This is a genomic window from Mesorhizobium sp. M0923 (genome assembly GCF_040319365.1).
Taxonomy (GTDB): domain Bacteria; phylum Pseudomonadota; class Alphaproteobacteria; order Rhizobiales; family Rhizobiaceae; genus Mesorhizobium.
In genome coordinates this window covers 110150-164638 of record NZ_JAMYNW010000013.1, presented here as the reverse complement: position 1 = coordinate 164638, position 54489 = coordinate 110150, and the positions used below count along the sequence as shown (strand labels likewise).

General features: G+C 63.7%; 60 protein-coding genes and 1 tRNA gene (2 of these 61 only partly in view). 29 read left to right on the top strand and 32 right to left on the bottom strand.

The genetic code is table 11. The features are described from left to right. The 3 genes from ptsP to NKH89_RS22315 form a co-directional block, all read right to left on the bottom strand. A protein-coding gene (gene ptsP / locus NKH89_RS22325; protein ID WP_352483551.1) for a phosphoenolpyruvate--protein phosphotransferase crosses the window boundary here: on the bottom strand, window positions 1-1509 show its 5' portion. 762 nt of this gene lie to the left of the window's left edge; the window shows 1509 of its 2271 coding nt (coding positions 1-1509); it begins with the start codon at window positions 1507-1509; the stop codon falls past the left edge of the window. A gap of 130 nt (window positions 1510-1639) precedes the next feature. Beyond that, complete coding sequence (locus NKH89_RS22320) at window positions 1640-2893, bottom strand: aspartate kinase (protein ID WP_352496390.1); 1254 nt, start codon at window positions 2891-2893, stop codon at window positions 1640-1642. Window positions 2894-3088: 195 nt separating this feature from the next. Beyond that, window positions 3089-3655 carry a putative glycolipid-binding domain-containing protein gene (locus NKH89_RS22315; protein WP_023722293.1) on the bottom strand — a complete coding sequence of 189 codons (567 nt, stop codon included), beginning with the start codon at window positions 3653-3655 and terminating at the stop codon, window positions 3089-3091. A 217-nt stretch (window positions 3656-3872) separates the two neighbouring features. On the opposite strand from NKH89_RS22315, the gene ubiG reads away from it, so the two are divergent. Next, window positions 3873-4622 carry a bifunctional 2-polyprenyl-6-hydroxyphenol methylase/3-demethylubiquinol 3-O-methyltransferase UbiG gene (gene ubiG, locus NKH89_RS22310; protein WP_023722292.1) on the top strand — a complete coding sequence of 250 codons (750 nt, stop codon included), beginning with the start codon at window positions 3873-3875 and terminating at the stop codon, window positions 4620-4622. Between the two features lie 3 nt (window positions 4623-4625). Here the strand turns inward: ubiG and NKH89_RS22305 are convergent, their stop codons facing one another. Then, the gene (locus tag NKH89_RS22305; protein ID WP_352549711.1) at window positions 4626-5531 is read right to left on the bottom strand and encodes a DMT family transporter; all 906 of its coding nucleotides are present in this window, start codon (window positions 5529-5531) and stop codon (window positions 4626-4628) included. Between the two features lie 96 nt (window positions 5532-5627). On the opposite strand from NKH89_RS22305, the gene NKH89_RS22300 reads away from it, so the two are divergent. Further along, window positions 5628-6113 (top strand): MarR family winged helix-turn-helix transcriptional regulator, encoded by a 486-nt coding sequence (locus NKH89_RS22300; RefSeq protein WP_023722290.1) that lies wholly within the window; start codon window positions 5628-5630, stop codon window positions 6111-6113. Window positions 6114-6152: 39 nt separating this feature from the next. On the opposite strand, the gene NKH89_RS22295 is transcribed toward NKH89_RS22300, so the two are convergent. Together NKH89_RS22295 and NKH89_RS22290 are read right to left on the bottom strand one after the other, a co-directional pair. Then, window positions 6153-6806, bottom strand: coding sequence for a Vgb family protein (locus tag NKH89_RS22295; RefSeq protein ID WP_023722289.1), 654 nt, complete (start codon window positions 6804-6806; stop codon window positions 6153-6155). A gap of 9 nt (window positions 6807-6815) precedes the next feature. Further along, complete coding sequence (locus tag NKH89_RS22290) at window positions 6816-8036, bottom strand: winged helix-turn-helix domain-containing protein (protein WP_352909957.1); 1221 nt, start codon at window positions 8034-8036, stop codon at window positions 6816-6818. A 180-nt stretch (window positions 8037-8216) separates the two neighbouring features. Here NKH89_RS22290 and NKH89_RS22285 point away from each other — a divergent pair, with 180 nt between their 5' ends. Then, a complete protein-coding gene (locus NKH89_RS22285; protein WP_352909955.1) occupies window positions 8217-9017 on the top strand; it encodes an SDR family NAD(P)-dependent oxidoreductase in 801 nt (266 codons plus the stop codon). Window positions 9018-9161: 144 nt separating this feature from the next. On the opposite strand, the gene NKH89_RS22280 is transcribed toward NKH89_RS22285, so the two are convergent. From NKH89_RS22280 to NKH89_RS22265, 4 genes are read right to left on the bottom strand one after another with little or no spacing between them, the layout of a single operon-like run. After that, window positions 9162-9587 carry a DUF1178 family protein gene (locus NKH89_RS22280; protein WP_352909952.1) on the bottom strand — a complete coding sequence of 142 codons (426 nt, stop codon included), beginning with the start codon at window positions 9585-9587 and terminating at the stop codon, window positions 9162-9164. Beyond that, on the bottom strand, window positions 9584-10450 hold the full coding sequence (locus NKH89_RS22275; protein ID WP_352909950.1) for a carbon-nitrogen hydrolase family protein: 867 nt from the start codon (window positions 10448-10450) through the stop codon (window positions 9584-9586). Before NKH89_RS22275 ends, NKH89_RS22280 begins: the two co-directional genes overlap by 4 nt. 10 nt (window positions 10451-10460) lie before the next feature. Further along, complete coding sequence (gene grxC / locus NKH89_RS22270) at window positions 10461-10730, bottom strand: glutaredoxin 3 (protein ID WP_023721036.1); 270 nt, start codon at window positions 10728-10730, stop codon at window positions 10461-10463. 37 nt (window positions 10731-10767) lie between these two features. Continuing rightward, window positions 10768-11568, bottom strand: a complete 801-nt coding sequence (locus NKH89_RS22265; protein WP_352483542.1) for a ComF family protein — start codon at window positions 11566-11568, stop codon at window positions 10768-10770. A gap of 54 nt (window positions 11569-11622) precedes the next feature. Here NKH89_RS22265 and NKH89_RS22260 point away from each other — a divergent pair, with 54 nt between their 5' ends. After that, a complete protein-coding gene (locus NKH89_RS22260; protein ID WP_023721038.1) occupies window positions 11623-12495 on the top strand; it encodes a methyltransferase domain-containing protein in 873 nt (290 codons plus the stop codon). Between the two features lie 51 nt (window positions 12496-12546). Here NKH89_RS22260 and NKH89_RS22255 read toward each other — a convergent pair whose 3' ends face one another. The 5 genes from NKH89_RS22255 to argJ form a co-directional block, all read right to left on the bottom strand. Beyond that, window positions 12547-12726: a Flp family type IVb pilin gene (locus tag NKH89_RS22255; RefSeq protein ID WP_023721039.1), complete on the bottom strand. Its 180-nt coding sequence runs from the start codon at window positions 12724-12726 to the stop codon at window positions 12547-12549. Window positions 12727-12932: 206 nt separating this feature from the next. After that, window positions 12933-13238 carry a hypothetical protein gene (locus NKH89_RS22250; protein ID WP_023721040.1) on the bottom strand — a complete coding sequence of 102 codons (306 nt, stop codon included), beginning with the start codon at window positions 13236-13238 and terminating at the stop codon, window positions 12933-12935. A gap of 127 nt (window positions 13239-13365) precedes the next feature. Beyond that, a complete protein-coding gene (locus NKH89_RS22245) occupies window positions 13366-13788 on the bottom strand; it encodes a (deoxy)nucleoside triphosphate pyrophosphohydrolase (protein WP_352483541.1) in 423 nt (140 codons plus the stop codon). Further along, window positions 13785-14564, bottom strand: a complete 780-nt coding sequence (locus NKH89_RS22240; protein ID WP_352909948.1) for a GNAT family N-acetyltransferase — start codon at window positions 14562-14564, stop codon at window positions 13785-13787. Before NKH89_RS22240 ends, NKH89_RS22245 begins: the two co-directional genes overlap by 4 nt. Continuing rightward, the gene (argJ, locus tag NKH89_RS22235) at window positions 14564-15805 is read right to left on the bottom strand and encodes a bifunctional glutamate N-acetyltransferase/amino-acid acetyltransferase ArgJ (protein WP_352483539.1); all 1242 of its coding nucleotides are present in this window, start codon (window positions 15803-15805) and stop codon (window positions 14564-14566) included. The genes NKH89_RS22240 and argJ overlap by 1 nt, the downstream gene beginning before the upstream one ends. Before the next feature lie 180 nt (window positions 15806-15985). Here argJ and NKH89_RS22230 point away from each other — a divergent pair, with 180 nt between their 5' ends. Both NKH89_RS22230 and NKH89_RS22225 read left to right on the top strand, forming a co-directional pair. After that, window positions 15986-17041, top strand: a complete 1056-nt coding sequence (locus NKH89_RS22230; RefSeq protein ID WP_352909946.1) for a caspase family protein — start codon at window positions 15986-15988, stop codon at window positions 17039-17041. Next, complete coding sequence (locus NKH89_RS22225) at window positions 17038-17211, top strand: hypothetical protein (protein ID WP_352909944.1); 174 nt, start codon at window positions 17038-17040, stop codon at window positions 17209-17211. The genes NKH89_RS22230 and NKH89_RS22225 overlap by 4 nt, the downstream gene beginning before the upstream one ends. A 3-nt stretch (window positions 17212-17214) precedes the next feature. On the opposite strand, the gene NKH89_RS22220 is transcribed toward NKH89_RS22225, so the two are convergent. Next, the gene (locus NKH89_RS22220; protein WP_352483537.1) at window positions 17215-17451 is read right to left on the bottom strand and encodes a putative antibiotic biosynthesis monooxygenase; all 237 of its coding nucleotides are present in this window, start codon (window positions 17449-17451) and stop codon (window positions 17215-17217) included. Between the two features lie 111 nt (window positions 17452-17562). On the opposite strand from NKH89_RS22220, the gene NKH89_RS22215 reads away from it, so the two are divergent. Further along, on the top strand, window positions 17563-18219 hold the full coding sequence (locus NKH89_RS22215; protein ID WP_352789585.1) for a TetR/AcrR family transcriptional regulator: 657 nt from the start codon (window positions 17563-17565) through the stop codon (window positions 18217-18219). Between the two features lie 43 nt (window positions 18220-18262). On the opposite strand, the gene NKH89_RS22210 is transcribed toward NKH89_RS22215, so the two are convergent. Continuing rightward, complete coding sequence (locus NKH89_RS22210) at window positions 18263-19180, bottom strand: peptidylprolyl isomerase (RefSeq protein ID WP_023721047.1); 918 nt, start codon at window positions 19178-19180, stop codon at window positions 18263-18265. 253 nt (window positions 19181-19433) lie between these two features. On the opposite strand from NKH89_RS22210, the gene secA reads away from it, so the two are divergent. Continuing rightward, the gene (secA, locus tag NKH89_RS22205) at window positions 19434-22166 is read left to right on the top strand and encodes a preprotein translocase subunit SecA (protein WP_352909941.1); all 2733 of its coding nucleotides are present in this window, start codon (window positions 19434-19436) and stop codon (window positions 22164-22166) included. Window positions 22167-22446: 280 nt separating this feature from the next. On the opposite strand, the gene NKH89_RS22200 is transcribed toward secA, so the two are convergent. Further along, window positions 22447-23397 (bottom strand): 2-hydroxyacid dehydrogenase, encoded by a 951-nt coding sequence (locus NKH89_RS22200; protein ID WP_156948167.1) that lies wholly within the window; start codon window positions 23395-23397, stop codon window positions 22447-22449. A 439-nt stretch (window positions 23398-23836) separates the two neighbouring features. Next, the gene (locus NKH89_RS22195) at window positions 23837-24022 is read right to left on the bottom strand and encodes a hypothetical protein (protein WP_031194557.1); all 186 of its coding nucleotides are present in this window, start codon (window positions 24020-24022) and stop codon (window positions 23837-23839) included. 270 nt (window positions 24023-24292) lie between these two features. Between NKH89_RS22195 and NKH89_RS22190 the strand changes: the two genes are divergently transcribed. The 3 genes from NKH89_RS22190 (at window position 24293) to NKH89_RS22180 (ending at window position 27796) form a co-directional block, all read left to right on the top strand. Further along, on the top strand, window positions 24293-25693 hold the full coding sequence (locus tag NKH89_RS22190) for a lipopolysaccharide biosynthesis protein (RefSeq protein WP_352483566.1): 1401 nt from the start codon (window positions 24293-24295) through the stop codon (window positions 25691-25693). After that, window positions 25693-26973 carry a GNAT family N-acetyltransferase gene (locus NKH89_RS22185; protein ID WP_023721052.1) on the top strand — a complete coding sequence of 427 codons (1281 nt, stop codon included), beginning with the start codon at window positions 25693-25695 and terminating at the stop codon, window positions 26971-26973. Before NKH89_RS22190 ends, NKH89_RS22185 begins: the two co-directional genes overlap by 1 nt. 214 nt (window positions 26974-27187) lie before the next feature. Then, window positions 27188-27796 carry a hypothetical protein gene (locus tag NKH89_RS22180; RefSeq protein ID WP_023721053.1) on the top strand — a complete coding sequence of 203 codons (609 nt, stop codon included), beginning with the start codon at window positions 27188-27190 and terminating at the stop codon, window positions 27794-27796. Between the two features lie 221 nt (window positions 27797-28017). Here the strand turns inward: NKH89_RS22180 and NKH89_RS22175 are convergent, their stop codons facing one another. Both NKH89_RS22175 and NKH89_RS22170 read right to left on the bottom strand, forming a co-directional pair. Continuing rightward, complete coding sequence (locus NKH89_RS22175) at window positions 28018-28743, bottom strand: SDR family NAD(P)-dependent oxidoreductase (protein WP_352885096.1); 726 nt, start codon at window positions 28741-28743, stop codon at window positions 28018-28020. A 166-nt stretch (window positions 28744-28909) separates the two neighbouring features. Beyond that, the gene (locus tag NKH89_RS22170; protein ID WP_352909938.1) at window positions 28910-29725 is read right to left on the bottom strand and encodes an antibiotic biosynthesis monooxygenase; all 816 of its coding nucleotides are present in this window, start codon (window positions 29723-29725) and stop codon (window positions 28910-28912) included. A gap of 147 nt (window positions 29726-29872) precedes the next feature. Between NKH89_RS22170 and NKH89_RS22165 the strand changes: the two genes are divergently transcribed. From NKH89_RS22165 to NKH89_RS22150, 4 genes are all read left to right on the top strand, one after another. After that, the gene (locus NKH89_RS22165; protein ID WP_023721056.1) at window positions 29873-30304 is read left to right on the top strand and encodes a winged helix-turn-helix transcriptional regulator; all 432 of its coding nucleotides are present in this window, start codon (window positions 29873-29875) and stop codon (window positions 30302-30304) included. 136 nt (window positions 30305-30440) lie between these two features. Continuing rightward, entirely contained in the window at window positions 30441-31040 is a 600-nt protein-coding gene (locus NKH89_RS22160) for a hypothetical protein (RefSeq protein WP_352909935.1), read from the top strand. Then, complete coding sequence (locus NKH89_RS22155) at window positions 31037-31630, top strand: hypothetical protein (protein WP_023721058.1); 594 nt, start codon at window positions 31037-31039, stop codon at window positions 31628-31630. Before NKH89_RS22160 ends, NKH89_RS22155 begins: the two co-directional genes overlap by 4 nt. Then, the gene (locus tag NKH89_RS22150; RefSeq protein ID WP_352909932.1) at window positions 31630-32175 is read left to right on the top strand and encodes a hypothetical protein; all 546 of its coding nucleotides are present in this window, start codon (window positions 31630-31632) and stop codon (window positions 32173-32175) included. Before NKH89_RS22155 ends, NKH89_RS22150 begins: the two co-directional genes overlap by 1 nt. Here the strand turns inward: NKH89_RS22150 and NKH89_RS22145 are convergent. From NKH89_RS22145 to NKH89_RS22130, 4 genes are all read right to left on the bottom strand, one after another. Beyond that, the gene (locus tag NKH89_RS22145; RefSeq protein WP_352909930.1) at window positions 32168-33427 is read right to left on the bottom strand and encodes a hypothetical protein; all 1260 of its coding nucleotides are present in this window, start codon (window positions 33425-33427) and stop codon (window positions 32168-32170) included. The genes NKH89_RS22150 and NKH89_RS22145 overlap by 8 nt on opposite strands. A gap of 299 nt (window positions 33428-33726) precedes the next feature. Then, window positions 33727-33811, bottom strand: a tRNA-Leu gene (locus tag NKH89_RS22140). A gap of 158 nt (window positions 33812-33969) precedes the next feature. Beyond that, window positions 33970-34497 (bottom strand): CPBP family glutamic-type intramembrane protease, encoded by a 528-nt coding sequence (locus NKH89_RS22135; RefSeq protein WP_352789507.1) that lies wholly within the window; start codon window positions 34495-34497, stop codon window positions 33970-33972. 358 nt (window positions 34498-34855) lie between these two features. Further along, window positions 34856-36715 (bottom strand): ABC transporter ATP-binding protein, encoded by a 1860-nt coding sequence (locus NKH89_RS22130; protein WP_352483531.1) that lies wholly within the window; start codon window positions 36713-36715, stop codon window positions 34856-34858. A 370-nt stretch (window positions 36716-37085) separates the two neighbouring features. On the opposite strand from NKH89_RS22130, the gene NKH89_RS22125 reads away from it, so the two are divergent. Together NKH89_RS22125 and NKH89_RS22120 are read left to right on the top strand one after the other, a co-directional pair. Continuing rightward, on the top strand, window positions 37086-37673 hold the full coding sequence (locus tag NKH89_RS22125) for a YqaA family protein (RefSeq protein ID WP_352483530.1): 588 nt from the start codon (window positions 37086-37088) through the stop codon (window positions 37671-37673). 29 nt (window positions 37674-37702) lie between these two features. Further along, a complete protein-coding gene (locus tag NKH89_RS22120) occupies window positions 37703-38221 on the top strand; it encodes a disulfide bond formation protein B (RefSeq protein WP_023721064.1) in 519 nt (172 codons plus the stop codon). Window positions 38222-38451: 230 nt separating this feature from the next. Here NKH89_RS22120 and NKH89_RS22115 read toward each other — a convergent pair whose 3' ends face one another. Both NKH89_RS22115 and NKH89_RS22110 read right to left on the bottom strand, forming a co-directional pair. After that, window positions 38452-39009, bottom strand: a complete 558-nt coding sequence (locus NKH89_RS22115) for an HNH endonuclease (protein ID WP_023677956.1) — start codon at window positions 39007-39009, stop codon at window positions 38452-38454. A gap of 129 nt (window positions 39010-39138) precedes the next feature. Continuing rightward, window positions 39139-39780, bottom strand: a complete 642-nt coding sequence (locus NKH89_RS22110; protein WP_023721065.1) for a DNA-3-methyladenine glycosylase family protein — start codon at window positions 39778-39780, stop codon at window positions 39139-39141. Between the two features lie 124 nt (window positions 39781-39904). Between NKH89_RS22110 and gluQRS the strand changes: the two genes are divergently transcribed. Continuing rightward, on the top strand, window positions 39905-40780 hold the full coding sequence (gluQRS, locus tag NKH89_RS22105; protein WP_023721066.1) for a tRNA glutamyl-Q(34) synthetase GluQRS: 876 nt from the start codon (window positions 39905-39907) through the stop codon (window positions 40778-40780). A 145-nt stretch (window positions 40781-40925) separates the two neighbouring features. After that, complete coding sequence (locus tag NKH89_RS22100; protein ID WP_023721067.1) at window positions 40926-41816, top strand: DMT family transporter; 891 nt, start codon at window positions 40926-40928, stop codon at window positions 41814-41816. Here NKH89_RS22100 and NKH89_RS22095 read toward each other — a convergent pair. Further along, window positions 41783-42637, bottom strand: coding sequence for a YihY/virulence factor BrkB family protein (locus NKH89_RS22095; RefSeq protein WP_031194564.1), 855 nt, complete (start codon window positions 42635-42637; stop codon window positions 41783-41785). The two genes, NKH89_RS22100 and NKH89_RS22095, sit on opposite strands and share 34 nt — an antisense overlap. A gap of 57 nt (window positions 42638-42694) precedes the next feature. Between NKH89_RS22095 and NKH89_RS22090 the strand changes: the two genes are divergently transcribed. From NKH89_RS22090 to NKH89_RS22060, 7 genes are all read left to right on the top strand, one after another. Further along, complete coding sequence (locus NKH89_RS22090; protein WP_352909975.1) at window positions 42695-43561, top strand: SDR family oxidoreductase; 867 nt, start codon at window positions 42695-42697, stop codon at window positions 43559-43561. A 23-nt stretch (window positions 43562-43584) separates the two neighbouring features. Continuing rightward, window positions 43585-43776 carry a twin transmembrane helix small protein gene (locus NKH89_RS22085; RefSeq protein WP_023677950.1) on the top strand — a complete coding sequence of 64 codons (192 nt, stop codon included), beginning with the start codon at window positions 43585-43587 and terminating at the stop codon, window positions 43774-43776. Window positions 43777-43805: 29 nt separating this feature from the next. Continuing rightward, on the top strand, window positions 43806-44387 hold the full coding sequence (locus tag NKH89_RS22080; RefSeq protein WP_023721070.1) for a cob(I)yrinic acid a,c-diamide adenosyltransferase: 582 nt from the start codon (window positions 43806-43808) through the stop codon (window positions 44385-44387). Window positions 44388-44412: 25 nt separating this feature from the next. Further along, the gene (locus tag NKH89_RS22075) at window positions 44413-45216 is read left to right on the top strand and encodes a rhomboid family intramembrane serine protease (protein WP_023721071.1); all 804 of its coding nucleotides are present in this window, start codon (window positions 44413-44415) and stop codon (window positions 45214-45216) included. A gap of 207 nt (window positions 45217-45423) precedes the next feature. After that, window positions 45424-46173 (top strand): electron transfer flavoprotein subunit beta/FixA family protein, encoded by a 750-nt coding sequence (locus NKH89_RS22070; RefSeq protein WP_023677947.1) that lies wholly within the window; start codon window positions 45424-45426, stop codon window positions 46171-46173. A gap of 21 nt (window positions 46174-46194) precedes the next feature. Further along, complete coding sequence (locus tag NKH89_RS22065; RefSeq protein WP_023721072.1) at window positions 46195-47124, top strand: electron transfer flavoprotein subunit alpha/FixB family protein; 930 nt, start codon at window positions 46195-46197, stop codon at window positions 47122-47124. A 114-nt stretch (window positions 47125-47238) separates the two neighbouring features. Continuing rightward, window positions 47239-48117, top strand: coding sequence for a 3-hydroxybutyryl-CoA dehydrogenase (locus tag NKH89_RS22060; protein WP_023721073.1), 879 nt, complete (start codon window positions 47239-47241; stop codon window positions 48115-48117). Between the two features lie 9 nt (window positions 48118-48126). Here the strand turns inward: NKH89_RS22060 and NKH89_RS22055 are convergent, their stop codons facing one another. After that, entirely contained in the window at window positions 48127-48765 is a 639-nt protein-coding gene (locus NKH89_RS22055; RefSeq protein ID WP_352495609.1) for an NrsF family protein, read from the bottom strand. Between the two features lies 1 nt (window position 48766). Then, the gene (locus NKH89_RS22050; protein WP_352483526.1) at window positions 48767-49309 is read right to left on the bottom strand and encodes a sigma-70 family RNA polymerase sigma factor; all 543 of its coding nucleotides are present in this window, start codon (window positions 49307-49309) and stop codon (window positions 48767-48769) included. A gap of 202 nt (window positions 49310-49511) precedes the next feature. Between NKH89_RS22050 and NKH89_RS22045 the strand changes: the two genes are divergently transcribed. The 3 genes from NKH89_RS22045 (at window position 49512) to NKH89_RS22035 (ending at window position 53351) form a co-directional block, all read left to right on the top strand. Next, on the top strand, window positions 49512-50519 hold the full coding sequence (locus tag NKH89_RS22045; protein ID WP_352909926.1) for an iron ABC transporter substrate-binding protein: 1008 nt from the start codon (window positions 49512-49514) through the stop codon (window positions 50517-50519). A gap of 169 nt (window positions 50520-50688) precedes the next feature. Further along, on the top strand, window positions 50689-52272 hold the full coding sequence (locus tag NKH89_RS22040) for an ABC transporter permease (RefSeq protein WP_352483524.1): 1584 nt from the start codon (window positions 50689-50691) through the stop codon (window positions 52270-52272). Further along, entirely contained in the window at window positions 52269-53351 is a 1083-nt protein-coding gene (locus NKH89_RS22035) for an ABC transporter ATP-binding protein (protein WP_023721080.1), read from the top strand. Before NKH89_RS22040 ends, NKH89_RS22035 begins: the two co-directional genes overlap by 4 nt. Before the next feature lie 22 nt (window positions 53352-53373). Here NKH89_RS22035 and ugpC read toward each other — a convergent pair whose 3' ends face one another. Together ugpC and ugpE are read right to left on the bottom strand one after the other, a co-directional pair. Continuing rightward, a complete protein-coding gene (gene ugpC, locus NKH89_RS22030) occupies window positions 53374-54441 on the bottom strand; it encodes a sn-glycerol-3-phosphate ABC transporter ATP-binding protein UgpC (RefSeq protein ID WP_352483523.1) in 1068 nt (355 codons plus the stop codon). Between the two features lie 7 nt (window positions 54442-54448). Further along, a protein-coding gene (ugpE, locus tag NKH89_RS22025) for a sn-glycerol-3-phosphate ABC transporter permease UgpE (RefSeq protein ID WP_352483522.1) crosses the window boundary here: on the bottom strand, window positions 54449-54489 show its end. The gene runs 808 nt beyond the window's last position; 41 of the gene's 849 nt are visible here — the last part of the coding sequence; its start codon lies off the right edge, out of view; it ends in the stop codon at window positions 54449-54451.

Genomic DNA, 54489 nt, shown 5'->3' with positions numbered 1-54489 from the left:
GCGCGCCGCCTCGAGCACGTCGCGATAGAGCCGCTCCTGCGCTTCGGCGCGCGGAAAAGTCGAGGCGACCATGAATTGCAGCTCGGTGCGGAACAGGCCGATGCCGGCCGCGCCAGCTTCGGCCAGTTGCGGCAGGTCGACCGCCAGCCCGGCATTCATCAGAAGATCGACCTGGACACCGTCCTTGGTCACCGACGGCTTCTTGCGCAGCTCGCGGTAGACCTCCTGCCGCCGCGCCCTGAAGCGCACTTTCTCGGCATAGGCCGCCTCGAGGTCGGGCTGCGGGCGCAGATGGATCGCGCCTTCCTCGCCGTCGACGATGATGGCATCGCCGTTTTCCGCCATGGAAACGGCGCCCTTCATCTGGCCGGCGACCGGTATGCCCATCGCACGGGCCACGATGACGACATGGCTGGTCGCCGCGCCGTCCTCCAGCACCAGTCCGCGCAGCTTGTCTCTGGGATAGTCAAGCAGCTCGGCAGCACCCATCGAGCGGGCGACGATAATGGCGTCCTTGGGCAGCGAGGCCGCGACGTCCTCCGGTCCGCGCCCCATAAGCTGCCGCAGCAACCGGTTGGCGAGATCGTCGAAATCGCTCATCCGTTCGCGCAGATACGGATCGGTCATGTGCAGCATGCGGGCACGCATGTCGCTCTGCACCTTTTCGACCGCCGCTTCGGCCGTCAGGCCGTTGCGGATCGCCTCCTCCAGCCGGCGTACCCAGCCGCGATCGTTGGCGAACATGCGATAGGCTTCGAGCACCTGGCGATGCTCGCCCTCGAAGGCGACGTCGCGGCGCTCCAGCATGTCGTCGATGGAGAGCCTGAGCGAGCCGAGGGACGCGTCGAGCCGCCTGACCTCCTCCTCGCTGTCCTCGTTGAACAGGTTGGTGACGACAATGCGCGGCTCGTGCAGCACCACATGGCCAAGCCCGACGCCTTCATTGAAGGACAGGCCGGTAAAGCTTACCGGGCGACGCAGATCGAGCTCGAGGCCGGGGCGCGTCAGCCGCTCCAGATCGCCGGTCGCGATCATCTCGGCGATCACCATCGCCGTCGTTTCCAGCGCCTCGACCTCGTCGTCTCGATAATGGCGCATGGTCTTGTTCTGCACGACCAGGACGCCGAGCGTCCGCCCTGCCCGCAGCACCGGCACGCCGAGGAAGGAATTGTAGATTTCTTCCCCGGTCTCCGGCAGGTAGGCGAAGGCAGGATGCTCCTGTGCATTGGAAAGGTTGAGCGGCCGCGCCGAGGCCGCGATCGTGCCGACCAGGCCTTGACCCAGCCTGAGCTGCGCCAGGTGGACGGCGTTCGGGTTCAGGCCTTCGGTGGCGTAGAGCTCGAGCACCGAATCGGCGCGCAGCACATAGAGCGAGCAGACCTCGGCAACCATGTTGGAGGCGATGTCGCGCACGATCCGGTCAAGCCGCTCCTGCGGCTCCAGCGGCTCTTGCATGAGCTCGCGGAGCCGTTTCAGCAAAACGCGCGGGCCACTGGCCGAATCACGCATCGCGGCTTCTTCTCCAATAGCATTTCAGCCGGTGCAGGTTGCCCTGCACAGCGGCACAAACGCAACAACTCAATTAGAGCGCCGTGCGTCCAATCGGACGCATAAAGGCCGCTCCAAGACTTTCGATCTGCTACTGCTTATCCAGACCGTAGACGGAATGCAAAGTGCGAACTGCTAGTTCCGTATAGGGACCGTCGATCAGGATCGAAATCTTGATTTCGGACGTTGTAATGGCGCGGATGTTGATCGACCTGTCGGCCAGCGCCTTGAAGGCGGTGGCGGCGACGCCGGCATGGCTGCGCATGCCGATGCCGATGACCGAGACTTTTGACATGCCGGCTTCCGACTGCACCACATCGTAGCCGATCGTCGCCTTCAGCCGTTCGAGCACGGCAAGCGCCTTGTCGACGTCGCCGGATGGCACGGTGAAGGTCATATCGGTGAACTTGCCGTCCTCGGAAATGTTCTGGACGATCATGTCGACGTTGATGTTGGCCTCGGCGAGCGGCCCGAAAATGCCGGCGGCGACGCCCGGCCGGTCGCCGACGCGGCGCAGCGATATCTGCGCCTCGTCCTTGGCATAGGCAATTCCGGTGACGACCTGCTGTTCCACGATCTCTTCCTCGTCGCAAATAAGCGTTCCCGGCGGATTGAGCAAATCCCCCATTCCGGGTGCATCGGGATCGTCGAAGGACGACCGCACAAAGGTACGCACCCTGTGCACCATGGCAAGCTCGACCGAGCGCACCTGCAGGACCTTGGCGCCCAGCGAGGCCATTTCGAGCATTTCCTCGAAGGAAATCTTGGCCAGCCGCCGCGCCTTCGGCTCGATGCGCGGATCGGTCGTGTAGACCCCGTCGACATCGGTGTAGATGTCGCAGCGGTCGGCCTTGACCGCCGCCGCGATGGCGACAGCGCTGGTATCGGAACCGCCGCGGCCGAGCGTTGCGATCCGGTTGTCCGGCCCGATGCCCTGGAAACCGGCCACCACCGCCACCTGGCCTTCGCCGAAGCGCTTGATCAGGAACGCGCCGTCAATATCGAGAATGCGCGCCGCGCCATGCGCGTTGTCGGTCTTGATCGGGATCTGCCAGCCTTGCCAGGAGCGGGCATGCACGCCGATATTCTGCAGCGCGATCGCCAGCAAGCCGGCGGTGACCTGCTCGCCGGCCGCGACGACGGCGTCATATTCGCGCGCATCGTGCATCGGCGAGGCCTCGCGCGTCCAATGCACGAGCTCGTTGGTCTTGCCGGCCATCGCCGAGACCACGACGGCGACCTCATGGCCGGCATCGACCTCGCGTTTGACGTGACGCGCCACATTGCGGATGCGGGCGATGTCGGCGACGGACGTTCCGCCGAATTTCATCACGATGCGCGCCATGGAAGCGAAATGCCTTTGACTGAATGCCGGACCGAGGGCCGAAAAGCGGAAATGCGTCCGACCGGGCCGGACGCTCAATGCGCGGCCTCCTTAGCCAAATGATCGCGGTTTCGCAAGGCATGCCGCCGCTGCCGGCCAGGCGACACACGAGCGCAGTGTCACGCCTGCACTGCTTGTTGGCAAATGCCGCTCGCTTCAGCCCTGCAGTGCCGTGGCTCTCCACAGGCGCGGATAATCGAGGACGAAACCGAGCGGCGAGACCTCCAGCATCTCGTTGTAGCCGAACAGCGGCGCGGCATAGGCGTAGTGTGCTGCATCGACGCGCTGATAGGTCTGTTCCAGGTGCGTCAGCCTCAGGTCGGGAAATGTCAGATAGGCCGCCGGGGCGGGCGTCGCCGTGCCGACATCGAGGGCAAAACGGCGGAGCGCCAAAAGGTTTGTGGCAGGCGTGAAGCCGAGATCGACATCGATGAGACCGTCGGCTTCCGCTTGATGCTCGCCGTTCAGCGTCCATTGGCGCTCGGTAAGCCGGTCGATGCCATAATGCAGCTCTTGCGTGCCGAGGAAGCCGTCGGCACGCGCCGAGCGCGTATGCCAGCCGGTATCGCAGTCCACCTCGTAGGCGATGCTGCACGGCTTGCCGTCCTGGACGAAAAGCGCGTGTCCCCTGAGGTTCCACCCGGAACTCGCTTCCGACAGCAGGCAAGCGTCGTGGCCTTCCTGGTCAAGCCGGCGCCAAAGAATGGAAGCAACCGTTCGCATCGTTGTGCACTCCTTCGATCACCATGTCTCTGCTTCGTCCGCCAGGGCATTGGTGTTTCCTTCCGGGACACCATCAACTGACATGTGCTGACACAATTGCCTCCGGCAAAAGGCGGTGCTGTCAGGCATCACGCGCATCGCGCTGCCGGCGGTGAATTTCGCGCCTTGACATTCGCAGCCTTGCGCCCGACTTCCTAGCGTCCGAGGAGACCACGCCATGCCAGAGCCCCGACGATCGACGATCGATGCCGGAGAGGTGGAACGATTTTCCGCCCTTGCCGCCGAATGGTGGAACCCGAACGGCAAGTTCCGCCCGCTGCATAAGTTCAACCCGATCCGGCTTGCCTATATCCGTGACCAGGTGGCGGCCCGCTTCGGCCGTGATCCGCGTGCGGCACGGCCGTTCGAAGGCCTGCGCTTCCTCGACATAGGCTGCGGCGGCGGGCTTTTGTGCGAGCCGATGGCGCGGCTTGGCGCCGAAGTGGTCGGCGCCGATGCCTCCGCCACCAACATCGAAGTGGCCAAGCTGCATGCGGCGGAAGTCGGCGTGAGCGTTGACTACCGCGCCATGACCGCGGAAGACCTGGCCGATGCCGGCGAAAAATTCGACGTCATCCTCAACATGGAAGTGGTCGAGCATGTCGCCGATGTCGATCTGTTCCTGGCCAAATGCGGCGAGATGGTCAAGCCCGGCGGCATCATGTTCGTCGCCACCATCAACCGCACGCTGAAGGCCCTGGGCCTGGCCATCATCGGCGCCGAATATGTGCTGCGCTGGCTGCCCCGCGGCACCCACCAGTTCGGCAAGCTGGTGCGCCCCGAGGAACTCGAAAAGGCGCTTGCCGGCGCCGGCCTGACCGTCATCGACCGCACCGGGGTCACCTACAGCCCGCTCGCCGACCGCTGGCAGCGGTCGAAGGACATGGATGTCAACTACATGGTGCTGGCGGAGAAGGTATCCGTCTGAAGCTTACGCCTTCTGGCCATATGTCTTCTGGCTTTGCGCCTTGGTGGTGATGAACACGCCGGCGGTGATGATGACCGCACCGGCCCAGGTCAGCAACTGATAGCGCTCGCCGAGGAAGAGCGTCCCGGCAAACAGCCCGACCGCCGCCGCCACATAGCCGATCTGGCTGAGATAGACCGGGCCGCCGACCGCTTGCAGGCGGAAGAAGAAGGCGAACATCGCCGAGGCTGATGCCGCCTGTGCCGCAGCGACCAGCGGCACGCCGCCGAGCGACCCGAATGCATTGCCGCCCAGCAGGATCAGAATGCCGGCAAGCAGCATCAAGGCTGCTGCCAGATGGCTGCCGACGGCAAGCTCGATCGGGCCGGTGTCTTCAGGCCAGTCGACGGTGCGGTAGATGTTGCCGGCGGCGAGGCTGACCGGGATGAGCAGGCCCATCGCCACCCAGAAAAATTCGGCCGGATGGCCCGCTTCCCCGCGCGTCACGGCCACCATGACTGCGCCCACGAAACCGACGACTATGCCGACGATGCCCAGCATGGTCGGGCGCCTGACCCCGAGCAGCATCGAGAACACCAGCGTGACGACCGGCGACAGCGTGAACATGATGCCGCTGTAGCCGGCGCCCAGATGCGGAATGGCTGAAAACATCAGCAGATTGGGGATTGCGTAGGAGACGGCCGCGGTGACAAAGAAATAGCGCAGCCTGTGCGGCGAAAGCCGCATGCGCTGCCCGTTGAGCAGCAATGCGCACAAAAGCACGCCGCCGGCGCCAAGCGAGATGACGAAGGCCCAGACCATGGCGGGGACGCCGGCCGCCGTCGCGATCTTGCCGAACGGCAGCGTCAGGCCGAGCAGTCCACCGGTGACGACCAGAAGGCCAAGCGCCGAGTCCCAGAGAAATTTCATCGCCGTCCCATCGCCTGTTCGCACTTGGCCGATACCACAAGCTGAGGTACGATAAGGTAAAGATTCTTCACGTCAAGATACATAACGGTGAGAGACATGGATCGCGCAGCAAAAGCGATCGAGCAGTGGAAAAAGGAACGGCCGGATCTCGATGTCTCGCCGATGGCCGTGCTCGGACGGTTGAACGAGGCTGCCTCGTTGATCGCGCGGGAGCGGCTGGCGCCGCTGTTTGCAAGTTACGGACTGCAATCCGGAGAATTCGATGTGCTGGCGACGCTGCGTCGTTCCGGGCCGCCATACGCGCTGACGCCGACCGCTCTGTACGAGGCGACGATGGTGACATCGGGCGCGATGACCAACCGCCTCGATCGGCTCGAGAAATCCGGCTTGATCAAGCGCGGGCCACATCCCGACGATCGCCGCGGCATCGTCGTACAACTGACCCGGAAGGGCCTCGCTTTGATCGACGAGGCGGTTGCCGCGCACGTTGCCAACGAGCACGAGATACTTTCCGGCCTGATACGCCCGGAGCAGGTCATGCTGGCACGCCTGCTCGAAAAATTGATCGCGAGCCTAGGCTAACCAAACCGGCCAAAAGGGCCGGCCGAGAAGGTGGAAAACTCAAATCCTGGCCGCGGAGCCTCGTTTGGGCCGGCGGACAGCTCTGATCTTGCCGCTGTTTCCGCCGCCACAGAAAAACTGGTCACCGCCATCGGATTCGAGCCCCGACACGCCTGTTCCTGGCGGCATATCGAGCTTCTCCAGGACCTTTCCCGTTTCAGGATCGATCCGCCGGACATCGCTCTCCTCACCCTCCCAGGTGCCATGCCACAGCTCGCCATCGACCCAGCTGACCCCGGTGACGACGCGGTTGGAAACGATGGTGCGAAGGATTGCCCCTGTCTCGGGATCGACCTGATGGATCTTTCGGCCCCGATGCTGCCCGACCCAGAGCGTTCCTTCGGCCCAGGCGAGCCCGGAATCACCGCCATTGCCGGGCGCCGGGATCGACGCCAGCACCTGGCCATTCTTCGGATCGATCTTGTGGATGCGATCCTCGGCGATCTGATAGAGGTGCTGGCCGTCGAAGGCCGTTCCGGCGTGTGCCGCGACATCGATCGAGCGCACTACTTTGCCGCTCGCCGGATCGAAGGCGTTCAATCTGTCGCCTGACGCAAACCAGACATGCTCACCGTCGAAGGTGACGCCGTCGACGTGGTCGACACCCGGAAAGGGTCCATATTCACGGAGGATTTCGGCTGAGGATCGTTTCATAATACCACCCTAGTAGCCCGGCAACGGGCCGGGGAGTAACAAGATTGTCGGGAAACCCGGTACCGGCGGGGTCATCCAGCGACGCGCCCGCCCGCGGCCGAACGACTGCACCTTGCCTGACTGGGCGAGCTGCTCGAGCGCCCGCTGCACGGTACGCGAACTGGCTCCAAGCGCAATCGCCAAGGCCGAGCTCGACCACGACTCGCCGTCGGCGAGGAAGGCGAGCACCGCGGCATGATCGTCCTCGACGGGCGGCGCCAGCACGACGACCTCGCCGGCGCGGCGCGGGGCCAGCGCAAAGCCCCGCTTCGTCGCGCTCACATCCGCCAAGCTCCGAAGCTCCGCGCGAAGCCGCCCGACTTCGACCCGCAATCGTGCGCGATGTGATTCGTCCGCGTCCTTTCCGCGGAAAGCGCGCGCAATGAGCGTCGCTCTTGCCACGTCCCCCGGCCAGGCTTCGGCCAGCGCGCGGGCCAGCGCGAACAGCACCGGGCGGGTCGCCAGCGAGACGACCGTATCTGCGACCCGCACGACATTGCGGCATGCATCCACCACGAGCGCCCCCGACGCCAGGAGCGCTTCGACTTCATCGAGCAGGAGGGGCCGTTCCCCGCCACGCGCGACAAGGCGCGCGGCCGGCGTGTCCAGCACCAGCGATGCGCTCTCCACCTCCGCGATCAGCGCGGGGATGCCGGACGCGCGCGCCGCCCGCGCCGCCAGGCCAAGCGCGGCGCGCGCAGGGCCGGTCCGCAAGCGGCGGATGGCGATGCCGGCGACAGCCAGCTCGTGGGCGGCCCGCGATGCCGGCGGCAGCGGCGAGGGATCGAAGCCGTCCAGCCTGCGCTCGGCTTCGTCGAGATGGCCGATCAGCAGCAGGCGCCGAACGTCGAGGTTGCGCGCATGCGCGGCGTTGACGCGGTCGCCATGCTTTTCAAGCGTCGCCCGTGCGGCGTCGAGTGCCTTGGCCGGCCAGGTAAGGTCGCGCGAGACGAGCGCGATCTCGGCCTCGGCGACGATGCACCGCGCGCGGGCCACGGCCTCCCTCGGGCTGAATGCGTGCGCCGCCCTCTTGAGGAGAACCTTCGCCCTATTCAGGTCGCCAAGCTGCGCCATCGCGATGCCGCGCAACGCCAGTGCCGGCGCATCGTCGCGCAGCGCAACCCGCTTCAAGGCGCCGAGCGGATCGCCCGCCGCAAGCGCATGCGCCGCCGCCGTGATCAGCGAGTCCATCGGAATCCCGTCACACTTGTCACTCCCATGGCTTCGATGTCCGGCGCTAAGTCCATCTCACCAACCAGTCGTATCGACAACGGTGACTGTAGCCAACCTGAGTTGCGGCGCGCCAACCTTGAGTCGCGGCTAGATTGCGCACTGGGCTCGAACACAACGATAAGCACTAGGAGAGACGCAATGAAGATCGAAGGTACAACTGTCCTGGTGACTGGCGCCAATCGGGGCATCGGTCGGGCACTGGTCGAGGAAGCCCTGAGCAGAGGCGTAAAGCGCGTCTTCGCCGCAACCCGCCAACCGATGGCCCATCCGGACCGGCGTGTGACGTCCCTGACCATGGATGTGACCAACGCTGCGCAGATCCGGGAGGCCGTCGAGAAGATCGATGCTCTCGATATCCTCATCAACAACGCCGGCGTATCGCCCTTCGATGACCTCAGCGACCGTCGTGTGCTCGAACAACAGCTCGCCGTAAACCTCTTCGGCACGTACGACGTTACCCAGGCTCTGCTGCCGTTGCTGGCCCGGTCGCGGGGAGCCATCGTCAACATTCTGTCGCTGGCCTCGATTGCCGCCGTGCCGTTCAGTCCGGCTTACTCGATCTCGAAGGCGGCCTCGTTCTCGCTGTCGCAGTCGTTGCGCACCCTTTTGGCCGGACGGGGTGTCAGCGTCCACAGGGTCCTTCCCGGCCCGGTGGACACGGACATGACACGGGGCCTGGACATCGCGAAGGCCTCTGCGGAGTCTGTCGCGCGGGCGATCCTGGACGGAGTGGAGAACGGCGAAGAGGAAATCTTCCCCGATCCCATGTCGGAATCCCTGGCGGAAGGCTGGCGCAGCAGTGCAGTCAAGGCGCTTGAACGCCAGTTTGCAGCCTATGCGGAAGCAAGTCCGTCAAGTGGAGCAAGCCCGTCAGCCAGTGGGCATGAAAGAAGCAGCGAGACGATTGCCCGCGAGCCCCATCCTTGCTGCTCGGCCTGAAACTGCGGACGCTTGTGCAGGGGGCGGCGGCATCGCCGCTCTCGACGCAGCCGGTCGCCTGTCGCAGACGACGGCGCCGACCTTCACGATCACGGCGCTGCCTGGCGAAGAGATGCCTCGCTATGTCTGGAGCAAGTTGACCGATCAGTTGCGGTCGTCGGGGAAACTTGGAATAGGCATGAACTCGACGCCGTCTTCGGCGAGGCTCTTGGCCTCGTCCAGCGTCGCCTCGCCATAGATGCCGCGCGGATCGCTTTCACCGAAATGGATCTTGCGCGCTTCCTCGGCAAACTTGTCGCCGACATAATCGGCGTTCTCGCGCACCTTCTCGGCCATGGCCTTCAATTGCGCCAGCGCCTGCTTCTGGGCCTCGCCCATGGCGAGCGCGATCTTTTCCTGGTTGCGCCCGGTCGAGACCGCGGGCGCCATCAGCGCCTTGTCGACCTTACGCGAGCCGCAGGCCGGGCAATCGACGAAACCGCGCTTCTTCTGTGTGTCGAAATCGTCGTTGCTGCGGAACCATGCCTCGAATTCGTGCTCGTGCTCGCAGGTCAGGGAAAAGCGGATCAAGAGGCGGCACCCCTGAGCGGCAGCGCGTCCACCGGACCGGCGTTGACGGCAAAATCGCGTGCGTTCTTGAGGTTCGGTATCTTCTTGCGCGCTGCGACCGACTGCGCCGGGTCGATTTCGGCGACGATCACCGCCGGCTCGTCATGCGCTGCTTCGGCGATGATGCGGCCCCAGGGGTCGACGATCAGCGAATGGCCATAGGTTTCGCGGCCGTCCTCGTGCACTCCGCCTTGCGCGGCGGCGACGACATAGGCGCCGTTCTCGATGGCGCGCGCCCTGAGCAGCACATGCCAATGCGCTTCGCCGGTCTGGCGGGTGAAGGCGGCGGGCACCGCAAGCAGATCGGCGCCAGCCAGCGCCTCGGCGCGGAACAGCTGCGGGAAGCGCAGATCGTAGCAGACGGCAAAGCCCAGCTTCGCGCCATCGATTTCGGTGACGACAGCCTCGGTGCCCGGCTCATAGGCGGCGGATTCGCGCCAGCTCTCGCCATTGTCGAGATCGACGTCGAACATGTGGATCTTGTCATAGACGGCAATCGTGGCGCCGTCAGGCCCGAACAGAAGCGCGCGGTTGGCGAGCTTGCCATCGGCGCGCAGAATGGCGGTCGAGCCGATATGCAGGAAGATGCCGAGCTCCTTTGCCAGCTTCCGCGACGTCGAGACGATGATGTCTTTGTCTTCGGAGGTGAACGAAGCGGCCCGGGCTTGGCTGTCGCGGATCAGCGCGCCGGTCATTTCCGGGGTCTGGATGTAGCTCGCGCCCAGGCCTGCCGCCTCGCGCACCAGCCGTTCCAGATCGACCGCATTGCGCTCCGGGCTGGTTCCCGAACGCATCTGGATCGCCGCCGCCTTGAAACCACTCATCGTCATGTCCTTACCTGGCCGAGCCGTTGGCGAGCAATCTGTCCAGCCGTCCTTCCGCCTCCAATTCGTGGAGATCGTCGGAGCCGCCGACATGCGTGTCGCCGATGAATATCTGCGGAAAGGTGGAACGGCCGTGAGCCCGGGAGATCATCTCCTGGCGCAGCTCCGGCGAGAAGGAGGCGTCGTGCTCGGTGTAGGCGACACCCTTCCTGTCGAGCAGCCGCTTGGCCGCAGTGCAATAGCCGCACATCATCCGCGTGTAGATCGTCACATCGACCATCGGTCAGCAACCCTGCCTCGTTCCGCTGTCATATAGGCTATATAGGCGCCGATTCGTCGGCCCGAAAGTCCCCCGGCAGCACGCGCGCGAAGGTCAGTACGTCGACTGCGCCGGCACCGCCCTTCTTTAACGCCCTGGCGACCGCACGGACCGTGGCGCCGGTGGTGTAGACATCGTCGATCAACAGCACCCGGCGGCCGGCGATTTCGATCTCCGCTTCATCAGGCACTGTGAATGCGGCGCGCACATTTTCCTCGCGTTCCCGCCGCTCCAGCCCGACCTGCTGGCGCGTGAGTTTGACGCGCTTGATGGCTGATGGCGCGAAAGGCCGATCGCCGAGCTGCGCCACCGCCCGCGCCAGTTCCGCCGACTGGTTGAACTGCCGCCTGAAGAAGCGCCGCCAGTGCAGCGGCACCGGCACGACCACCTCGGCCTCGGCGATGAGCTCGGCACCGGCGCGAAGCATCCAGCGCGCCATCCACGGCGCCAGATCGGTGCGGTCCTGGTATTTCAGCCCTTGCACCATCTGGCGGGCAACGCCGGAATAGGCAACCGCCGCCCGCGCGCGCTCGAATGGCGGCGGGTCGGCTATCGCCTCCGCCGACAGGAACCCCTCACCCATATTGTGGGTGAACGGCGTGCCCATCACCGGGCACCATGGCCGTTCCAGCAGCCTGAGTTTCGGCCAGCAGGCGCCGCACAACACGCCGGGTTGCGAGACATGGCGGCGGCAGCCGGCGCAGACCGGCGGGAACAACAGGCGCGCCGGCCAGCCCAATGCCTTGCGGGCAATGCTCTTGATCGCAATACGCTTGATCTCCGGCATGGGATCGGCCACGTGGTTGGTCCTCCGCATCACTATATCAGAGAGCGAAGCACAAGGACCTGCCCATTGCAGCTTGTAATCGACACCTCGCTCTGGCTGGCGCACAAGCGTCGGGCACTGGCCCGCCCTATCGCCGGGGCGGATTTCCTCATGCGGCGGGCGGCCGAGGATCTTGCCGACCGGCTCGGCGCCGTCGAACGCAAGTTCGGCAAGGCGGCCTCATTGTTTTGCCAGACGCCGGCAGCAGCAGAGGTGCTCGCAGAAAGCGGCAAGGTAGCGGAAAACGTGCGCGTCGAGGCCGACGCCGCTTTCCTCGACGGCCGGCCAGGAGTGGTGGCGCCGTTGGAAACCGTGCCATTCGAGCCGGAAAGCCTCGATCTTGCTGTCTCGCTGCTGTCGCTGCAGGCGATGAACGACATTCCCGGCATGCTGGTGCAGATCCGCCGGGCGCTAAAGCCGGACGGGCTTTTCCTCGGCGCCTTCGCCGGCATAGGCACGCTCTCCGAACTGCGCGAAAGCCTGCTTGCCGCCGAGACCGAGCTCTACGGCGGCGCCAGCCCGCGTGTGATCCCGTTCACCGATGTCCGCGACGCCGGCGTGCTGCTGCAGCGCGCCGGCTTGGCGCTGCCGGTTGCCGACGTCGAGACGATTACGGTGCGCTACGATTCCCTCTTTGGCCTGGTCGCCGACCTGCGCGCAATGGGCGAGACCAGCGCGCTTGTCGACCGCAGCAGACGGCCGGGCACCCGAGCGCTGTTCGCGCGCGCCGCCGAAATCTATGCGGAGCGGTTTTCGGACGCCGATGGCCGCGTCAGGGCGAGTTTCTCGGTGGTCTGGATGTCAGGCTGGGCGCCCGATGCCTCTCAGCAAAAACCGCTGAAGCCGGGCTCCGCAAAAATATCGCTGAAGACGATCCTGGAAAACCCCGGCGGCCCCTGAGCATATCCCTGCGCAAAAGCTAGGCGTAGCCCTGCGCAACAGCCGAGCGAATCACTGCGCAAATGCGTTGGCAAGCCTGCTGCTGTTGTCGCTGAACAGCCACTCGATCGCACCGGCAGCCTGGCCGATGCCTGTGACAATGGCAAGCGACAGCACGGCCACGATCAAACCATATTCGATAGCCGTCGCACCCCTCTCGTCTTCTAAAAATCGTTGCAGCAAGATTTTCATGGGCGCCCATCCCTCTTGCCGGAACCTAGCGCCGACCCGTTAAGAAAGGTTAACGTGACAGGCTTAACGCGCGGTGAAACAGCTGCATTCCAATGCATGTCGCGCAAAAGTGTGCAGCGGTTTTGCGATAACGACATGCATCGAAACATAAGCGCGTCGCACGAGGCCGGTCGAACGCGACGCGCTTCAGATATCTGTTGAGGACGTCAGCAGTCACCGCTGCTTCTGCCATCGGCCCGAATGACGCAAACCGAACTGGGCAGCGGCTGCAGCACGCTCTTGCGCAGCGTATAGCTGTCGCGCTGGCCGATCGAGCCGGTGCTCATTGTATCAAGCCCATCGCGGGCAAACTGCGATCGGGTCCGGCTGTCGAGGTAGGGTGTCGCGATCAAGGCCAGAGCCACCGCGGCCGAGCCGAACAAAAGGGCGATGCGCAATATTCCCATGCCAGCATTGGCGGCGCCAGGAAGGCGATCGGGCCAAGGCAAGTCCCAGTCCTTGTCGAAGCTCATGCAAATCGCTCCCCAGCGGTGGAATCGGCGTAACCGCTTTGCGTCAATTTTTCACGGCCAGATAAATCTTTCATTAACGCTGCTGATATCGCTTCGCGGAGCTGCCCGGTTTACGGGAGATCGGCCGTTACAGCAGATCGATGAGGAACTGGATCAGCGGGGCATCGGCCGGCGGCATTGGAAAATCGCGCATCTGGCGCGGCCGCACCCATTTCAGCACCTGCCGTTCCTTCGGCTGGGCAATGCCGCGGAAGCGACGGCAGACGAACAGCGGCATCAGCAGGTGAAAATCATCGTAGGAATGGCTGGCAAAGGTGAGTGGTGCCAGGCAAGGGATATCGGTCTCGATGCCGATCTCCTCATACAGTTCGCGGATCAGGCATTGTTCCGGCGTTTCGCCGGGCTCGACCTTGCCGCCCGGAAACTCCCATAGGCCGGCGAGTTGCTTGCCTTCGGGCCGCTGCGCCAAAAGCACGCGCCCGTCGGCATCGACTAGCGCGCAGGCCGCAACCAGGAGCAGGCGCTTGCCGACCGTGTCTGAGCCGCTCATGCGCCTTGTGGCCGGCGATAGTGATAGCGATAGACTTCGTCGAATCCGAGCAAACGGTAAAGCGTCAGCGCCGGCGCGTTGTCCGCCTCGACTTGCAGCCAGGCTTCCCGCGCCCCGCGCAGTCGCGCCCATTTCAGCGCCGATCGGATGAGGTGGCGGCCATGGCCCTGGTTGCGCACCGATCTATCGGTGGCGATCTCGAACAGCCCGGCAAGGTCGCCGTCATGCACGCAGATCAACGTTGCCAGCGGCTCGCTGCCGTTCTCCAGCGCAAACAGCCCGGCCTCCGGCTGGATGGCGCCAATGATCTCCGACAGGCCGGGCCGTAGCGACACGTCCGAGCCGCTCACCTTGAGCGCTGCGCCGATGAAACGGCTGATGTCCTTTAACGGAATCTGGTCCATGGCGTCGTCGAGCATGGCGTCCGCCAGCGGCAGCCGCATGACCAGCGACTCCGCGAATGTGCTCCAGCCCTCGCCGTCGAGGTACTTTGAGAGATCCGGCCCAGACAGCGGCGAGACGCGAAAGGTCAGCGGCCTGCCATAGGCGTCGAAGCGACGGCTGGCGCGGCCGATGCGCTCGGCAATGTGCTGGATGTCGCCCGGATCGAGCGGATTGACCGAATTCAGCCGCTTGGCCGGATGGCCGGCCGTCAGCCGCACGACCCAGGTGCCGTCATAATGGACGGCGGCCGCCGGCCAGGCGCGAAAGCCAGCCGCCTCGTAGCGGCGCACGATCGCCAACACGCTTGCCGGATGTCTGGAAGCCAATGTCATCAGCTCCGATAATCGCCATTGATGGCGACATATTCCTTGGTGAGATCGCAGGTCCACACCGTCGCCTTGCCGCGGCCGATGCCGATATCGGCGCGGATGCGGATCTCGTCGCGCTTCATATACGCCGAAGTCGCCGCTTCGGAATAGGCGGCGTCGCGCTCGCCCTGATATGCCAGGCGGTTGTCGCCGAACCAGATCGACAGAAGGTCGCGGTCGGCCGGTTCGCCGGCCTTGCCGACGGCCATGACGACACGGCCCCAATTGGCGTCCTCGCCGGCGACTGCCGTCTTGACCAGCGGCGAATTGGCGATCGACAGCGCGATGCGCTTGGCCGAGCGGGCCGATTTGGCCCCGGTGACGGTGACCTCGACCTGCTTGCGGGCGCCCTCGCCGTCGCGCACCACCTGTAGCGCCAGCGACTTCAACACCTTGCCGAGGGCACGGCGGAACGCGCCGAGGCGCGCATCCTTGGGGTCGGAAATCGCCGGCGCGCCACGCCTGGCGGCAGCAGCTGTGGCGAACATCAGCAGCGTGTCGCTGGTCGAAGTGTCGCTGTCGACGGTGACCGCGTTGAAGGTCTTGGCCGTGCCGCGCGACAAGAGATCCTGCAGCGCCGGTGCTGCGATCGGCGCATCGGTGGCGATGAAGGAAAGCATCGTCGCCATGTCGGGCGCGATCATCCCCGCGCCCTTGGCGATGCCGTTGATGGTGACGTCGGCATTGCCGAGCTTGACCGTCGCGGTCGCCAGTTTGGGATAGGTGTCGGTGGTCATGATTGCCTTGGCGGCTTCGGTCCATAATTCCGGCTTGCCGTCCTTGATCAGCCCGGCCAGCAGGTGGCTGAACTTACCAGTATCGAGCGGTTCACCGATGACGCCGGTCGAGGCCAGGAACACCTCGCCTGGCGTGCAGCCGGCCGCCTTCGCCGCCGCCTCGCCCGTGAGTGCGGTCGAAGCGCGGCCCTTCTGGCCGGTAAAGGCATTGGCATTGCCGGAATTGACGACCAGAACGCGCGCCTTGCCCGCCGTGAGGTTTTGCCGGCAGAAGTCGACCGGCGCCGAGGGGCATTTCGACCTGGTGAACACCCCGGCGACGGTGGTGCCGGCGTCGAACACCATGGCCAGCAGATCGGTACGGTTCTTGTATTTTATGCCGGCCTCGGCGGTGGCGATGCGCACGCCCTCGATGGTCGGCATCTTGGCATATTTCTTCGGCGCGAGCGGCGAAACCTGTGCGGACATGGAAGACCCCGGGCGGGAAAATCGCGAAAGGAACGCCGGTTTGCCCGATAGCGCGCGTCGGCGCAAGCCGTTTTCACAGCCGTTACGGGTGCCGGACGCCTGACACTGCCTCATGCCGCAAGCAGGGCTGTTGCAAATTTGTTGGCATCGCTGCGGCCGATAGCGCTATGATCCTGCCCCATGGGCAGGCTTGTGGTCTTGGCACTGGCGTTTCTGGGCTTTCTGCTGCTGCGCGCGGATGCGCAGACGGCGCGGCGCGTGGCGCTTGTGGTCGGCAACGGCAGCTACGCCAAAGCCGGCACGCTGGCCAATCCCGTCAACGATGCGCTCGACATTGCCGACAAGCTGCGCGCCATCGGTTTCGAAGTGATCGAAGGCAACGATCTCGGCAAGCGCGAGCTCGAACGCAAGATCGGCGAATTCTCCGATGCGCTGCAGGGCGCCGGTGCCGGGCTGTTCTACTATGCCGGCCACGGCCTGCAGGTCGACGGGCGCAACTTCATCGTGCCGGTCGACGCCAGGCTGGACATGCCGGTCAAGCTCCAGCTCGAGGCCGTGCCGATCGACGAGGTCCTCGACATCATGGAGCAGCAGACCAAGGTCAGCCTGGTCTTCCTCGATGCCTGCCGCAACAACCCGTTTGCGCGAAGTCTCAGCCGCAGCGCCACGACGCGCTCGGCGACGGCTCTCGCCGGCCTCGCCCAGTTCCAGTCGACACGCGGTTCATTCATTGCCTTCTCGACGGCGCCCGGCGCTGTGGCAATGGACGGGACGGGGCGCAACTCGCCCTTTGCGGCGGCACTTTTGCGGCATATGGCGGAGCCCGGACAGAGCATCAACGACATGATGATCGCGGTGCGCCGCGATGTCGTTTCCGCAACGCGCGAGGCGCAGCGTCCCTGGAGCAGGGATCGCTGCTCGAGCGTTTCGAATTTGTGCCGGGCGGAGACAGTGCCCAGCAACCGAAACCGGCCGTCACCCCGGCGCCCGCGTCTGAGGTCGCAGCGCTCGAACGCTCCGTCGGCGACAAGGGCGCCATCGAGCAGTTTCTGCGCCACGACTATCTGGCGCCTGATGCCAAGGCGATGCGCGAGACCGTCAAGCGGCTTTACGGTGCGTCGGCCACCATCTACGGCACGCGCTACGACAGCGAGGCCATCGTCAAGGTCAAGACTGACTGGTTCGCGCAATGGGCGTCGTGGTCGTTCGGTCTTGAGCCCGGCAGCCTTGAGGTGACGCCGCACGGCAAGGACCGCGCCGATGCGGTTTTCGCCATGACCTACGATTATGTGCCGAAGGACCACTCGGCGCAGCGGCTGACCGGCAAGGCACGGGTCATGCTGGAACTCGTGCTGGCCGACGGCGAGTGGCGCGTTGCGTCGGAAACGTCGCAGGCGCTGGAATGAACATCACCGGACCGCTGGGTTAATGAACCCGCGAAACGCCCGCTGCACGCCCGGAATCAGTCCCCAGATCATGATCGAGACCATCAGCGGCGCGATGACCAGTGTACGCTGCCAGATTTGCCACTCCTTGGTCAGCGGAAAAACCATGTACAAAATGGCAGTGATCAGCGGGTAGACGCCGAGCAGCACCAGCAGGGCGAAGCGCAAGCGCGAAAAACGCGTGGCGACAGTCGAGGTCATTGCTGTTCTCCTTATCGTTACGGAACGTTCCGTTACATATGAAACGGATCGTTTCGTTTCGTCAAGGGGCTGTGTATGATGGCTGCTGAGATCATCGGCAAGGAAGACGAGATGGGCGAAACCACCGATCCCGGGCGCAAATCAGCCGGCGCACGGCGCAGCCCCGAAAGCGCCGATGCCATTCTCGATGCCGCCGAAGCGGTACTGGTCGAAGCCGGCTATTCCGGCTTCTCCATCGAGGCGGTGGCGCGGCGGGCGCGCGCCGGAAAACCGACGATCTATCGCTGGTGGCCAAGCAAGGCCGCTCTGCTGCTCGACGTCTACCAGCGGCAAAAGCGTGTCGACAATCCCGACACCGGGAACCTTGAGCAGGACCTCGTCGGCTTCCTGAAGAGCTTGTTTGCGCACTGGCGCGACACATCGTCGGGCAGCGTGTTCAGATCGCTGATTGCCGAGGCGCAGTCGGACGAAAAAGCGGCCGCCGCCCTTGCCGAATACGCAAGAGGGCGGCGCGTCCACACCGGCCAGATGGTCGAACGCGCCAAGGCAAGGGGAGAGGTGGCAGCCGACGTCGATGCCACTGTCGTCGCCGACCTGATCGGCTCGTACGCCTGGACGCATCTTCTGACGAACCGCCTCGACGAGGACGAAGCGACGCTGCACAGGGCGGTCGGCTATGTCTTGAAAGGCATCGTCGCTGACGATGCCGGCGATGCCACGGCGGTCCGGCGGCGGCGTCGACGCATCATCGTTCGCCCTACCAAATAGAAGCGACAGGGCGGCAGCGCGCCCTGTCGTAGCTCAATCTGGCCTATTTCGCGCTTTCCAGTGCGTCGACCGTCTTCTTCAGGTTGGCATCGGGGATGTCGACCTTGGCGTTGGCGCGCAGCGACTTGACCAGCGCGAAATACTTGTCGCGGATGACCGCCTGGCGGGCCTGGTCCTTGACCTCGTCGAAGGCCGGCGGCTGCTTGGTGCGCTTGTCCTCGACCTTGATGACGTGCCAGCCGAACTGCGACTGTACCGGCTGCTCGGTGTATTTGCCGACCGCCAGCGCAAACGCCGCCTTGTCGAATTCCGGCACCATCTGGCCAGGCCCGAACCAGCCGAGATCGCCGCCGCTGGTCTTGCCGCTCGGATCGCTGGTGTGCTCGTTGGCAAGCTTCTGGAAATCGGCACCGCCGTCGAGCTGCTTGATGATGGCGTCTGCCTCTTCCTTCGTCTTCACGAGGATGTGACGGGCGTGCACCTCGTTGGTGGGCGGCGTGTTGGCGATTTCCTGGTCGTAGCGGGCGCGGACCTCGGCATCGGTAACTTTGTTGACGACGCCCTTCTCGACCATTTCGCCATGTAGCGCGCGCTGCTGCAGGAATGCCATGCGGCGCTGGAAGTCGGGATCCTTGTCGAGGCCGGTGGTCACCGCCTGAGCCGCCATCACGCGGATTTCGATCGCCGCCGACAGCGCCGCGGCGCGGCGCTGCTCGGGCGGAAGCTGCGCGAACTGCTGCGACAGCTCGCCCTCGGCAAGCCCAAGGTCTGCCTCGGTCAGCGTCTGGCCGTTGATGGTGGCGACCACGGCGTTCGGATCGACCGGCTTGGCCGCCGGGGCGGGTGCCGCCGGCTGGGCAGGGGCGGCTTCCTGCGCCATCAACGGCGACAGCGAGAGGGCCGACAGCCCGAATGCCAGACCAAGGCTGGCGAGCGACGCGCGGCGGAACAATACAGACATTACGATTATCTCCAAAGCGGGGTAGCTAGAGCGGAATGGCTTCCAGACCAGCAGGATTGTGGCGGAATTTGGCGCGGTCGACAGGGCGAGCGCGGCGTTGACATCGAATGAGCCCCCTCTTATCTGTCCAACGACTTTGCGTCCAGAACCGTTTTCCGGGCGCTTTTTGCGTTTGTCCGCGTTCACACGGATTTGATGGGGGCCGGCCGGCGCCCGTCGCAATGACTTGGAATGCTATCGAAAGGGCCATTGGATGGTCAGTCTCGGCGGTCTCGCCCGTAAGGTTTTCGGCTCCTCCAACGATCGTCGGGTCAAATCGACCCGGCCGCGCGTCGAGGCGATCAATGCCATGGAAAACGAGATGCGGGCGCTTTCCGACGCCGAGCTTCAGGCCCGCACGGACAAATTCCGCCAGGACTTCGCCAACGGCGCCAGCCTCGACGACCTCCTGGTGCCGGCCTTCGCCACCGTGCGCGAGGCCGCCCGCCGCGTGCTTGGCATGCGCCCATTCGACGTGCAGCTGATCGGCGGCATGGTGCTGCACAATGGCGGCATCGCCGAGATGCGCACCGGCGAAGGCAAGACGCTGGTGGCGACGCTGCCGGTCTACCTTAACGCGCTCGCCGGCAATGGCGTCCATGTCGTCACCGTCAACGATTACCTGGCCACGCGCGACTCCGAATGGATGGGCCGCGTCTACAAATTCCTCGGCCTCAAGGTCGGCGTCATCGTCCACGGCCTGTCCGACGAGGAGCGCCGCGTCGCCTACGCCGCCGACGTCACCTACGCCACAAACAACGAGCTCGGCTTCGACTATCTGCGCGACAACATGAAATACGAGCGCGCCCAGATGGTGCAGCGCGGTCACAGCTACGCCATCGTCGACGAAGTCGATTCCATCCTGGTCGACGAAGCCCGCACGCCGCTGATCATTTCCGGTCCGCTCGAGGACCGTTCGGAAATGTACAACACCATCGACACCTTCATCATCCAGCTGCAGCCGCAGGACTACGAGATCGACGAGAAGCAGAAGACCTCGATCTTCACCGAAGAAGGCACCGAGAAGCTGGAGAACATGCTGCGCGATGCCGGCCTGCTCAAGGGCGAGTCGCTCTACGACGTCGAGAATGTCGCCATCGTCCATCACGTCAACAACGCGCTGAAGGCGCACCGGCTGTTCCAGAGGGACAAGGACTATATTGTCCGCAACGGCGAGATCGTCATCATCGACGAGTTCACCGGCCGCATGATGCCCGGCCGCCGCTATTCGGAAGGCCTGCACCAGGCGCTCGAGGCCAAGGAGCATGTGGCGATCCAGCCGGAGAACCAGACGCTCGCCTCGGTCACCTTTCAGAACTATTTCCGCCTCTACAAGAAGCTGGCCGGCATGACCGGCACGGCGCTGACCGAGGCCGAGGAATTCGCCAACATCTACAATCTCGACGTCACCGAGATCCCGACCAACCTGCCGGTCATCCGCATTGACGAGGACGACGAGGTCTACCGGACGGTAGAGGAGAAATACAAGGCGATCGTCAAGGAGATCAAGGAAGCCCGCGCCAAGGGCCAGCCGACGCTGGTCGGCACGACTTCCATCGAGAAGTCGGAGCAACTGGCTGAACGCCTGCGCAAGGAAGGTTTCAAGGATTTCGAGGTGCTGAACGCCCGCCACCACGAGCGCGAGGCGGCGATCGTCGCCCAGGCGGGCAAACCGGGCGCCATCACCATCGCCACCAACATGGCCGGCCGCGGCACCGACATCCAGCTCGGCGGCAATGCCGACATGCGCATTGCCGAGGAGCTTGGCGACATGCCGGCCGGCCCCGAGCGCGAGGCCAGGGAAAAGGACATCCGCGACGACATCGCCCGGCTGAAGGAAAAGGCACTCGCCGCCGGCGGTCTTTATGTGCTCGCCACCGAACGCCATGAATCGCGCCGCATCGACAACCAGTTGCGCGGCCGCTCGGGCCGCCAGGGCGATCCCGGCCGCTCGAAATTCTTCCTGTCGCTGCAGGACGACCTGATGCGCATCTTCGGCTCCGAGCGCATGGACGGCATGCTGCAGAAACTCGGCCTCAGGGAAGACGAGGCAATCATCCATCCGTGGATCAACAAGGCGCTGGAAAAGGCGCAGAAGAAGGTCGAGGCGCGCAACTTCGACATCCGCAAGAACCTGTTGAAATATGACGACGTCTCGAACGACCAGCGCAAGGTGGTGTTCGAGCAGCGCATCGAGCTGATGGACGGCGAAGGCTTGTCCGAGACCATCACCGAGATGCGCGAAGGCGTCATCGAGGAGATCGTCGCCAAGAACATTCCCGAAAACGCCTATGCCGAGCAGTGGAACGTCGCCGGGCTCAAGGCCGAGATCGCCGAATTCCTCAATCTCGATCTGCCGGTCGAGGACTGGGTCAAAGAAGAAGGCATTGCCGAGGACGACATCCGCGAGCGCGTCAGCCAGGCTGCCGAAGCCGCCGCCAAGGAGCGCGCCGAGCGCTTCGGCCCCGACGTGATGACCTATGTCGAGCGCTCCGTGGTGCTGCAGACGCTCGACCATCTGTGGCGCGAGCACATCGTCAATCTCGACCATCTGCGCTCGGTCGTCGGCTTCCGCGGCTATGCCCAGCGCGATCCGCTGCAGGAGTACAAGGGCGAGGCGTTCGAGCTGTTCCAGGCGATGCTGGGCAATCTGCGCCAGGCCGTCACCGCGCAATTGATGCGCGTCGAGCTGGTCCGCCAGGCGGCGGACGCGCCGCCGCCCGAGGCCCCTGACATGTTCGGCAGCCATATCGACGGCAGCACCGGCGAAGACGATTTCGACGGCGGCGAGACGGCCGTGCTGGTCCGCCAGGAAAGCAACGCCATCGTCGCCCCCGAAGACCGCGACCCGAAGAACCCGGCAACCTGGGGCAAGGTCGGCCGCAACGAGGCCTGCCCGTGCGGGTCGGGCAAGAAGTACAAGCACTGTCATGGGGCGTTTGCGTAAGGCTGCGCTTTCCTTCTCCCCGTGATGGGGAGAAGGTGCCCTAAGGCGGGGCGGCACGGACGTCTGCGACTAGCCAATCTCCCCACCTGAGGGGGAGATGGCCGGCAGGCCAGAGGGGGGCGGTGTCCCGCCGACACCAAAATACGCATTTCGAATTTTCTGTATCTCGACCGGCGGTGGTGTTTGAGTTTGAAATCTAATAGCCGGGTGACGCACGCGCTGATGTCCGCGCTTCATGAAGATCGGAACCTGCTAAAGTGGGTAAAGACACTACTTTGATTCAATAACCCCGTTCGAGGTCGATCTTGTTGGACAGAGGCTCTCCTCTGGCGACTTGACCGCAGAGATCGGCGGCCTGGTCGATTCCAGAATCCACCCAGAAGCTCGCGACATGAGGTGTGACGGTCACCTTGGGATGAGTCCACAACGGCGATGAAGCCTCCAGCGGTTCACGCTCAAACACGTCAAGACAAGCACCAGAAAGCTGACCTTCGTCGAGAGCGCGGATCAGGTCGGCTTCGTTGACATGCGCGCCCCTGCCGACATTCACAAGGTAGGCACCTCGCTTCATTTTTCCAAAGGCACTCAAGTTCAGTATCCCACGAGTCTCACCAGTCAGGGGAAGTGAACAGATAACGTAGTCCCGACTTGTGAGTGCGCCCGCAAGCTGGGCACGGCCAAAGTAACTGTGTATGCCAGGAAGCGTCTTTTGATGACGAGACCAGACTGCTGTGTCGTAGCCAAAGTCCGCAAACAGCTTTGCGGCCCAGCCACCGATCCGGCCCGCACCAAGCACAACTATTCTTGTCTCGGAGATCTTCCGCGGCGCGATCGGATTCCACAACTTGCGGGCTTGTAGACTCATGTAATCCGCAACATGCCGTTGCTGGCAGAGAACGCGAAGGACGATGTACTGCACCACTTCCGAAGCCTGCTCACGCGTTGCGAGCCTGATGAGCGGAACACTCTTGGGAAAGCTCTGAAGATCAATACCCTCGACACCGGCTCCCAAATAGACGACGGCGCTTAGCCCCGTCATGGCATCAAAAAAGCCAGGACTGGCGCCCTTGTCGATCAGCACAATGTCTATGTCACTTTTGTTCCCGGCGTCTGGCCAAAGCCTGAACTCCAGCTGCGGCACACGGGTTTTCAGCTCAGCAGCCCACACTTGTGCATCAATGTAGTCAGGATACTCATTGACCATCAGAACGGTAATGGGCTCGCCTAACACTTCGCCCCTCCCAGATTCAGGTAATCAGGCATCCACCGGATACCGTTCTGTTGAGACTGAGGTTTGCGCAAACTGGCACCAGTTGCAAGATCAGACCCCGGCAAAAATGGCGTTGGTGATCCGCCAAAGCCGTGATGTCTGCCCGCTGCCGGCCGAGGATGTCGATTTCGCTTTCTTCAAGGCATAGTTCTCCCCTTGTTTTGCTGAAACGCATGACAACCGGGCCGGTCACGCCGGTGATGGATGGGGCGATGGCCGGAGTTCCGCGATCAGCCGCAGGATGTCGGTGAAGAGTTGCCTCGGGATAGCGACCTCCGCATCTGGAAGGCGACATAACGCCCATGGCTGATAACCTCGGCAACGATCTTGATGAGCTTCTTTGTGAGCTGGTAAGTGGTGCCAGAACATCCTTCCTGGCCTTTAGGTCCGGTTGGCATTCTTAGTTCTCCGCATGGCTAAAGACGACAGCGCCGTTGTCCTTACGAACTTCAACGGACACGATTCCATCGTCACCCTTTCGGGTTTGGAACATGGAGGTTGCATGATCTTTCGCGGTCTTCTCGTCGTCGAAGATCACCTTGTCGACGATGCCCTGCCTTCCATACCAAATGACAGTGTAGACCATTGTTGCTGCCATGCGTTCCGCTAAGCATATAGGCGTTTTCGCATATGGGGCAAACGAGATAGGCGTTTCCGCGTATTTCAAACTGAGACACTAAAGAGCAGGGTGAAGGGTTGCGCGAATGATGAATATGAAGCAGCGCGCCGCCCCTCATCCGCCTGCCGGCACCTTCTCCCCGTGAACGGGGCGAAGGAACACCCACCCAACCGTTTCTTAATGTGTTTTCGCTACACGCATAGCCAGAAAAGAAGCGGAAAACGGAGTGTGATCGGGGTGCGCTTTTCCGCGGCGACGACAGCCGGGCGGTTCCTGCCGCAGCGCTTTGCGCTGCGCATAAGGCCGCTGCTTGGCCTGATCGATGCCGTGCTGTTCAGCGCCGGCGAGCGCGGCGAAGCCGGCCGCATGTCGCTGATCGCCTTTTCGGTCCGCATCGTCAGCGCCGTCATCGCCTTCGTCAGCCAGGTCTTGATGGCGCGCTGGATGGGCTCGTTCGAATACGGCATTTTCGTCCTCGTCTGGGTAACGATGGTCATCGTCGGCAACCTCGCCTGCCTTGGCTTCCACACCTCGGTCATCCGCTTCATTCCCGAATATCGCGAGCGCGGCATGCTGGCCGAATTGCGCGGCATCGTGCAGGCCAGCCGGCTGTTCGTGCTGGTTGCCTCGACGGTGATCGCCGGTCTCGGCGCGCTCGGCGTCTGGCTGCTGTCGTCCTATATCGAAAACTATTACGTCATGCCGTTCATCCTCGGCATCATCTGCCTGCCGATGATCGCCATGTCCGACCTTCTGCAAGGGCTGGCGCGGGCCAATTCCTGGGCGCTGTTTGCGCTGTCGCCGACATTTCTGGTGCGGCCGCTGCTGATTCTGGCGTTCATGGCGCTGATGCTGCTGGCGGGCTACGCGCCCGATGCCAAAACGGCGATCTTTGCCGCAATCGCCGCCACCTACGCCACCACGCTCGGCCAGCTCATCGGCGTCACCTCGCGGATGGACAGACGGATCCCGGCCGGGCCGATGAAGCTGCATTTCGGCCAATGGTTCATCGTCTCGCTGCCGATCTTCCTGGTCGAGAGCTTCTTCTTCCTGCTCACCAATGCCGACGTGCTGATGGTCGGCGCCTATCTCGAACCCAACGACGTCGCCGTCTATTTCGCCACCGTCAAGACGCTGGCGCTGGTGCATTTCGTCTATTTCGCTGTCAAGGCCGGCGTTGCCCAGCGCTATGCGCAGTTCACCCATGGCGAGCCGCACAAGCTCGCCGCCTTCGCCCGCGAAACCGTGTCGTGGACGTTCTGGCCGTCGCTGGCGATGGCGCTGCTGGTGCTGGCCCTGGGCGAGCCGATGCTGACCTTGTTCGGCCCGGAATTTGCCGCCGGCTATCCGCTGCTGTTCCTTTTGGTGTTCGGCGTCGTCGCCCGGGCCGCCGTCGGCCCTTGCGAAAGCCTGCTCACCATGAGCGGCAACCAGAACATCTGCGCCGCCGTCTACGCCATGACGCTGGCCTTCAACATCGCGCTCAGCGTCGTGCTGATCCCGCTCTTCGGTCTGTGGGGCGCAGCGATGGCCACCGTCTTCGCCATGATCTTCGAGGCCGGCGCGCTGTCCTTCACGGTCTGGCGCAAGCTCGGCATCGCCATGGTCATTTTCGTGCCCGCCAAAGGAGCCGCCTGATGGCTGCCGTCCCCTTGCTCGAGGAAACCAGCGGCGGCCCGGCCGGCGCCATGGTGTCCGGCCTTGCCGGGCTTGCGCGCGAAGCCGATCCCGCCCATGTCGAGATCCTCGCCAACAACCGGCCCGAGCGCAAGCTTGCCATCTATCCGGCCTCCGCCGGCTTCGACCTGGTCGAGGAGCTCGACTATCTCTGCACCCGCACGATCGAGCCGAACGTCTTCTTCAATCCGCGCTTCCTGGCTCCGGCCATGCCGAGGCTCGAGGACCGCGAGGTGCGGCTGGCGGTCATCCGCGACGGCGACCAGTATCGCAACCGGCTGCGCCTGCTGGTGCCGTTCTCGGTCGAGCGGCCGATGGTGCCGCTCGGGATTCCCGTCATGCGCACCTGGTCGAGCCCGTTCGGCCCGATCGGCACGCCGCTGGTCGATCGCGACGATCCGATCGGCGTCATCGAGGATTTCTTCTCGATGCTGTCCAGGCCGCATCTCAAGCTGCCGAAGGTCTTCGTGCTGCCCGACATAAGGCTGGATGGTCCGGTGGCGAGCCTGCTCGCCAGCGTCGCCGAGACGCGCGGCCTGACGCTGGTCACCACCGGCAAGGCCGACCGCCCGGTGCTCGAAAGCGAGCTCGACGGCGAGGCGTATCTGAAGGCTTCGCTGCGCGCCCACCATTATCGCGAGTTTCGCCGCCTGAAGCGCCGCCTCGCCGACCTCGGCCGGCTGGAGCATGTCGTGGCGCGCGGGCCCGACGAGATCCGCCACGCCATCGAAAATTTCCTGACATTGGAGGCCGCCGGCTGGAAAGGCCGCGAGCGCACCGCCATGGCCATCGACCGCTACCGCGCCGCCTTCGCCCGCGAGGCGGTGCACCGGCTGGCCGAGCAGGATCTTTGCCGCATCCATTCGCTGACGCTCGACGGCCGCACCATCGCCTGCCTGGTCGTCTTCGTCGAGGCCGGCGTCGCCTATACCTGGAAGACCGCCTATGACGAGACGCTCGCCGCCTATTCGCCGGGCACGCTGCTGATGATCGAGGTGACCAGGCAGCATCTCGACGACCCCAACATCATGATGACCGATTCCTGCGCGGTGCCCGACCACCCCGTGATGAGCCGGCTGTGGAGCGAACGCAAGCCGATGGGCACGCTGGTGATCGGGCTGACGCCGGACGCCGACCGCCCCGCCCGCCAGGCGGCCTCGCAGCTTCACCTCTACCGCGAGACCCGCAACATGGCGCGCCTGCTGCGCAACCGGATGAGAAGCCTGCTGCGGCGACGGTAGCGCATCGGGTCCAAAGGGGGACCCGGCCCAGCCGACCGTCTCCGCACCATCGACCTGCTCCGGCCTAGGTCGTCAGGGTTAATTCTCCCGATCAGCGGAAAGGATTAGCATCGACGCAGTCCCAACAGGGATGAGGCGATCAATTACGGCCGCGCGTCCAGCATCACTGCCGCCTCGGTCCTGCACGGCCAGAAGAAAAATCTGGGAGGAATGCATGACGAAAACAACTCACCTCAGGCGTCTCGGTATCCTCACATTGGCAGGTCTCGTCGGCGCGTGTCTGAACGCCGCCGCTCCTCGGGCCGCCGAACCCGACAAGGCCGAGATCGATGCCCTGCGTAAATCGCTGTCCAGGTATGAAGACTACAAGGTTGCCATTCGCGAGCTTTATCTGTCGACGGTTGGATGCGTCTTCTACAGCGGCGAAAAGGTAGAGGGAGCGATGGACTACCCGAAGGGCGCGATGGGCATCCATTTCGTCAACGTCACGACTGTCGGCCCGACCGCGGATCCGACGCGCCCCAATGTGCTGATCTATGAGCCGGTCGGCGGCGAATTGCGCCTGGTCGGTGTGGAATGGCTCGTGCCCTTGACGCCGGACACCAAGGAGCCGCCGAAGCTCTTCGGCCAGACATTCATGGGGCCTATGGAGGGGCATTATCCGCTCATCCCGAAGGAGTTCCACCACTACGACCTTCACGCCTGGCTGTTCAAGGAGAACCCGCTCGGAATGTTCAGCCCGACGAACCCGGACGTGAAATGCGACAATTATGCGTTTCCGATGCCGGAGCAGCCGACCAAGATGGTGCCGGGGCCGATGTGATAGCGGCTCGGGCTGCGATCCGCAGCTTGCCAGGAAGGGCTGCCGGATCTCAGACGTTATCCCAGAGGACGCTCCTGGGATAACGCCCAAGTAACCTCTCGAGGTTTCCCGGAAGAAAATGGTGCCCTCAGCCCGGATCGAACCGGCGACGCATCGGCAGCCTAGGGCAATTTCGCCATAGCGCATTCGCTGCGGGGCCGTTGGGCTCGCAGCGCGGTCGCCTATGACTTGGCGGGCATGGCTTGGACGAAAGCCGCCATCTGGCGTTCGAGCGCCTTGAACGCGCTGCCGCGCCAACTCTCGGCCATTGATGCCGATTTTGGATCGGGGAAAATTTCCTCCTCCCCTCGCGCCATGCCGTCCAGGATACCTTTCGCGACGCTCTCCGCGGAGCTCTTCGGTATGTCGGCGTCTCTGCTCATGTCGGTGTCTATGGGACCAGACAGGACCGCATGAACGCTCACGCCACGAGCGCCGGCGAGAGCACGTAGCGATTGCGTCATGGAGAACGCGGCGGCCTTCGACAGCGAGTAGGACGGAATAATCGGGAAGGGAACGAGGGCCGCTTCCGACAGGATGTTGACCACGGCGCCGCGCGAACGCGTGAGCAGCGGCAGCAATGCGTGGGTTACGCCGTGCACGCCGAGCAGGTTGACGGCGAGGTGTCGCTCGAGCGCAGCACGATCGCCGAGGTCGTCGTAGAGCCCGATGCCAGCATTGTTGATGAGGATATCGAGGGACCCGATCCGCTCGACAGCCGCCCCAATCTGCGCCGTATCGGTCACGTCCAGGATCAGCGGCGTGATACGCTGATCCGCGTGGGCGAGCGGTTTGCGCGCGCCAGCATAGACGCGCTTGGCACCCCGCCTCAAGATTTCCTCGACCAGCGCCTTGCCGAGGCCGCGGTTGGCCCCGGTTACCAGAACGGCCTTGTCTGTGACTTCCATCGATTTTGGCACGGCGATCTCTCCTCCTACTTGCATGAATGCAAGCCATTCGTTCTTGCATCATGCAAGTAGGTTATAATTTTCTGTTCCATGCTTGGATGCCGTCCCCCATTGCATTGCTCCAGGGCAGCCGGCACCGGCACCGTCGCCGGGCGAACCCTTGCAATCAGGACCCGACTTCCAATGTCGTGTAGGAGATCGGCGAAGGCCGCTCCAGGAAGGCGCCGGTTATGGCCGAAACGAAATTCTTCGCGTCCGCCGAGCCCAGAAAAGCGTCGCGCTCCTGCTTCGATGCCCAGCGCTCGACGCAGATGGTAACGTTCGGCTCTGCCTCCGAGCGAAAGACGCTGTAGTCGATGCATCCGCTTTGCTTGCGGGCCGCGCCGGCTACGTCCCGCAGGGCATCCCGCACCTTGCTCTCGATGCCGGGCTTCGCCGCTGCCGTCGTCATGACGATCATCTCGGCGCCATCGCTCGCTGTCTTGCGCTCGAGGCCGATGTTCTCGTTTTGCGGCACGACCGTTGGATTGGCGTTCTCTTCGCCCTTGTTGGGCTGCCCCTTGCCCGTCGAAATCAGGTCGCGAAGACTCGCGACATAGAAGCGCCAGGAGTCATGGCAGACGTCGTAGCATTCTTCACTCGGCTTCAGCCCGACATGGGTGAAGCGCAGCTCGGTACCCTTGTCGGTCGGCGCGATCTCGAAGACCACGTCCGTGCCGGTCCACTCGGTCGCATCCTTGACGAAGTTGAAGTAGTTCTGGACGACGTGCCAGACGACCTTCTTGCCGGGCACAAGCTCCGTAACCTTGAAGGTACCGCGGTGGATATCCTTGAAGTGATAGTAGAATATCGCACCGAGCTTGTTGGTATCGCCGTCGATGTCTTCGGACCACCAGGCGCGCGGATTGACAACCGCCGCAAAAACCTCTTCCGGGCTTTGCTCAACGACAAATGACGTCGTGTAATCTTCATCCTTTTTCATGACATATCTCCTGTCTGGATCCGACGGTTGATGGGCATCCAAGTCTCGGGCGATGAAGTGAGCGACGCTCTCTCGAGCTCCATCGCTTGCATCATGCAAGCACAATGCATACTTGCATGATGCAAGTCAACAGGGTATGTTCACGCCATGCTTGGTCGTCTTTATGAAAAACAGAACTGCTCGGCCTCACGCGCCCTGGAGCTGGTCGGCGAGCGCTGGAGCCTGTTGATCCTGCGCGACGCGATGTTCGGCGGCTACACGCGCTTTTCGCAATTCCAGAAGAGCCTGGGGATTGCCACCAACATCCTGGCCAAGCGCCTCGAGGATTTCGTCGAGGCCGGCCTGATGGACCGTCGTCCGGGTGCCGCCGGCGAGCAGGCCGAATACGTCCTGACCCGAAAGGGGCTGGAATTCAAAACGGTCATCATCGCGCTGACCGAGTGGGGCGACAAATGGGTGCGGCCCGGACCCATCTTCTACTGCGACCAATCCGACGGCAGGCCCGTCGAGGTGCAATTGCGCCGCGCCGACAATGGCAAGCGGGCCGATTTCGCCGACGTCGTGGCGGCCCTCCGCTAGGCACGGCGGCGGGTCCGGCCCGCAGCACGATCCAAGACGAAGCTGTTTCGAATTGTGCCATAAATGTTACCGCATAGCTCACCTCTCCAGGTTGCATCTGTGGCTCGGGTCTGGTGGATAGTCCGCGGGAGGAAACATGTCCGTCGGACAGCGATCGACTTTGCGGCAGCGTCTTTTTGCGTTTCTCGTCGCCGGCCTTGGTGGCCTCGCGGCGGCCGCCGCGTCATTCGCAATGACGGTGTATGAAGCATCCAACTCGCGGCCAACTCCAACGGTCGCAGCCGGCGAGCCCATCGACACCGGGCGCTGGGTTATTACGTTTCGCGGTGCCCGAACCGGCAGGGTTCCGCCGACGGGAACCGAGCCGTCCCAGCCGAAGACCTTTTTGATGGTCGAATTCGACCTCGACAACCGCTCGGCAGCGACCAGCAACGCCTTCGCGTCCATGTTTGACATCGACCCGCCGATCACGGACGTGCAGGCGCCGGCCTTCTATCTTGCACGCGACAAATGGATCGCAAGCGGCGTCCATCCCGGCATACCGGAACACATGATCGCCGCCTGGGAGTGGCCGAAGGCGCAGCCGCTGCCGCAGGATCTGCGTCTCGTGGTGGGCAGCCAGATCTACAAGCGGCGTGACAATCTCTACGGCGGCTCGGGCTGGTTCGATCGCGATCCGGTCGCGATCGTGGCATTGCCGGTAAAGACCGAAATGGTCGTCGGGCCGGGGCAATGAGAACAGGTCTCAAGGAAACCGGCGCGATCATCTTCGCGGCGGCGATCCTCTACGCAATGCAGCGGACTACCCCGCTCTACAGCAACATCACCTCGCCCGTCTCGATTGCTGGCGAGCAGGGTAAGCGCACCGACGCACGCGCCTTCGCGCTGGCCGTCGGCGACGTGCATCTCGCGCGTACCGTAAGGATCGAGCGCTTTGGCCAGACCCGGACCTACACCACTTCCGGGGTCTGGGTCCTGGTCGAGGCCGCCGCCGAAGCAAAACGCGAGAGCCTGACCCTGACCTCCGCCGAATGGCTCGGCCCGAGCGGGTTGCGCTATTCTCTCAGCCAGCGCATTTCCACCATGCCGGCAATGCTGCCGGCAGAGCGGCTGGAGCCGGGACTGCCAAAGCCCGTGCTCATGGCTTTCGAAGTCCCGGAAAACGAACTTGCGGGCGGAACCGTGCTGGTCGCGCCATCGGCATTCACACCGCTGGGTGAAGAGGTCCGGGTGGCAATCACCGAACTTGCGGTGGGCGACATCCCTGGCGCCGTGACGATCCGCCGGAGCGATGGCCCGATGCCTTGGACGCTGGAGACCGAGTGATGGCGGAGGCCATTTCCCGTGCCGAGAGACGCCGCTACTGGCTGAGCCTTGCTGGGCTGGGCTTCGCCCTGCCGGCTGCAGTGCTGGTGCATTCCTGGGAAAGCCTGGAGGCATGGCGATCCGGTAGCGACCGCGACCCGATCGCGGTCGACAGGGGTGAGTCGCAGCGCTACGCCGGGGCCGAATGGCGGCTGACAACGCTGTCGCGCCTGCCCGGCGGCTCGGCAGATGAAGCCGTCGTGCTGGCCGAATTCGAGGCGAGGATCGAGGATCTTGGTCTCCTTGCAGAAAGCCCCTGCGCCGTTGTGCTCACAGACGCCGAAGGCCGCCGCTGGCTGCCTGCCTTCCTGACCCGGCCCGTCGTGCGCAAGATGCAGCCCGAGGCAGCCGACAAGCCCCGCTGCGGCGGGCTGGCCTTCCAGGGCGCCGGCACGCGCGGCACGGCGCGCATGGCCGAGACTTTCGTCATTCCGGCGACGGCAAGCGGCCTTGCGCTGTCGGTCACGCTGGCGAACGCCAGGCCGCGCCATCTGCTCTTCAGGTAGCGACCCTCAGCGGCTGCCGTTGCGCCGCCACCGCAAATTCAAGCACCGCCGCCAGCAGCGCGATCCTCAAGGCGTCGAGCACTATGCCGCCGTCAAGATCGCTCGGACTGCCGATGAACACGCTGGCGAAGCTGAAGACGACCTGCCATCTATCGAGGTCTGGCGCGCCGAGCGTCCGCGTCGCGCCAAACCACAGCCAGGCGCAAAGCCAGCCGATCAGCCGGTAGGCGACGACGAAGGTGAGCAGCGTCGCGAGTCCTGCGCCGAGCGTGAGCTTGAGACAGGCCCAAATCGGCGCATAGCGCGAGCGGTAGCCGCCGAGGAAATGCGTGATGAAGTCGCTCAACCATTTGCGCCAGGTGGACCCGCGCGACGGCGGCGGCGCGGCCGCTGCCGAAGCGGCCGTCAGCTCGTAGCCGTTGATGATCGCCGCCATGACCAGCCAGACCATTGGCAGAAGCGCATAGAAGAACAGGCTTTGCGCCTGTTCCAGGATGCCGGGCTGCCTGAACTCGGCCGGCGTGAAGCCTTCGGCAGCGTGAGCGGCGATCGACAGGACAAGCGATCCTGCGCCCATGCTGAGTTCGCTGCGCAACGCACTAGCCCCGATCCAGGTGATGAACTCGTCCTTCCAGATATCGAGCGCATAGAGCCCGATAAAAATCCAGCTTGCATCCGCCGCCACGACGAGCAGCCGCCAGTAAGGCCTGCGCGCGCCTTTGTTCATGCGCTTCGCGAACCAGCGGACCAACCAGCAGCCGACAATCGACGCAATGAGGCCGCTGGAGCGCAGCAGGCCGAATATGTCGGCGCTTTCTCCCAGCGGAATGCGTTCGAGCGCCAGCCGCGAATATTCTCGCACACTGTCGCCGAGGAATCCCCATGCGGCGTAATAGGCGAAGAAGGGCAAGATGGCGGCCGCGGTCACCGCCAGCAAGTGGTCGGCGGGCTGGGATGTTTTCTCCTGTTTCGCACCGCTTGCCGACATTTGGCGAAGCGAGGCGAGTGCCGGCAGTCCCGGACGCAGGGCGACGAACATCGCCACGATGACCAGAAGCTTCGTCAGCACCACCAGCGAAAGCACAACCATCCCGCCGAGGGGATTGACGAGGCCCACCGTGACTGCCGCGTTGAGCAGGAGGTCGCGCGCTACATAGCCGATGGCGCCGAGAAGCAGCAGTTGCGGCCAGAAGCGGGCAATAAGACCCACGGTAAGGGAAAGAGGCCTGACAATATCGTCGGTCGTTGTCATGCCATGTGCATAGCCGAGCAAGACCGGCGCCTCAATCCACGGAATGTCCGGTTCGGCTATACCAGCTGACCGCGGAGTTGGCGGCGCATCCCTCGTGATGGCGGGGACCGCAGCACGCCCGATTGCGGTGGTGAGGAACGCCCAATTGCGCTTGGGTCTAGTCCGCGCACCGTTCAGCGGAAGCTTGGGCAGCTTGCGGCAACAGGCAAGACGCAACCATTCGATGCCGTCGAGGGCGTCGTGGACGATCCCACCGACGCCCTTGGGTTTAATAAGAAGTGGCGTGGGAATTTAAGAAATGGTGCCCCTAGCCGGGATCGAACCAGCACTCCTTGCGGAACTCGATTTTGAGTCGAGCGCGTCTACCAATTCCGCCATAGGGGCTCAGGCCGGGCGGCCTGGATGGGCGCGGACTATACGGTTGGAGGCCTGTTCGTCAACTGGCCAATTCCCGAGACCCTATCTAGCCCAAGCCCAGGCTTTCGATTTCGTCGATCGGAGGCTTCGGTCCATAGTGGGCATCTCAGCCCGTTTGAACCCTTCTACCTCAACAGCGGCCACAGAATGCCGATGAATGCTGACACCCCATCCATGAGCCAATGCGCCGTCGCCAGCGGCAGGATGCGGCGCACGCGCAGGTACACGAGGGTGATGAATGTCGAATGGGCGATAGGCGCCAAGAGCCGGTAGAGCATGAAGTGTGGCGTCAGCGGCATCACGGCGTGCTGAAACGACCAGGAAAACGCTACGACGGCAACGGCAAATCCCGTGCTTCCCGACAAGACTTGGAAACGCGGCAGAAGATAGCCGTTATAGGTGGTCTGCTCCGTAATGCCCCAGACCAACGGAAAGATCGGCACCCCGTAAAGCGCAGGCAAGAGCGGCAAAGGTCCGTATATTTGCAGTGCATCAGGGTTGCCGTAGACCAACAGGCTGCTGGCGATGATCCCACCGTAGATGAAAACGAGGCTCGGGAGGATGAGCGCGACGCCCAACAACAGATCGCGCCCCAAGCGTTTGCGATCGAAGCTGATAAAATCGAGCAGCGTGATGCCCTCGCGCCCGTGCAAGCCACCACAGGAGACCAAGGCAGCCCGCGTCGATCAAACTGCCGTATGCCGGCAGCCAAGCCCCTGCGTCGCGCCAGGGCGTTGCCGAACCGTGCGCTGCATAAATGGCCGCAACCAGGCCCTGCGCGGCAACAGCGAACGCCGAGCGCGCGAACAACATCAAGGCGGGGCCGGACCATGTCAGCACGCCGGCAGATCGCCGCTCGAGAATAGCGGCACGGGAGTTCGGGACTGTGGCTTCGCTCATGATCGGCTTCCGAACGCTACCGTGGAAACGAGTTCAGCCAATTCCGGTTTCTGGAGTGAAAGCAGAATGTGTCGAGCCGGCCATGAGCAAAACATCATCACCGAGGGCGGCTCACATCTCCTCGATGGCGTCGGCAATGTAGCCGCCGGTCTGACGCTTCCACAGTCGGGCATAGAGCCCGTCGCGTTCCAACAGCGCCGATGGTTTTCCCTCCTCGACGATGCGGCCTTTGTCGAGGACGACGATCCGGTCCATCCTGGCAATGGTCGACAGGCGATGGGCGATGGCGATCACGGTCTTGCCCTCCATCAGAACCGCGAGCTTGGACTGGACCGCCGCCTCGGCTTCGCTGTCCAGTGCGGACGTCGCCTCATCGAGAACCAGGATTGGCGCATCCTTGAGCAACACCCGGGCGATCGCGACGCGTTGGCGCTGGCCGCCGGAAAGCTTCACGCCGCGATCGCCGACGAAAGCGTCGTAGCCGGTGCGGCCTTCAGCATCTCTGAGATCGGCGATGAAGCCGTCGGCCTCGGCCAGCAGCGCGGCGTGCTCCAACGCCTCCGGCGGGGCATCGGGCCGGCCGTAGCGGATGTTGTCGCCGACGGAGCGATGCAGCAGCGAGACGTCCTGGGTGACGACGCCGATGCTCTCCCGAAGGCTGGCCTGGGTCACGCTGCGGAGATCCTGTCCATCGATCAGGATCGCGCCGCCCTTCAGCTCGAAGAACCTTAGGAGCAGGCTGACAAGGGTCGACTTGCCGGCCCCGGAGAGGCCGACGAGCCCGACCTTCTCGCCTGCGCGCACGGTGAGCGACAGGTCTTCGATCACCCTTTGGCCCTCGCGGTATTCGAACTGGATGTTCTTGAACTCGACTTCGCCGGCCGTGACGTCGAGCGGGTTGGCGTTCGGCGCGTCTTTTATAGTCGGCGGCGTCGTCACGACCGGCATTGCGTCGCGGATCGTGCCCACCGCCTGGAAAATCTGCTGGCCCATCTGCAGGAAGGCACGGGAGTTGGCATTGAGCCGCTGAACGATGGCGATCGATGCGGCGAACTGGCCAATCGTGACAAAGCCGGCGACAAATCCCCAGAGCCCTATGGCAACGTTGGTGAGAAAGAGCGCAACATTGAGCAGGACGACGCCCATGTCGGTCGTCAGATAGATGCGCCTTTCGCGCTGCTGGGTCTCGATGGCGTTTTCCATGACGGTGCGCATTGCGCCCGCCTCGCTGTCTTCCGCCGCAAACAGCTTGACCATCTGGATGTTGCTGTAGAGGTCGGTCATGGCGCCGACAACAAGGCTGCGCCCCCGCGCCGAGCGGCGCGAGCGTTCGGAATATTGGGGCACCGCCACCACCGCAATGGCGATGTTGGCGGCGATCCAGACGAACACCGGAAGCGCCAGCGGCCAGGATAACGCGCCAAGCAGAACGAGCGAACCGACGAGCTGCACCAGAAACAGCGGTATTCTGTAAAAGGCCACGACGATCTGCTGCTGCACGGCGGATGCGACTTGCGAAATGCGCGACGCAACCTGACCTGCGAAGAGATCGTGGAAGAAGGCAAGGTCCTGGCGTTCCACCGCCTTGTGGCCCTGCCATTGCATCGCCGCCGGCATGCATACGGCCACCGTCTGCGAGTTCAGCGCATTGCCCAGGAAGATGAGCAACGGCAGCACGGGGAAAACCAGCACGCCGAGCACGACCAGCGTCGGCCAGTCCTCGTGCAGGAAAACCGCCGCGCCCTTCGCGCTCACCCCGTCGACGACGAACGAGGCCCCCCAGATCGTCGCAAGGTTGATCCCCTCGATCGCCATCATCAAGACGGTAATGGCCGCAAGAGTGCCGCGGAACATCCTCGCGAAATGCAGGAGCAGCGCAAACGGCCCGCTCGCTGGCAGCGGCCCGGGTGGAATATCCAGCGGACGGATGAGCGTCTCAAAGGGGCGGTAAATGAAATCGGAGAACGTCATGGCGGCGCAAAGGGCGGATGGAAAGACAGGATGTGACAAAAATCGCCGTATTTAAACACGGATCGTGTTCGACGGGAAAACCCACGATTTATTAGATATTGCCTTGACGCACTTCAGGCGGGCAGGTGCTCGATGCCATGGCCTGGTCGTCAACTGGCCAAATCCCGACATCTGGGCTCGCTCAAGCCTCAGCCTTTCGATTTCGTGAAGCAGCTGCCATTGTGCAGCGCGGAAAATCTTTCTAGACAGGCGGCGCATGTCATTGAAGCGCACCTTGTCCGACGAGATTGATACGGCGCGCTTCCAAGTCTTGTTTGTACATGTCGTGACCCAAGACCACTACCGGTTTGGGCGTGCATTAGGAGTGCCGATGCTTCGCGGACTTTACGACTGGACCTTGTCGCTGGCGGCCAGCAAATCGGCCGAATGGTGGCTGGCCTTCATCGCCTTCGTCGAGAGCTCGGTGTTCCTGGTGCCGGCCGACGTGCTCTATCTGCCGATGGCGCTTTCGCGGCCGGATCGCGCCTATCGTTACGCGCTGGTCGCCACCGTCGCCTCGGTGCTGGGCGGCATCGCCGGCTGGTTCATCGGGCACTACGCCTATGACGCGGTGGCGCGGCCGATCCTCGAATTTTACGGCAAATATGACGAGTTCGAGGCGATGCGCGTCTCGTCGGGTGTTGGCTTCATCATCCTGATGCTGGTCACCTCCGGCCTCGCCCATCTGCCGCCGATCAAGGTGGTGACAATCCTGTCCGGCGTCATCGGCGTTCCTTTGCTGCTGTTCATCGTGCTGGCAATCGTTGCGCGCGGAGCTCGCTTCCTGTTTCTCGCCTGGCTCTTGCGCCGCTATGGCGAGCCGATCCGCCACTTCATCGAAAAGCGCCTTGGCCACATTGCGGGCGCCGGCGCCGCTGCCCTGATTTTGCTCTATATCGTCGTCAAATACGCCGTCTGAACGGCATCGAACCGAATGGACTGATTCCGATGACAGCGACCGTGAATGCCGATACCGGACGCCAGCGGCTGCGCACCGCCCTGTTCCTCGCCGTCGCCATGGCCGCCACAGTCGGCTCGGCGCTGGCCTTCCAGTATGTTGGCGGCTACATCCCTTGCAAGCTCTGCCTCGAGCAGCGCACCCCTTACTATGTCGGCGTGCCCTTGATGCTGCTGGCGGTGCTTGCGTCGGCCCTTAAGGCGCCCGCCTGGATAAGTCGTGGCCTGCTGGCCATTGGCGGCCTGCTGATGCTCTACGGCCTCTATCTCAGCGTTTATCACTCCGGCGTCGAATGGGCGTGGTGGCCGGGCCCGACCGATTGCACCGCAGCCGCCGGACCGGTGGACACCGGCGGCAAGGGCGTGCTCGACGCGCTCGACAAATTCGTCCCGCCCTCCTGCGACAAGGCGGCGCTCCGCATCCTCGGCCTGTCCTTGGCCGGCTGGAACGCCATCGCCAGCTTTGTCCTGGCAGTCGTCGCCTTCCGCAGCGCCTTTGCCCGCGATTGAGCGGTTCACCCTTGCGCCGACGCGAGATTATTCAAGAATTCGGCAGGCTGAGTCGTATCAAGTGATTATCGAGAACCGGAGCGGAGCGTACTAAAGTACGTGAGCACCAGCCTACGCCAGCCGTAGCCTTAACTACCACACCACGACCGCTCATGAATGCTTCGGCCGGCGAAGGCCGGAAGCGCAGAAAATCGCTTCAGACGGCCAGCCTCCCGAATTATCGGATGATCTCAAGGCTCCAGTTCGACATCCCAGTACAGATAATCCATCCAGCTTTCGTGCAGATGGTTGGGCGGGAACAGCCGGCCGTTATTATGCAAATCATGCACCGTCGGCTGGTAGGGCTTCTGCAGCGGCCACATCTTGGCGTGGGCCGGCATCATGCCGCCCTTCCTCAGATTGCAGGGCGAGCAGGCAGCGACGACATTCTCCCAGGTCGTGGCGCCGCCGCGATGGCGCGGAATGACATGGTCGAACGTCAGATCGTCCGGCGTGCCGCAATATTGGCACTGGAAACGGTCGCGCAGGAAGACGTTGAACCGGGTAAACGCCGGATGCCTCGACGGCTTCACGTAGGCCTTCAGGCTGACGACACTCGGCAGCTTCATCGAAAAGGTCGGCGAAGACACGGCGTGTTCGTATTCGGCGACGATGTTCACCCTCTCGAGGAACACCGCCTTGATGGCATCCTGCCAGGACCAGAGCGACAGGGGGTAATAGCTGAGCGGACGGTAATCCGCATTCAGCACCAGCGCTGGAAGCCCATCCGGAGATACGGCAACCGTCACGTCGTTGACCTCCTTCACCCTAGAACCGGTCGACGCGGATACTGTAAGCCCGACATGACAGGGATGTGAAGCGGATTGTCGATCATGCCGGGTCTCAAAAACGCATGATTTCAATGCTTTTTTGCGGATTCAGGCCGGAGGCGCGGCATCCCTGCCCTTCAATTCGCGATAATAAGCCCAGAAAAGCCGCGATGCGACACCGCGCCACGGGCTCCATGATTCGGCAAGCCGGATCAGCATTTTCTCCGGCGGACGCGGCTCGATGCCGAGTGCATGGCCGACCGCGCTCTGCAACGCAACATCGCGCGCCGGAAAGATATCTGGGTGTCCGGCGGCAAACAAAAGGTAGACTTCAGCCGTCCACGGGCCGATGCCCGGCACCTTGGTCATGGCAGCGATCGCTACCGTCGCATCGAGTTGGCAGAGGTGATCGAGGTCGAGCCCGTCGGCCACCGCCTGGGCGACGGCAATCAGGCCGCGCTGCTTGGGCCGCGACAGCCCGACCTCGCGGAAGACCGCCTCATCGGCGGCTAGTATCGCCTGCGGCGTCAGCGGATCGAGCAGTTTCGTCAGCCGGCCGAAGATGGCATCGGCGCTCGCGCGGGACACTTGTTGCGAAACGACGATCGAGGCAAGGCTCCTGAAGCCCGGCTCCGACAGCCTGAGCGGCACCTCGCCGGCCATGCCGCGCACCTTGTCCAGGCGCGGATCTAGCAGGCACAGCGCGTCCAGGCCTTCTACAATGTCGTCAAGGTTGGCGATGCGTTGCATGTCTGCTTGTTCCAAAATCAAAAGTGCCGCACACGCTTCGTCACGCGTCCCTCTGGACGCGCGACGCTGCCGGCGCAAAGTAGCAATTGGCGAAAGCGCCGCACAACCCGATTGCCGCCGGACAATGACACTGCTGACATTCCGCTTCGCGCCGAGCCCGAATGGCGAATTGCATCTCGGCCACGCCTATTCGGCACTGCTCAACCAGAAAATGGCCAAGGCGGCGGGCGGACGCCTGCTGCTGCGCATCGAGGACATCGACACGACACGCTGCACGCCGGAATTCGAGGCGGGCATTTTTCGCGACCTGAAATGGCTGGGGCTTGGCTGGGAGGAACCGGTGCGCCGCCAGTCCGAGCATTTTGCCGAATATCAGGCTATGCTCGAGCGTCTGATCGAAGAGGAGCTTGTCTATCCAGCCTTCATGAGCAGAAGTGAGATCCGCGCCTTCATCGCCGACAGCGAAAAGCGCGGTCGCGACTGGCCGCGCGACCCGGACGGCGTGCCCCTCTATCCCGCCGCCGACAAGGCGCTGCCGGCCAGCGAGCGTAAGCGGCGCATCGTCGAAGGTGCACCATTTGCCTGGCGGCTAGACGTCGATGCGGCAATGGCGCGGGTCGGCAGGGACCTGACATGGGCCGAATACACGGACGAGACGCTCTCTGGGACGCGTCATGTCGAGGCCCGACCGCAGGATTGGGGCGACGTGATCGTGGCGCGCCGCGAAATCCCGACCAGCTATCATCTCGCCGTCACCTTGGACGACGCGCTGCAGGGCGTCAGCCATGTCGTGCGCGGCCAGGACCTTTATTCCGCGACCAGCGTGCAGCGGCTGCTTCAGCAACTGCTTGGCCTGCCGCAGCCGGCCTATTTCCACCATCGCCTGATCCTCGGCCCGGATGGACGAAAACTGTCGAAGAGTCTTGGCGATACCGGCCTTGCCGCCCAGTGTAAGGCGGGCGCCTCGCCCGACGATGTCAGGCGGCTGGTCGGTCTTTAGACCGGTGAGCCGACGGCCATCAACGGCGCTCCTTCAATTCAAATGACTCTATGGATCAACCGTTTGGTTTTGCTTGCCGGCCCGAACGGCATTAAGCAATCGCCGCAGTCGATCCCTCACCCGAATTCACCGCGGCCTCCGGAAAATGCACAGCCTCAAGCGGTTCATCCCCGCCTCTTTCGTCGTCCTGTGGGCGACCGGCTTCATCGGCGCGCGCTATGCCATGCCGTGGGCCGAGCCTTTTACTTTCCTGGCTGCGCGCTTTGTCCTGGCCGCAATCCTGCTTGTCGCGTTGATGGCCGCGCTTGGTTCGAGCCGCGCCACCCGCGACGAGGCGCTGCACGCGGCCGGCGCCGGCATCCTGATGCATGGGGTCTATCTCGGCGGCGTGTTCTGGGCCATCCACCGGGGCATGCCCGCAGGGCTTTCAGCCCTGATCGTCGGCCTGCAGCCGCTGATCACGGCAGTGCTCGCCGGCCGGCTTCTGGGCGAGGCCATCCTGCCGCGTCACTGGGCCGGTCTCGGCCTCGGGTTGATCGGCGTGGTAATCGTGCTCTGGCCGAAGCTCGGCGCGCTCGGCGGCGGCGTGACCGCCGAAACATTGGGCGCCTCGCTGGTCTCCGTACTCGGCATGAGCGCCGGCACGATCTGGCAGAAGCGTTTCGCCTCCGGCGGCGATCTGGTGGCTGCCACGTTCTGGCAATATGTCGGCGGCGCATCGGTGATGGCTCTGGCCTCGCTCGCCTTCGAGACCCGAACGGTGATCGTCAACGGCGAACTGATCTTCGCCACGGCCTGGCTCGTGCTGGTGCTGTCGATCGGTGCCATCTTCCTGTTGATGGTAATGATCCGCGACGGCGAGATGTCGAAGGTCGCCTCGCTGTTTTACCTCGTGCCGGCCGTCACCGCGGTCATCGCCTGGACATTGTTCGGCGAGCAGCTGAGCCCACTCCAGATCGCCGGCATGGCCATCGCGACGCTCGGCGTCGGGCTGGCGACGGCTCAGCCACCGACGCGGGCGCGCGCCTCCAAATAGCGGCTGATCGCGGCGTTGAGCTCGCCGCCGAGGATGAAGATCGCCGAGACGATGTAGAGGAAGACAACGGCGATCATGATCGAGGCGAGGCCGGCATAGGTCGTCACATAGGACGAGAAATGGTCGAGATAGGCGGCGAAGATGGTCGACCCGATGAGCCAGCCGACTAGCGTGAAGATAATGCCAGGCACGATCGAAACGAACCGGCGCTTGCCGGCCGGCAACCAGAAATGCACGGCGAACAGGCCGCCGATGATGACGACCGAGGCGATGACGTAACGCCAGAGGGTGATCGTGCCCATATAGGGTTTTATCCATTCAAGATGAGATTCGGCCAGCCGCGCCAGCAATGGCGCAAAGACCAGCAGCACGCTGATCGCCAAAAACCCGGCCGTCGCGATCAGCACGAAGATGATGCTCTGCACCCGCCGGTAGATGATGCCGCGCGTTTCTGAGACACGATAGGCGCGGTTGAGCGAGGTGCGCAGCGCCTCGATGCCGTTCGAGGCGAAGTATCCGGCAAGCACGATACCGTAGGTCAACAGGTCGCTGCGCCTGACGGTAAGCACGTTGAGCACTTCGCGCGCGATCGGTTTGGCGATCTGCTCGGGCCATGTGTCGAACACAAGGTGCACGGCGGTGTCGGCGAAAGCCTGCGCGCCGAAAAAACTCGCCAGCGTCGTGGCGAAGATCAGGAAAGGAAAAAGCGCCATCAGCGCGGTGATCGCCAGATGGCTGGCCATTGCCCAGCCGTCGTCGGTGTTGAAATGGCCGAGCGCGTCGTAGAGCACGCGTTTGAGGGCTACGATCTTCCGCAACAAGAACCGCGTTCCCTTCGATTGTCCCGACGCCGCGAATATGGGAAGGGTTTGCGGCAAATGACAACCCTCGGTCAAACCACCATTCCTCCCGAAGAAGAGTTGCGCACCATCATTGTCACCGGTGCCTCTTCCGGAATAGGCGCCTATTGCGCCCATGCTCTTAGGAAGGAAGGCTGGCGGGTGTTCGCAACGGCCCGAAAGCCGGAAGATATCGCTACGCTCGAGGCCGACGGCATCGAGGCCTTTTATCTGGACTACACCGAGCCCGGATCGATCGAGGCGCTGGTGGCGTCGGTGCTGGAGCGGACCGGCGGCCGGCTCGATGCCCTTTTCAACAACGGCGCCTACGGGCAGCCCGGTGCCGTCGAGGACCTGGCGGTCGAAGCTTTGCGGCAGCAGTTCGAGGCCAATGTCTTTGGCTGGCACGATCTCACTCGCCGTGTCGTACCGGTGATGCGCCGCCAGGGCCATGGTCGTCTCGTTCATTGCTCATCGATCCTCGGCCTCGCGCCGCTGCCTTTCCGTGGCGCTTACTCGGCATCGAAGCACGCCGTCGAGGGGCTGATGCTGTCCCTTTATCAAGAACTCCTCGGCAGCGGCATCCATGTTTCGCTGATCGAGCCGGGGGCGGTGAAATCGAAGATCGCCAGCAACAGCCTCCCCTGGTTCCTTGCGAACATCGATCACGAGAACTCAGTCCATCGCCTCGCCTATGCTGTGCAACTCAAACGGCTGCGGGCCGGCGGCAGCACATCGCGGCTGAAGCCCGGGCCAGAGGTGGTTTATGCCGCCTTGCGCCATGCGCTTCTGTCGCGGCGCCCGCGCCCGCATTATGTGGTAACTGTGCCGGCCAGGATCGGCGCGATCCTTAAACGCATCCTGCCGTCTTCGCTACTCTATCGTCTGCTCGCCAAACGCGCCTGAACGCAATCCAACTGGAACACACCATGGCAACTGTCTTCAACATCCTCGCTGTTCTCGTCATGGTCGCCGTGGTGATCGTGCTGATCCGCGGCCTCATCAACATGATGCGCGGCGGCTCCAGCATGACCTCCAACAAGCTGATGCAGACGCGCGTGCTGTTGCAGTTCGTGGCCTTGGTGCTGATAATGCTGGCGGTGTATTTCACCCGTAAGTGACGCACCGGCCGGCAGCCGGGAGGTAACCCGTGGTCAAGCTCAACAAGATCTACACCCGCACCGGCGACGATGGCACCACCGGCCTCGGTTCTGGTGAGCGGCGGCTGAAATCCGACCTTCGCATCGACGCCTACGGCACGGTCGACGAGGCAAATGCCTGCATCGGCATGGCTCGCATCCATACAGCGGCGGTAAATCCGGCGATCGATGCGATGCTCGGCCGCATCCAGAACGATCTTTTCGATCTCGGCGCCGATCTGGCAGTCCCCGATAATGGCAAGCCGCTCGACTACGAGCCGCTGCGCATCATCGCCTCGCAGACCGAGCGCATCGAACAGGACATCGACCTCCTCAACAAGGACCTTGAGCCGCTCAAATCCTTCGTGCTCAACGGCGGTACGCCGGCAGCGGCTGCCCTTCACCTCGCCCGCACGGTGGCCCGCCGCGCCGAGCGCATCATGGTGGCGCTGTCACAAGATCCAGACGAGCACGTCAACCGCGAGGCGATAAGATACATCAACCGTGTCTCGGACTTTCTGTTCGTTGCCGCACGCGCGGTCAATGACAATGGAAATGCCGACGTGCTATGGGTTCCCGGCAAGAACCGCTGAATCCGCCGGAAGCGGGAGAGGCCCGATGTTCATCCCGCTTTACGACACCAACCGGCTGCGGCACATCAAGCTGCAATATGTGACGATCAGCCTGATCGCGCTCAATGTGTTGATCTATTTTGTAACAACACTTGGCGGCGAGGACTTCGCCAACGCCGCGGTATTGGGCCTCGGCTTCATCCCGTCGGTTGTGCATGACAGCGTCGAGCTCGCTCCGCAATTTGTCGTCATTCCGGAGAGCCTGAGCTATCTGACCTATTCCTTCCTGCACGCGGATATCTTCCACCTCGGCGGCAACATGCTGTTCCTGTGGGTGTTCGGCGACAATGTCGAGGATGCGCTCGGCCATGTCCGCTATCTCGTCTTCTACCTGCTTTGCGCCATTGCCGGCGCTTTCTTCCAGGGCTTGGTGGCCTGGGATTCGCAAGTGCCGCTGATCGGCGCGTCGGGCGCCATCGCCGGTGTCGTCGCCGCCTATCTGATCCTTTATCCGCGGGTGAAGGTATGGGTGCTGGTCTTCGCCCGCATCCCGTTGCGCATCCCGGCCTTCATCCCGCTCATCCTGTGGATTCTGTTCCAGATCTTCATGTTTGCCCAGGGTGGCGAGGACCAGGTCTCCTGGGCCTGCCACATCGGCGGCATCATCGCCGGAGCCGTGCTGGTGCTTGTCTTGCGCAGCCGCGGCGTGCCGCTACTCGCCGGCGCCGACGAGGAGCCAGCCGTAGTCGCCGGGCCGGCGCCCATTGCCGTGGAGCCGCCGGCAAGCGATCTGCCGCCCGCCCAGCCGGCGCCGCGCTGGGGCCGGGGAAGCGTTTCCGGGCCGGACTGAACCGATTTGAATGCTTTGCCGAGGATCCGAGTGCGCCCGGGATATTGACGGGCGGGGTCGCCGCAACTACGGAAGCGCCACCCTACTGGCGTGGCGAGACCAGAATTCCGTCCGGAATGTCGGCTTTCGACAACTCTGAAGAGGTGCACGCTGCTATAGCGCGCCCGACGAGCGTGAAGAGACTATCGTGAAAGAGGTGACAGGCAAATGAAGATCCTTGTGCCCGTGAAGCGGGTTGTGGATGCAAACGTCAAGGTCCGGGTGAAGGCGGACGGTTCGGCGGTGGAACTCGCCAACGTCAAGATGGCGATGAACCCGTTCGACGAGATCGCGGTGGAAGAGGCGATCCGGCTGAAGGAAGCGGGCAAGGCCGAAGAGATCATCGTCGTGTCGATCGGGCCGCAACAGGCACAGGAGACCTTGCGCACGGCGCTCGCCATGGGCGCCGACCGCGCCATCCTGGTCAAGACCGACGAGCAGACTGAGCCGCTGGGCGTCGCCAAGGTGCTGAAGGGGGTCGTAGAGGCAGAACAGCCCGGCCTGGTCATTCTCGGCAAGCAGGCGATCGACGATGATTCCAACCAGACCGGCCAGATGCTGGCTGCACTTCTCGGGTGGGCGCAGGGCACCTTCGCCTCCAAGATCGTGCTCGACGGTGACAAGGCCACGGTGACGCGCGAGGTCGATGGCGGCCTGCAGACGCTGGAACTGAAGATGCCGGCAATCGTCACGGCCGATTTGCGGCTGAACCAGCCACGCTACGCGTCGCTGCCCAACATCATGAAGGCCAAGAAGAAGCCGCTCGACGAGAAGAGCCCTGCCGACTACGGCGCCGACGTCAAGCCGCGGCTGAAAGTGATCAAGACCGAGGAGCCGGGCGGCCGCAAGGCGGGCGTTAAGGTCAAGAGCGTCGCCGAACTGGTAGACAAGCTGAAAAACGAAGCCGGCGTGCTGTAAGGCCAGGAAGGGACAACAAAAATGACAATTCTTCTGATTGCCGAACACGACAACGCGACGCTTTCCGACCAGACCGCGAAGGCGCTTTCCGCGGCGCTGCAGATCGGTTCGGACGTGCATGTGCTGGTTGCCGGCAAGGGCGCCAAGCCGGCAGCGGACGCCGCCGCCAAGCTCAAGGGCGTCACCAAGGTGCTGCTCGCCGACGCCGACGAACTGACCGAGCGTCTCGCCGAACCGCTGGCGGCGCTCGTCATTTCGCTTGCTGAGCCATACGACACGATCATTGCGCCGGCGACCTCGTCGGGCAAGAACGTCTCGCCGCGCGTCGCGGCCCTGCTCGATGTCGCCCAGATATCGGAAATCATCGAAGTCGTGTCGCCCGACATCTTCAAGCGGCCGATCTATGCCGGCAACGCCATCCAGACCGTGCAGTCGAGCGACGCCAAGAAGGTCATCACCGTGCGCACTGCTTCCTTTCAGGCAGCACCCGAGGGCGGTTCCGCGCCGGTCGAGACGGTTCAGGCGGCAGCCAATCCCGGCCTGTCGAGCTTTGTCGAGAACAAGCTGTCCGAGACCGACCGCCCGGAGCTGACCTCGGCCAGGATCATCATTTCGGGCGGCCGTGCGCTGGGCTCCTCCGAGAAGTTCCAGGAGGTCATCCTGCCGGTCGCAGACAAGCTCGGTGCGGCTGTCGGCGCATCTCGCGCCGCGGTCGATGCCGGCTATGCGCCGAACGACTGGCAGGTCGGCCAGACCGGCAAGGTGGTGGCGCCCGATCTTTATATTGCCGTCGGCATCTCCGGCGCCATCCAGCACCTTGCCGGCATGAAGGATTCAAAGGTCATCGTCGCCATCAACAAGGACGAGGAAGCGCCGATCTTCCAGGTCGCCGACTACGGCCTCGTCGGCGACCTCTTCGTCATTCTGCCGGAACTGCAAAAGGCGCTTTGACGCCCTCTGCCAAAGCGTATTAAATTCTGCGGGGTGGGGTAGACGAAGTCGCCCCGCCCTTTTAGTTTGCACTGCACAAAAAGCAGGCCGCAAAGGCCTTGACGGGATCGGGTAATGAGCAAGATCGAGACGATCGGCATCATCGGCGCGGGCCAGATGGGTGGCGGCATCGCCCATGTATCGGCGCTGGCGGGCTACAAGGTGCTGGTTTACGACATTTCGCCCGACCGCATCGAAAAGGGCATTGCTACGGTCAGCGGCAACATGGCCCGTCAGGTCGGCTCCGGCAAACTTGAGGAAAAGCTGCGCAACGAGGCGATGGCGCGCATTTCCGCGGCGCCGGCCATGGCCGACCTTGCGGGCGCCGATCTGGTGATCGAAGCGGCGACCGAAGACGAGACAGTCAAACGCAAGATCTATGCTCAGCTCTGCCCGCAGCTCAACCCCGAGGCCATCCTGGCGACGAACACCTCGTCGATCTCGATCACCCGGCTGGCTTCGCAGACCGACCGCCCGGAACGCTTCATCGGCATACATTTCATGAACCCGGTTCCGGTGATGAAGCTGGTCGAGCTGGTGCGCGGCATCGCCACCGAGGACCAGACCTTCGAGGCAGCAAAAACCTATGTGAAGCAGCTCGACAAGACGATCACCGTCTCGGAGGATTTCCCGGCCTTCATCGTCAACCGCATCCTGCTGCCGATGATCAACGAGGCGATCTACACGCTCTATGAAGGTGTCGGCTCGGTCGACGCCATCGATACCGCCATGAAGCTCGGCGCCAACCATCCGATGGGGCCGCTGCAGCTTGCCGACTTCATCGGGCTGGATACCTGCTTGTCGATCATGCAGGTGCTGCATGACGGCCTGTCGGATTCGAAATACCGCCCCTGCCCGCTGCTGGTCAAATATGTCGAGGCCGGTTGGCTCGGCCGCAAGACCGGGCGCGGCTTCTACGACTATCGCGGCGAGCATCCCGTTCCGACGCGCTGATCGCCACCGCTACCAGCGCACGAAAAGCCGTCCGCCGACCGCCCCGAGCGCGGCAAGGCCGGCGATCGCGATCGTATACCAGGTGCCGACGAAAAGCGGCGAATCGTCGAAGCAATGCGCTGCATAGAAGGTCGCCGCCAGCCCGCCGGCAAGCAGGCCCGCGGTCGCACCGGCAAGCACCGGCCTTGTTGGCGCGCCATGGCGCAGCACCGCGAGAAAGACGGCAAGCGGGCCGATGCCGATCAACGGAATGAAGGTCAGGCAGATGACCATGTTCGTGCCGACCAGGCGCGTGCCCCAGTCGGACACAGGCACGACGAGGAGTTCGAGAATCACGGCCATAATCACCAGCAGCGGCGCGGCGATCATCCAGCTCGCCGCCCGCCCTGTCGATGCACCGGGCGTCGACAGCGCGCGGACGAGGGCAAAGGCGCTGACGGCTAGAGCAATCGTGAAGACGAATTTGGACAGGAACCGCATCGTGTGCATGGCAAATGCGATGTCGGGACGTGGGCCGATCGTCAGCCAGAAAACCGCGGCCGCGATCACGATGGCCGCGCCGGTTGCAAGCAACCAGGCGGCGCCCAGCGGCAGCGCCTTGCTGCGGACATCGGCATCGAGCGCCTTGATAAGATCTTCGGTCCTCATGCTATTCCCGCCCCGCCCCGAACCGTTTGGCAATGGCGGCAAGCCCGCGGTGTAGTGACACCCGCACAGCCGTCTCGCTGATGCCGAATTTCGCCGCCGTCTCGCCGATCGAACGGCCTTCGACCGACACGGCCGAGACGACCGAACGCTGCGCCGGCGACAGGCAGTCGAGTGCCCGGTTGACGTCGCGCTCGCTGATCGTCTCCGATTCCGGCTCGGCAAAGGTCTCGGCGATTTCGTCGATCTCGATCTCGATCCGCCGGCCGCGCCGCCGGAACGCATCGATCAGCTTGAAGCGGGCTATTGCATAAACCCAAGGCAGCACCGGCGCATCATGGCGCCAGGTATGTCGTTTCACATGAATGGCCAGCAAGGTTTCCTGCACGACGTCCTCGGGATCGACCCCGCCCTGCACGATCTTGCGCCGGGCAAAGCCACGAACGAGGGCGGCGATCCGGTGCAGAAAGTCGGCATAGGCCCTTTCGTCTCCGGCGATTGCGGCCCGCAGCAGCCGGGAAAGCTCGGCTTCGTCCTTGCCGCTCACAAGAGTTCACTCCCCGATATTCGCGTCTCGGCGCTGGTTTGTTACGTGGCCGGCGAAATAATGTCCAAGGCAAATTAGCTGGGCATCACGAAAGTTTGCTCCTTTTGAGCGATTGAGCGGGCCAGCAATGTTGACTGCGCTAGTCATGTATTGATAGGTGCAGCATACCAAGCCAAAGACCATCGAAATCGAGGACGATGCCATGAAATATGCTCTTTCCGCCCTTGCCGGTGCGACAGCACTTGCAATCAGCCTGATCGCCGGCCCGGCGTTAGCCGAGGACGAGGGCATCGTCGTCTACAACGCCCAGCACGAAAACCTGACCAAGGCCTGGGCGGAAGGATTCACCAAGGAAACCGGCATCAAGGTCACCGTCCGGAACGGCGGCGACAGCGATTTCTCCAATCAGATCGTTGCTGAGGGGTCCTCTTCGCCAGCTGATGTGTTCCTGACGGAAAACTCACCGGCCATGGTGCTGGTCGAGACAGCCGGCCTGTTCGCGCCGGTCAACGCCGAGACGCTGGCCCAGGTTCCGCAGGAGTACCAGCCGGCGAGCGGCAAATGGGTCGGCGTTGCCGCGCGCAGCACCGTCTTTGCCTACAACAAGACCAAGCTGACCGCCGACCAGCTGCCCAAATCGCTGCTCGATCTCGCCGATCCGAGCTGGAAGGGCCGTTGGGCCGCTTCGCCCTCCGGCGCCGATTTCCAGGCGATCGTCAGCGCCTTGCTGCAGCTCAAGGGTGAGACTGCCACGGCCGACTGGCTGAAGGCGATGAAAGAGAATTTTACCGCCTACAAGGGCAACAGCACGGTGATGAAGGCGGTCAATGCCGGCGAGGTCGAAGGCGGCGTGATCTATCACTACTACTACTACGGCGATCAGGCCAAGACCGGCGAGAACAGCAAGAATGTCGAGTTGCACTATTTCAAGCACGAGGACCCCGGCGCTTTCGTCTCGGTTTCCGGCGGCGGTGTGCTGGCCTCGAGCAAGCACCCGAAGGAAGCCCATGCTTTCCTGAAATGGGTCACCGGCAAGGGCGGCCAGGACGTGCTGAAAACCGGCGATTCGTTCGAATACGCAGTCGGCAAGGGCGCCGAGTCCAATCCGAAGCTGGTGCCGCTGGCCGATCTGCAGGCGCCGAAAGTCGACCCGACGGCGCTGAACTCGAAAAAGGTGACCGACCTGATGACGGCGGCCGGCTTGCTTTAGCCGGCGTTCGTCCTAAAAGGGCAACCGACTGCGCTCCTGTGGGAATTCGCTTTCCGCGGGAGCGCTCTGTTTTCAAAATGGCATTTGCCCATGACCACAAGCTGCTCGCCACATTGTCGGCCGCCGATCGTTTCCGCCTCCGGGCGGACCCGGCGCAACGTCTGATCTGATGCAGTCTGCGATCGATCTCGCACCTTCAGGCTTGCCGGCCGACACCACGGCCGTGCGGGCACGTCGTTGGTCGGTCTCATGGATTGCGTTGGCTGCCGTCTTTGTCTCGCTTTTCGCGCTGCTGCCGCTTGCCTTCATCGTCTGGGTGGCGGTGCAGACCGGCTGGGAAACGGTGGCGGCGCTGGTGTTCAGGCCGCGCGTCGGCGAGCTTCTGGTCAACACCAGCCTGCTGGTGGTGCTGGCGGTGCCGATCTCGATCGTGCTGTCGGTGGCGCTGGCTTGGCTGACGGAGCGCAGCGATCTGCCGGGTGCCCGCTTATGGGCCTGGCTGTCGGTGGCGCCGCTCGCCATTCCCGCCTTCGTCCACAGTTACGCCTGGATCACCATGGTGCCCAGACTGCACGGCCTGTGGGCCGGCGTGCTTGTGTCCGTCATCGCCTATTTCCCCTTCCTTTATCTGCCGGTGGCGGCGGCATTGCGCCGGCTCGATCCCGCTCTCGAAGATGCAGCGGCAGCCCTTGGTCTCGGCCCGTGGCGCGTGTTCAGGCGTGTCGTGCTGCCGCAGCTCCGGCTCGCCATTTGCGGTGGCTCCCTGCTGGTCGGCCTGCATCTCCTGGCCGAATACGGGCTCTACGTGTTCATCCGCTTCGATACATTCACCACCGCGATCGTCGACCAGTTTCAGTCGACCTTCAACGGTCCCGCCGCCAACATGCTGGCCGGCGTGCTGGTGACCTGCTGCTTCGTGCTGCTCGGGCTGGAGGTGCTGGTGCGCGGCGAGGAGCGCTATGCCCGCGTCGGCTCGGGTGCTGCGCGCCACCAGCAGCGCACGAGCCTTGGGCGCGCCACCATTCCTTGCCTGCTGCTGCCCGCTGTTACCACGCTGCTGGCGCTCGGGGTGCCGTTCGTCACTATCGGTCGCTGGCTCATGGCCGGCGGCGCCGATATCTGGCGGCTCGACGAGATCGGCCTGGCGCTTGGTCAGACACTGTTCCTGGCGATTGCAGGCGCGCTGCTCGCCACCGTCGCGGCAATGCCGATGGCGTGGATTTCGATCCGCGCGCCGGGAAGGCTGCAACGCGTCCTGGAGGGCTGCAACTATATCGTCGGCGCGTTGCCCGGGGTTGTCATCGCCCTGGCGCTGGTCACCATCGCCGTGCGTATCGCCATGCCGCTCTACCAGACCCTGTTCACCATCCTGGTCGCCTATGCGCTGATGTTCCTGCCGCGCGCTCTGATTAGCCTCAGGGCGTCGATCGCACAGGCGCCGGTCGAGCTCGAACGCGCCGCCTCCAGCCTCGGCCGGTCGCCGCTCAAGGCGCTGTGGTCGACGACCATCCGCCTGTCGGCGCCGGGTGCCGCGGCCGGCATGGCATTGGTCGCGCTCGGCATCATGAACGAGTTGACCGCAACCCAGATGCTGGCGCCCAACGGCACCCGCACGCTGGCCATGGCGTTCTGGTCCTATAGCGGCGAGATCGACTATGCGTCGGCGGCGCCTTATGCCTTGATCATGGTGGCGATGTCGCTGCCTTTGACCTGGCTGCTCTACGTCCAGTCGAAGCGGATGGCCGGGCGATGAGCTTTCTCGAGCTGAGCGGCATCCACAAGCACTACGGCCCCGTGGCAGCACTTGCCGGCGTCGACCTCAGCGTGGCCAGCGGCAGCCGTACGGCGATCGTCGGGCCATCCGGTTGTGGCAAGACCACCTTGCTGCGGCTGATCGCCGGCTTCGAGGCGCCCGACCAGGGCCGCATCGTGCTCGATGGCGAGGTGCTGGCCGATGGCGACACGGCCGTGCCGGCGCATCGCCGCGGCATCGGGCTGGTGGCGCAGGACGGCGCTCTGTTCCCGCATCTGAGCATCGCCGCCAATATCGGGTTCGGCATGGGCCGTCACGAGGAAAAGCGGAGCGAGCGCATCGCCGAGCTCGCCTATGTCGTCGGGCTGGACAAAGGGATCCTGAAGCGCCGCCCGCACGAACTCTCCGGCGGCCAGCAGCAGCGCGTCGCGCTCGCCCGCGCCATGGCCATGAAGCCGCGGCTGATGCTGCTCGACGAGCCGTTCTCGGCGCTCGACACCGGCTTGCGCGCCTCAATGCGCAAGGCCGTGGCCGAGCTCCTCGAAACGGCCGGCATCACCACCATCCTGGTCACCCATGATCAGGCCGAGGCGCTGTCATTCGCCAGCCAGGTCGCGGTGATGCGCGACGGCAAATTCTCGCAGGTCGGCACGCCGCGCGAGCTCTATTTCAAGCCGAAGGACCGGATGATCGCCGAGTTCCTCGGTGACGCCATCGTCCTGCCGGCCAGGATCGCCGATGGCGTTGCCACCTCGCCGCTCGGCCGCATTGCCGTCGACAGCACGGAGCGGCGCGACGTCGCGCGCATCATGCTACGGCCGGAGCAGGTGCTGCTGAAACGGACATCGCGTGAAGGCATGTCCGGCACGCCGGACATGCTGTTCGGCGAGGTGACGGAATCCGAATTCGCCGGCTCGATGTGCACGATCGCGGTGCGTCTCTTGAACAGCCCCGATCCGCCCGATGCCGCCGCCATCGGCAACACGCCGTTGATCCTGCGCAAGCCGGGAATGGACGCGCCGGCGATCGGCGAGATCGTCCGGCTGACCGTGTCGGGCAAGGCGCATGTGTTTGCCTGAACGGTTTTGCGCAAGGCCGACCTCAATCGACCCGTTTACCGGCATGATCGAACCAGTGCAGCTTTTCAGACCTGGCCACGACGCGCAATTGGTCGCCTGGCTTGGCGCTGGCGCGGCCTGAGACGCGCACGACGATACGGCTGCCGGCTGCCGCGCAGTGGAGAAAGCTTTCGGCACCGACCGGCTCGACTGCTTCCACTGTCGCCGGCAACGCGAGCGCGCCGGCCGGCGCCTCTGCCGTGAAGGTGATATCGGCATCCTCCGGACGAAAGCCGAGTGTCACCGCCTTGCTTTGTCCAGGCGCCGAGCCAATCACCGTCCCGTCCGTCAGTACCGAGCCTGGAGAGGCCCCCGTGAGGGCCAGCAGATTCATCGGCGGCGCGCCGATGAAGGAAGCAACGAAGATCGAGGCCGGCTTCTCGTACACGTCGAGCGGCGCGCCGATCTGCTCGACCAGGCCGGCGTTCATGACGACAAGGATGTCGGCCAGCGTCATCGCCTCAAGTTGGTCGTGGGTGACATAAACCGAGGTGACGCCAAGCGAGCGCTGCAAATTCTTGATCTCGACGCGCATCTGCCCGCGCAATTTCGCATCGAGGTTGGACAGCGGTTCGTCGAACAGGAAGACTTTCGGGTTGCGCACGATGGCGCGGCCCATGGCGACACGCTGGCGCTGACCGCCGGAAAGCTCGCGCGGGCGCCGGTCGAGCAGCCCCGAAAGCCCCAGCACCTTGGCAGTCGAGCGCACCCTGCTGTCTATCTCGTCCTTCGGCGTGCCGCGGTTGCGCAGACCATAGGCCATGTTGTCGTAGACCTTCATATGCGGATAGAGCGCGTAGTTCTGGAACACCATGGCGATGTCGCGCTCGGTCGGGCCAATGGCGTTGACCACCTTGCCGTCGATGGCGACTGTACCGACCGAAATCGTCTCGAGCCCGGCGATCATCCTCAGCAGCGTGGACTTGCCGCAGCCGGACGGGCCGACCAGCACGCAAAGCTCCTTGTCGGGAATGGCGATGGAAACGCCCTTCACGGCCTCGACGCCGCCGGGATAGATCTTCTTGACATCCTTCAGATCGACGGTCGCCATCGGCTTCTCACTTTTCGGATTCGACCAGGCCGCGCACGAACCAGCGTT

Bases quoted from the DNA above. Each gene is read 5' to 3' on its own strand.
- NKH89_RS22090 (WP_352909975.1), top strand. From the start codon at position 42,695: ATGACAACCCTCGGTCAAACCACCATTCCTCCCGAAGAAGAGTTGCGC.
- NKH89_RS22250 (WP_023721040.1), bottom strand. From the start codon at position 13,238: ATGAGCTTCGACAAGGACTGGGACTTGCCTTGGCCCGATCGCCTTCCT.
- NKH89_RS22285 (WP_352909955.1), top strand. From the start codon at position 8,217: ATGAAGATCGAAGGTACAACTGTCCTGGTGACTGGCGCCAATCGGGGC.
- secA (WP_352909941.1), top strand. From the start codon at position 19,434: ATGGTCAGTCTCGGCGGTCTCGCCCGTAAGGTTTTCGGCTCCTCCAAC.
- ubiG (WP_023722292.1), top strand. From the start codon at position 3,873: ATGCCAGAGCCCCGACGATCGACGATCGATGCCGGAGAGGTGGAACGA.
- NKH89_RS22085 (WP_023677950.1), top strand. From the start codon at position 43,585: ATGGCAACTGTCTTCAACATCCTCGCTGTTCTCGTCATGGTCGCCGTG.
- NKH89_RS22165 (WP_023721056.1), top strand. From the start codon at position 29,873: ATGCTTGGTCGTCTTTATGAAAAACAGAACTGCTCGGCCTCACGCGCC.
- NKH89_RS22160 (WP_352909935.1), top strand. From the start codon at position 30,441: ATGTCCGTCGGACAGCGATCGACTTTGCGGCAGCGTCTTTTTGCGTTT.
- NKH89_RS22040 (WP_352483524.1), top strand. From the start codon at position 50,689: ATGCAGTCTGCGATCGATCTCGCACCTTCAGGCTTGCCGGCCGACACC.
- NKH89_RS22215 (WP_352789585.1), top strand. From the start codon at position 17,563: ATGGGCGAAACCACCGATCCCGGGCGCAAATCAGCCGGCGCACGGCGC.
- NKH89_RS22210 (WP_023721047.1), bottom strand. From the start codon at position 19,180: ATGTCTGTATTGTTCCGCCGCGCGTCGCTCGCCAGCCTTGGTCTGGCA.
- NKH89_RS22110 (WP_023721065.1), bottom strand. From the start codon at position 39,780: ATGCAACGCATCGCCAACCTTGACGACATTGTAGAAGGCCTGGACGCG.
- NKH89_RS22075 (WP_023721071.1), top strand. From the start codon at position 44,413: ATGTTCATCCCGCTTTACGACACCAACCGGCTGCGGCACATCAAGCTG.
- NKH89_RS22145 (WP_352909930.1), bottom strand. From the start codon at position 33,427: ATGACAACGACCGACGATATTGTCAGGCCTCTTTCCCTTACCGTGGGT.
- NKH89_RS22315 (WP_023722293.1), bottom strand. From the start codon at position 3,655: ATGCGAACGGTTGCTTCCATTCTTTGGCGCCGGCTTGACCAGGAAGGC.
- NKH89_RS22055 (WP_352495609.1), bottom strand. From the start codon at position 48,765: ATGAGGACCGAAGATCTTATCAAGGCGCTCGATGCCGATGTCCGCAGC.
- NKH89_RS22195 (WP_031194557.1), bottom strand. From the start codon at position 24,022: ATGGTCTACACTGTCATTTGGTATGGAAGGCAGGGCATCGTCGACAAG.
- NKH89_RS22035 (WP_023721080.1), top strand. From the start codon at position 52,269: ATGAGCTTTCTCGAGCTGAGCGGCATCCACAAGCACTACGGCCCCGTG.
- NKH89_RS22300 (WP_023722290.1), top strand. From the start codon at position 5,628: ATGGATCGCGCAGCAAAAGCGATCGAGCAGTGGAAAAAGGAACGGCCG.
- NKH89_RS22230 (WP_352909946.1), top strand. From the start codon at position 15,986: ATGGGCAGGCTTGTGGTCTTGGCACTGGCGTTTCTGGGCTTTCTGCTG.
- NKH89_RS22180 (WP_023721053.1), top strand. From the start codon at position 27,188: ATGACGAAAACAACTCACCTCAGGCGTCTCGGTATCCTCACATTGGCA.
- NKH89_RS22255 (WP_023721039.1), bottom strand. From the start codon at position 12,726: ATGAAAATCTTGCTGCAACGATTTTTAGAAGACGAGAGGGGTGCGACG.
- NKH89_RS22320 (WP_352496390.1), bottom strand. From the start codon at position 2,893: ATGGCGCGCATCGTGATGAAATTCGGCGGAACGTCCGTCGCCGACATC.
- NKH89_RS22240 (WP_352909948.1), bottom strand. From the start codon at position 14,564: ATGACATTGGCTTCCAGACATCCGGCAAGCGTGTTGGCGATCGTGCGC.
- NKH89_RS22245 (WP_352483541.1), bottom strand. From the start codon at position 13,788: ATGAGCGGCTCAGACACGGTCGGCAAGCGCCTGCTCCTGGTTGCGGCC.
- NKH89_RS22125 (WP_352483530.1), top strand. From the start codon at position 37,086: ATGCTTCGCGGACTTTACGACTGGACCTTGTCGCTGGCGGCCAGCAAA.
- argJ (WP_352483539.1), bottom strand. From the start codon at position 15,805: ATGTCCGCACAGGTTTCGCCGCTCGCGCCGAAGAAATATGCCAAGATG.
- NKH89_RS22100 (WP_023721067.1), top strand. From the start codon at position 40,926: ATGCACAGCCTCAAGCGGTTCATCCCCGCCTCTTTCGTCGTCCTGTGG.
- NKH89_RS22185 (WP_023721052.1), top strand. From the start codon at position 25,693: ATGGCTGCCGTCCCCTTGCTCGAGGAAACCAGCGGCGGCCCGGCCGGC.
- NKH89_RS22220 (WP_352483537.1), bottom strand. From the start codon at position 17,451: ATGACCTCGACTGTCGCCACGCGTTTTTCGCGCTTGCGCTTCGCCCTG.
- NKH89_RS22150 (WP_352909932.1), top strand. From the start codon at position 31,630: ATGGCGGAGGCCATTTCCCGTGCCGAGAGACGCCGCTACTGGCTGAGC.
- NKH89_RS22175 (WP_352885096.1), bottom strand. From the start codon at position 28,743: ATGGAAGTCACAGACAAGGCCGTTCTGGTAACCGGGGCCAACCGCGGC.
- grxC (WP_023721036.1), bottom strand. From the start codon at position 10,730: ATGGTCGATGTGACGATCTACACGCGGATGATGTGCGGCTATTGCACT.
- gluQRS (WP_023721066.1), top strand. From the start codon at position 39,905: ATGACACTGCTGACATTCCGCTTCGCGCCGAGCCCGAATGGCGAATTG.
- NKH89_RS22305 (WP_352549711.1), bottom strand. From the start codon at position 5,531: ATGAAATTTCTCTGGGACTCGGCGCTTGGCCTTCTGGTCGTCACCGGT.
- NKH89_RS22065 (WP_023721072.1), top strand. From the start codon at position 46,195: ATGACAATTCTTCTGATTGCCGAACACGACAACGCGACGCTTTCCGAC.
- NKH89_RS22170 (WP_352909938.1), bottom strand. From the start codon at position 29,725: ATGAAAAAGGATGAAGATTACACGACGTCATTTGTCGTTGAGCAAAGC.
- NKH89_RS22060 (WP_023721073.1), top strand. From the start codon at position 47,239: ATGAGCAAGATCGAGACGATCGGCATCATCGGCGCGGGCCAGATGGGT.
- NKH89_RS22275 (WP_352909950.1), bottom strand. From the start codon at position 10,450: ATGAGTGGTTTCAAGGCGGCGGCGATCCAGATGCGTTCGGGAACCAGC.
- NKH89_RS22295 (WP_023722289.1), bottom strand. From the start codon at position 6,806: ATGAAACGATCCTCAGCCGAAATCCTCCGTGAATATGGACCCTTTCCG.
- NKH89_RS22155 (WP_023721058.1), top strand. From the start codon at position 31,037: ATGAGAACAGGTCTCAAGGAAACCGGCGCGATCATCTTCGCGGCGGCG.
- NKH89_RS22290 (WP_352909957.1), bottom strand. From the start codon at position 8,036: ATGGACTCGCTGATCACGGCGGCGGCGCATGCGCTTGCGGCGGGCGAT.
- NKH89_RS22120 (WP_023721064.1), top strand. From the start codon at position 37,703: ATGACAGCGACCGTGAATGCCGATACCGGACGCCAGCGGCTGCGCACC.
- NKH89_RS22045 (WP_352909926.1), top strand. From the start codon at position 49,512: ATGAAATATGCTCTTTCCGCCCTTGCCGGTGCGACAGCACTTGCAATC.
- NKH89_RS22070 (WP_023677947.1), top strand. From the start codon at position 45,424: ATGAAGATCCTTGTGCCCGTGAAGCGGGTTGTGGATGCAAACGTCAAG.
- ugpC (WP_352483523.1), bottom strand. From the start codon at position 54,441: ATGGCGACCGTCGATCTGAAGGATGTCAAGAAGATCTATCCCGGCGGC.
- NKH89_RS22130 (WP_352483531.1), bottom strand. From the start codon at position 36,715: ATGACGTTCTCCGATTTCATTTACCGCCCCTTTGAGACGCTCATCCGT.